Consider the following 57,671-nt stretch of genomic DNA (forward strand, 5'->3'; position numbering starts at 1 on the left):
TATTCGCATCCATGATGAAAGGCGGAAAATCCCTTTCAGAAGTCATGAAAGAAGAATTGGGACCGGTTGCCGGCTTTTGTACAGGCCTTGCCATGCTATTTATTATCACCATTACGATGGCAGGACTTTCCATGGTGATTTTGGGGGCGTTGGCTGAAAATCCATGGGGCACATTCGCCGTTGCTTCCACCATTCCAATCGCCATGATCATGGGATTGATCAACCGGTTTACCGGAAATATCAAATTATCGACCATCATCGGTGTGGTTCTGCTCGTTGCGGCAGTCTTCTATGGACCATCCATCCAAGGCACTTGGTTGGGGGATGTATTAACTTTAGATAAAGATACATTGGCGATGATCTTGCCGGTTTACGCGTTCTTTGCGGCAGCCTTGCCGGTATGGTTCCTGCTTGCACCGAGAGATTATCTGTCCAGCTTTATGAAAATTGGGGTATTTATCGCGTTAATCATTGGGGTATTTATTATAAATCCAACAATACAATTTCCAGCCATTATTCCGGATTTTATTAATGGCGGCGGTCCCATTGTTGCGGGTCCTGTATGGCCATTTGTATCCATCACCATCGCCTGCGGTGCGATTTCCGGTTTCCACGCGTTTGTAGGCTCCGGTACAACACCGAAAATGCTGAATCGTTGGGAGGATATCCGACCTGTCGGATTTGGTGCCATGTTGGTGGAATGTGTGGTAGGGGTGATGGCATTGGTTGCCGCGACGGTTCTACATCCGGCCGACTATTTCGCCATCAACTCGGCGCCTGAAAAATTCGCCCAATTAGGCATGACGGTCGTGGATTTACCGGTGCTTTCCGAAGCAATCGGCATGGATCTTGAAGGGCGTACTGGCGGTGCGGTGACATTGGCTGTGGGGATGGCTTCCATTTTCTCAGGCATCAAATGGTTCAGCCATTTGACAAGCTACTTCTATCAATTCGTCATCATGTTTGAAGCCGTCTTCATTTTAACGGCGATTGATGCCGGTACGCGTACGGCCCGATATTTGATTCAAGACTTTTTGGGGAATGTGATCAAACCGTTGAAGAAAACGGATTCGATGCTTGGAGCAATCGGTGCAAGCGCCTTGGCCTGCTTGATGTGGGGGTATTTATTGAATTCCGGGGACATCGCATCCGTATGGGCGCTGTTCGGGGTATCCAACCAGTTGATGGCATCCATCGGGTTAGTGTGCGGGGTGACATTTGTATTGAAAATCGCAGATAAACGCATTTACGCCCTGACATGTTTGATTCCGCTCGCTTACCTATATGTGACGGTCAATGTGGCAGGCATCTGGATGATCAAAAATGTCTACTGGAACGAAGCGGCAAGTGGATTCAATATGGTGAATGGCGTGTTATCGGTCATCATGTTGGCGCTTGGGTTGGTGATTGTGGTGACGTCCATTGTGAAGTGGAAAGAACTTTGGGCAAGCCCCCGCTTCAGCAAAGTGGCAACCATCAACAACTAATCTGGTGATGGTTGCCATGAATGGGATGGGAAACATATAAAATGAAGGGGTTCATCATAATAAATGCAGAACTTTGCAAGATTTGAATGCAGGGTTCTGCATTTGTTTTTTGTTTTAAAAAATAAAAATTAATTGTTGATAGAAGCTGGTAAGCAATTTGAAAAATCGGAAAATAAGATTTTTGATTGTAGTATAATAAAAGTGTACATATACCCTTTATTACCGGATTATTGTAAATTGTATATAAATACAACAGATTCGTTCTGCAATAAGCATAAATGGAGGTGAAAATAGTGGATAAACTTTCAGTCTTTATTAGTTCTGTTGCTCAAGATTCATTGACAACGTTGAGGATGAGAACTAAACAATTATTAGATAATTTGGGTCATGAAGGTATTATTTTTGAAGAGAGTATTATGTTTACTGAATTGGATAGTGTTAAAACATGTTTGGAATATGTAAAAGACAGTGATATGTTAATATTATTTATAGACACTAAAGCTGGCTCAATGATTTCCTCCGAAGGTAAATCTGTTACTCATTTGGAATTTTTAACTGCCCATGAAGAAGGAAAAAAGGTCTTGGTTTATGTAAATCGACAAGTTGTTGATGAATTTTTTAAATTAAAAAATAAATTAGACGAAGTTAATGATTTATATTTTAATAATTATAGACAATTCGTAAACGTAGTTGATACTTTCGAAACTACTTACATATCAGATTCATATGTTCTTGTTCTTCTATATGATTTATACCAAAAAGGTTACTATTTAAATTCATTTGAGTTAGGCATTGATTTAGATGATCAAATTAAACAGCATTTATCTTCAATTATGAAAAAGAGCTTAAGGTATCTCAGTATAGAAAAAGATATTCAACGAGCAATGTATCATTTTTCAATATATCGTGATTTTTACGAAAATTCATTAAGGCTTGTTGAATTGATTAGAAACGGAAAAATCGTCGACGCAAGACTTTTATTATCTAGGCTTCAAAATCAAATGGATAGAATTGTAGTTGAAAAAAAATCTAAATATCAAAATGAAAAAATTACAGTATTAAATCCGGCAACGGCAATTACTTTATATTCAATGGAAAGTGATGAAATGGTATTAGTTGAATATAGTGGAGATGTAACTGCCGAAAATATCCCTTTGGATAACCGGGATTCTTATGTTGTGATAACGGCTACAAATCCTGTATATGAGGAAGCGTTATTTTATAATTGAATCAATTTCATAAATCATAGTTTTTCTGAAGTATAGAGTACCCCTATACTAAAAACTTTGTTTTTTTTAAATTATGCAACTTGGTTTTGTTGCTGTAATAAAGCATTGATTCGATCAACTGCTAGTTTGCAGGTATTATAAATTAACGTCACCAGATTGAAATGCATTTTTGCTTTCTTTCCTGTACGATGACGGACATTGTTTAATTGAAAGTATTCCTTTAAATAAGCGTTAACGCGTTCGACTGCTGTACGTTCTTGATAAAGCTGTTTCCATCGTTCTGTCCCACGTGCTGGATAGGTAAATTTACGGATATCTATATCACATTTGATTTTGAAAACTTTTTGGCAAAGGGTGTCTTCTCGTAATGGGCAAGTTGCACATTCCTTTGGACGTGTGAATTTTAATGTATTGTACTTAGCGTCAAAGCTGTCATATTGGTAACTATGTTCACGCACACAGGTTGGACGAAAATGTTCATCGAATCCTATATATTCTCCTTCTCGGCGAACGTTGTAAGGAATCACGACTCGCATGGACTGTGATACGGCTTGACGGTAAATAGGTTCAACATCATAACCAGCATCAAATATAGCGATTGTAAATTGACCGTTTCCTAAGTGATGAAGTTTTTTCAATAATGGAATCGCAGCTTTACAATCACTTAAATTACCTGAGGACATCAAACGAGTGATGATATATTGACTTTTCGTCGAAACAGCTAAATGTGCTTTATAACCAAACCAGAATGTATTTTTTCCTTTACTATTCTTTTTCACACCCCATTTTGGCTCAATCGGTACATCCTTCCAAAGGGTTTCTAATGGGATATCCAGCTGTTCTTTCAGTTCTTTTTCATAGGTTGATTGATTTCCTTTTTTCTCTACTTGTTCGGCTAACCAAACAGCTCGTTCAGCTTTCGTTTTACGACCACGTTTTTTAGGAGTTTTAGGTGCTTTCTTTTCTGATGGTGTGAAAGCATCACGAGCTTCAAAGTGACTCGCATCGATGGCGACATGTTCATCATTTAGAAAGCCTTCCAACATCGCTGTTTTGATGAGTGTATCGTTCATTTTATCTAGCACATCTGATTCACTAATGACTTGAATCATGCGTGAATAAGAGCTTTCAGATGGTACGACATCAGACACAAGGAATCCACAGTCGAAACGAAATAAAGGATCATGGACCAAACGTTTGACTAAATCCTTCATTGTTGGAATTCGTTCGACAATACGAATAATCAGCGATTGAATCATTGCACCATAATTCAATTCACGTGGTGCACCTTTCAATGTCTTTTTAGAAAACAATTGAAATATAGGCTGAATGTCGATAGCACTAAAAATGGCTTCATAACGATGGGAACTTTCCATTTCTAATAATTGATGGATGTCAAAAAGAGAAATTTGTTTTACAATAGTCATAGGGTACTCACCTCTTTCGTATGGTTTGTTTGGTTACCTACCATTATAACGAAATTTGGGGAGGTACCCATTTTTTATTGTCTTGAATCCCTTGAAAATCAAGGGGTGAGAATTATGAAATTAACTCAATTATGATAAAAATCTTTTTTATTTTTTGTTTAAAGTGAATACATATGTTTTTTTGTGTGCATTATCCAAACGATGGGGAAATTATTAAAGAAGAGTATCATGATTTTGTATTTAATGCTATACTAGAGTCAAAGGGATATCGTTATTGCTTTTTTCTGAAAAAATTGATGGAGGGGTAAGTATGAAAAAGGAACGGATTGTATTGGTTGCATCCGCAAAAAAAGGTTATGGCAAACAAATTATCGAACGTCAACTTGCTGCAATGAAAAAAGAATCTGCATCGATTCAAGAAAAATTTGCTAAAGTTTGTGGTACAAGGTAAAAAATGGTACGATATGTTAATTACTCGTATGTATTTTCTTGAAGATAATTTGAAGGTAAGAAAAAGCCGAAATTTCGGATGTAGTGAATGCAAAAGAATATATGTTTGTAACCGGAAAGTCGCCATAAAATAAGGAAAGTATTTTCCCCTCTTTCAGGTTTGAAATGGAAGACAATAGAACAAATTTTTATTAAAAAGAGAATTTGAGTTTGTTCAAATTCTCCTTTTTCAATTTCTCTCCATTTTTTTGGTCGTTTGATCTTTGTTGGCCGTGTATATCCGTAAATTCACGGCCATTAAGGCAATGCCCATTTCATTTTCCACCTTCGATTTTCCTCGGACGGAAAATCGGGTGAAACGCGAATTAGCCTTCAAGAATCCAAAAACTGGTTCTACGTCTATTTTACGTTGACGGAAAATAGAACCTGCTTTTTCTTCTGAAAGCTTCGCTCTTATATATTCTTTTTGTCGTCTCCATTTTTCATTCACCATGACCTTTCGGTGGTTGCCTTCCTTTGATTTTGTGCATGATGAACGAAATGGACATCCTGAACAGTTTTCACATTCATCATATTCCCAATTGTCCGGATGAAATGGGTTTTGTTTATATTTCATCTTTTGTTCTTTCTCATACATATGGTATATGGAATAAGCACCTCGCGTTTGCGATCGGAAAGGATATCCCCATAGTTCACTTCACTGCCATACCATGCATTTGCCACAATATACTTTGGCAATTCAAAAATAATGTTGTTCTATCTCATCTAAAAATGGAATGAGTGTACGTGTATCTGAAGGATTTGGAAAGATGCCATAAGCCAGTACGTACTGACCTTTCGTTGCGATTTGTACATTGTACCCAGCTTTCAATTGGCCGTTTTTCATATAGTCGTCTTTCATACACATGAACGTTGCATCTAAGTCTGTTTAGGAATAAACTGTTCCGTTCCCCCAAGATGTCAAAGTCTTTTTGGTACCTTTGTTCCCGTAGAATGAAGTCTATTAATTGTTTGTAGGCTTGTTTGGGATATTTCCGGTCGCTTCTTATAATAGAGCTTCAATTTTTAACCTGAAAAGGCAGACTGCGAATAGGCACAAAAAATAATTTTGAGCATCATACGTGGATGATAAGCAGGACAGCCTGTATTTCGAAGAAACGAATGGAAGGCTTCATCAGGGATACTTTCAACAAAATGATGAATGTGGAAGGCAATATCATTTTCTTGTAATTTTATTTCTAAAACTAGAGGTAAATCTAATTGATACATGTTATAATATTTTAAATATAAGGACACTTCCTTTAGCTAAAATTTTTGGGGTCAGATACTTAAATTTTAGCAGAAAGTGTACTTTTATGATGCAATAAAATTAAGCCGCCGACACTTTACTTTTGTAAAATGCCAGCGGCTAATTTTTAGTTAGAGGTGGTTTTGTCCCAGCTTCCTTTAAGCAAAAATACATAATTAACAAAAATATAAATTAATGTTAAAATTTTCTATAGGAGGTGGGTACATGATAAGGTGTATGATTGTTTTGATGACACTTGTTTTAACAACAGGGCTTCTTTATTTAGTGGGGCATCTATTTACCATTCCGTTCATGTTTAATCACCAATATACAGATCATTCAAATGGCCTCTACATTACGAGTGGTTCATTGATTCCTTTCATAATGGGTCTAATGGCCAGTTTTCTTGCAGAAAAAATTTATATTCATAAGTACCGGGAAAAGCTTGGTTGATAACACCAAGTTTTTTTATGCACTTATGCGACAGTTGTTTCGCAAGAACGAAGGTGCAGTGATTACACAACGTTTAAAGGGCCCGATTGGTTTTAACATGAATGCAAGGGGGAAAACCGATGGATGAAGCAATCGTGGTGAAGGAAAGAGAAGATGGAATCGGGATCATTACGTTGAATCGGCCAGAAAAAAAGAATGCCTTAAACATTTCAATGCGAAGAAAAATTTCGGAATATTTGAACAGATGGAAGGATTCGGAGCATATCGGTGTTGTGATCATTACAGGGGCGGGCAACGCATTTTCCAGCGGTTTTGATTTAACGGAGTTTCAAGACCCGGCTTTATTTGATGAAATCTATGAGTCTTCCGCCAAATACCATCGGGATGTCTGGCATTTTCCAAAGCCGATGATTGCCGGCGTCAACGGATTGGCCTTTGGGGGAGGCTTTGATTTGGCAACGCTCTGTGATTTAAGGGTCAGCTCAATCGATGCCGTTTTTGCCCATCCAGAAATCAAGTTTGGCGCCCCGCCTATTTATACACCGCTCTCTTGGATTGTGGGGGAAGGGATTGCGAAGGATCTTTGTTTTACAGGAAGAAAACTGGATGCCAACAAAGCACATGACATCGGCTTCGTGAATTATCTGGTGGAACATGGACAAGTATTAAGTAAATCCATTGAAATTGCAAAGCAAATTTTAGAAGCTCCTTCAGACACCTTGCGATTCACAAAACAATTTATGATCAAACAGCGGGAAGAAAGTTTTGAAGCAGCCTTTCGCATTGAGCACGATCAAGCGTTTAAAGAAGTGTTATTTAAACATCTCAAAAAATAGAATGTCCTTTATGATTGGGTATGTCCGTGACCTATATTGTCGATGTCCATCCCCTTCGAGAACCCTTGAATGGCAGATGGGGAAGAATTTACCCTCTGATCATCAGTCTTAAGAAGAATAATAGGCATTTTTGAAAACAATCTGTTTAAAAATGAAGAAAGTGGGGTACTGATAAATAAAAATTTGTCTAAATTGTGAACAATCAGCATAAACTGTATTCACTTTCCGGACTCGAGGGGGATTTTCATTGTTACATTTTTTTCTTAAGACTTCCGCTTTTCTGTTTGTACTTGGGATTCTATTGCTTTTCAGCAGTTTTATTTTCGATGTTTCTTTTTGGTACGGCATCGGAATCGTCAACAGCGGCATCTACTTGTTGCTCATCGGCCTGTTTCTATATTTAATGGAACTAAATAAGCCAATGGATACATAAATAAAAGGAGAAAGGATGATTTGAGGTCCGCTCAAATCTCCTTTCTCCTTTTTGCAGTTCACATTACATATCCCAAACAAAGATTAATAGTGAACCGATGATTGTTACCACAGCGATAATGATTCCATATAGGACATTCGTATAAATCGCTTTGCCATCTTCCGTTTCACCGGCGTGCATAAACAGCACGAGCTGCACTGAGGCTTGTACAAAAGCGGTCACAAGAAGAATCGTCATTGCCACGGGAAAAGTGAAATCCAATAAATACACGAGCAATGCAACCAAGGTCAACACCAATGAAAAAATATAGCCGCCGACCTGTTTCGCAGGAAACAATTCTTTCATATCACATCAATCCTTTCAAGTAGATGAAGCTGAAGATGAAAATCCAGACAACATCCAAGAAGTGCCAGTAGAGAGAAAAGATGAAGGATTTGTTCGCAGTGCGAGGATTAATCCCGTCTCTCATCACCTGGATAAAGATGCATAATCCCCAGAAGAAACCAAGGGTGACGTGGCCCCCGTGGGTTCCGAGTGTCGTAAGCAAGGCGGCGGTGAATCCGCTTGTTTGATAAGTGGCACCCACATGGTAGTAGTGCACAAATTCATTGATTTCAGCTGAAAGGAAAGCTACGCCGAGCAAAAGGGTGATTCCCAGGAAGGCGAGCATCGCTTTTTTGCGTCCGATTCTCATGGCATGTACGGCAAGGCCGATGGTGAAGCTGCTTGTTAACAAAATAAACGTTTCAAACAACACTGGACTGATTTCGAAAATTTCCGGTCCGGCCGGTCCATTCCCGGTCCGGTTTTCCATGATGAAATAAGCTGTGAACAGGGTGGCAAACAACATAATCTCCGCACCAAGGAAAATCCAAAAACCAAAAATGTTCAATTGGTTTTGGTGCGTACTATATTCAAGAGGCTGCGTGTGATCGATTTTCATGAATTGGCACCTCCATACGTGCTTACGGCTGTTTTAATTTCCTCCGCAGATTCAAATTTGCTTTCCGTCGCTTTGATTTCTTCCACCGAAATGTGGCGTCCGTCATCTTTTTCAAAGGAACGTAGCACCATGCAAGCAAAAATGCCGATTAAAGAGACAACCGCAGGAACCCATAATGCAAAGACGAAGGAGAAGCCTGCAATGAAGAAGATGACGCCCATAATGAACGGCACTCCGCTGTTATTAGGCATATGGATTTCTTCAATTTCGCCTTTGAACAATTCATGCCCATGTTTTTTCGCGTCCCAGAACGCTTCGCTGGAAGCCACATGAGGCGTGCGGGCAAAGTTGTATTCCGGCACCGGATTGTGAGTGGCCCATTCCAAAGAGCGGGCATTCCATGGATCGTCTCCAACGTTTCTTGGAGAGTGTTTGATACTATAAAAAATGTTATAGACAATGAGACAGAAGGCGATCGCCATCAAACCTGCACCGATGAATGCGACGAAGTTCAAAGGTCCGAAACCTGTCGCTTCAGAGTATGTGTACATACGGCGGGCTTGTCCGTTCAAGCCTGTGATGTACATCGGGAAGAAGGCGAGAACAAATCCAATGGATAAGAACCAGAAGCCCCATTTCCCAATCCGTTCATTTAACATAAAGCCAAACATTTTTGGCCAGTAGTACGTGAGTCCAGCCAGCATCGCGAAGACAACGCCCGGAATGATCGTGTTATGGAAGTGGGCGACCAAAAACATTGTATTGTGATATTGATAGTCCGCCGCTGACATGGCCAGCATGACTCCGGTCACGCCCCCGATGGTGAACAGTGGAATAAATCCGACTGAGTAAAGCATTGGAACGGTAAAACGGATTTTCCCTTTCCACATCGTGAGCAGCCAGTTGAAAATTTTCACTCCTGTCGGCACCGCAATCGCCATTGTGGAAATGGAGAAAATGCTGTTTGTGAGCGCGCCTTGACCCATTGTAAAGAAGTGGTGGGTCCAAACAAGGAATGATAGCAAAGAAATGATGACCATAGAGCCGACCATGGATTTGTAACCGTATAGGTTTCGGCCGGAGAAAGTGGAAATCACTTCACTGTAGATCCCAAAGGCGGGCAAGATCAAGATGTACACTTCAGGGTGTCCCCAAACCCAGAAGAAGTTTGCCCAAAGCATGTCCATACCGCCATTTGTTGTCGTAAAGAAGTTTGTTGCAAACAAACGGTCGGTTGTTCCCATCAATAACGCGATGGTCAATACCGGGAAGGCAAAGATGATGATGACACATGCCATAAAGCTGGCCCATGTGAACATCGGCATTTTCATCAAGGTCATGCCAGGTGCGCGCATTTTTAAAATCGTCGTTATCATATTGATTCCGGTCATCAGGGAACCGATCCCGGAAATCTGAATGGCGATCATGTAATAGTTCGTTCCGACAGATTCACTGAATTCCGTGCCGGCAAGAGGGAAGTAGGATGTCCATCCTGCATCCGGTGAACCGCCAATGACGAAGGAAATGTTAAATAGCATCGCCCCGGCAGCAAATAACCAGAAGCTGATAGCGTTCAGTCTGGGGAACGCCACATCACGAGCCCCGATTTGCAATGGAACAATAAGGTTCATAAAAGCGAAGATGAACGGCATCGCCATAAAGATGATCATGACAATACCATGGGTTGAAAACACTTCATTGTAATGTTGAGGGTCAAGCAATTTATTATCCGGCATGGAAAGCTGTGCCCGTAACATGAGGGCATCCACTCCACCGCGGAACAGCATCAGTAGCGCAGAGATTAAATACATCATCCCAATTTTTTTATGGTCCACTGTTGTCAACCATTCCCGCCATAGGTAACCCCATTTTTTAAAATAGGTCAACCCAATGATGATGGCGAGGGATACAACGACGATGGCTACCATGGATGCATAAATGGCCGGGTTTGGATTCGGCACCGCAAATCGTTCAAAAAATTCCATCGAATTTTCTCCTCTCAAAATATATTGCGAAAACTGCCAGATTCTAATTTATTCGTGAGCCGCATGTTCGGTATGCATTTCGCGTTCTTTTTCAGCATGCATTTTGTGTTCTTCCCCGGAATCCATTTCATCGTCGGAATGTTCATGCTCCGGTGCAGGAGAGAATCCCAGATGCGTTCCGGTGAAAGTCATTCTTCCAAGATGGCCTGGTTCCAATAATTGTTCAAACGTATCTTCCGTGAGGGGTTCAGCCGTTTCATGCACTTCATCCACCCACTCGTCAAATTTTGTTTGAGTCATGGCGGTAACGGTAAATGTATTTTCCGCAAAACCTTTACCACTAAAGTTTGCGTTCCGTCCCATATATTCCCCTGGCGTGTCCGCAGCCAAGTGGAGTGTCGTCACCATGTCCGCCATGGCATATTTTTGTCCGCCCAATTGCGGAATCCAGAAACTTGTAATCGGGCCAAACGAATAAAGTTTGAACTCGATTGGACGATCGGTTGGAATATACAGGTAGTTCACCGTTTCGATATCCTGTTCAGGGTAGCTGAAATGCCATTTCCAGTTGGAGGATGAAGCGTAAATCACCAATGGTTCCTGATCTTCATATCCTTCCGGTGTCGACTCGACAATATAGTTGCTTTTCACTGTGATAAAGGAAAGGATGGCGACAATAATAATTGGAACTCCGATAAGAATTCCCTCTAAAATCGGATTTCCCTCAATATGAGGGGGTTCATAATCGTCAGGCAGTCTGGATGCCCGATATTTGACAAGCATGTATACAAGTAAAACCATCACGACAATGACAATAAACGCCATAATACCAATGGAGATCATAATATCGCTTGCTTGCCGTTCCGCTTGTGGCCCTTTTGGATCCAACACTAATAAAGGTTCACAACCGCTAAGGAAGACGACAAGCATGGAAAGTAACAACAGTAGTGTTCCTTTGAGTTTCATTGAAGTGCTCCTTTCGATGGTCAAAAAGAAAAACCCTTTTCGACGTCCTAAAATATGTTTGACTCAATAATATATCAAAATAAAAAAATAAAAAGCGTTTACACTATGGAAATAGTAAAAATTCATAAATTGGACATTAATTGTTTCATAATTTGTCGATAAATCTCCATACATCAACCAATAAACCCATCCATGCATGTGATTGACATAAAATCTGGAATATATTATTTAAAAATAATTTTATCACGAGCGATGTCCAGGGATGGAAGCGAAAAAGGCGGCCGCCTTTTGCATCAAGTGACTTCATATTGTACATGCCCATCAAAATTTCTATATAATAAAGAATGGAATTCTATATTGAAAGAGAAGATGAAATCGATGAGTCATTTGATAGTTTCGAATTTGACGAAAACAGTAGGGGATAAAACGTTATTTAAAAATGTGGAATTTACGATTTACGAGGGGGAGCGGGCCGGACTGATCGGCATCAACGGAACCGGCAAATCCACCTTGCTTTCCATTTTGGCGGGAGAGCAGGAAGCGGATTCCATCGAGATGGATCATCCGAACAAATATCGCATCGCCTACCTGCCGCAAAAACCGGTTTTTGAAGAAAATGTGACGGTACTGCAAGCGGTCTTTTCCGGAAACTCGCCGATTTTGCAGTTGAACCGGGAGTATGAGGAAGTCGTAAAAGAATTAAGCCTTCATCCGGAATCGGAAACGTTGCAAAACAAATTGTTCCAGCTCCAGCAGCGGATGGATGCGGAAAAGGCATGGGATGTCAATGCCCTTGCCAAACAGGCTTTGACGAAACTTGGCATTGATATGTTTGATGAGCAGGTCTCCAATTTATCCGGCGGACAGCAAAAACGGGTCGCTTTGGCCAAAGTGTTGATTGAACCGGCCGATCTTTATTTGTTGGATGAGCCGACGAACCATCTCGATGCGGAATCGACGGAATGGCTCCAGGAAATGATTCTCCGGTTGAAAGGGGCCATCATTTTCATCACCCATGACCGTTACTTTTTGGATGAAATCGCGACGCACATTTATGAGCTTGCGGATCAAACCCTTTATCGCCATACCGGCAATTACGCCGACTTTTTGGAAGCCCGTGCGATTCGGGAAGAAAACAGACAGGCGACGCAGGAAAAACTCCGCAACCGTTACCGCAATGAATTGAAATGGATCCGCCGCGGGGCAAAAGCCAGAACCACGAAACAAAAGGCGAGAATCCAACGCTTTGAAGAATTGGAAAAGCAAATTGACCGAAATGCGGACGATGCAAAACTGGATATGTCCCTATCCACAACCCGTTTAGGGAAAAAGGTGTTGGAAGGCGTTTCTTTGTCCAAATCTTTCGGTGACCGTGTGATATTAAAGGATTTTGATTTCCTGATTCAGCAGGGCGACCGGATTGGAATTGTCGGAGCGAATGGTTACGGGAAATCGACTTTATTAAAAATATTGGCCGGGGAATTGGAACCGGATGCGGGGGAAGTGATCGTCGGCCCAACCGTGAAAATTGCCCACTTCCATCAGGTGCTGCCGGAAATGAATGAAAATCAGCGGATGATTGAATATATTCGCGAAGCGTCCAATGACATCACCGATTCGGAAGGGGTCCGCTATTCCGCTGCCCAAATGTTGGAGAGATTTTTATTCCCGTTACATACCCATGGAACGCCAATTGGAAAATTGTCCGGCGGGGAGCGGAAACGGCTCCATTTGTTGAGACTGCTGATGGAACAGCCGAATGTCCTGTTATTGGACGAGCCGACGAACGATTTGGATATTGAAACATTGGGCGTGTTGGAAGATTTTATTGAACATTTTCCGGGCGTGGTCATCACCATTTCCCATGACCGTTTCTTCCTAGACCGGATAGCGAAAAAGTTATGGATTTTGGACGGCAAGGGAAATGTGGAAGAGAGCTTTGATCTGTATACGGAATATTTGGCGAAGAAATCCGCGGTTGAAAAGTCGGAATCAAAAGCGGAAAAGCAAGAAAAACCGAAACAGGAAAAGCCGAAAACGGAGAAACGAAAGCTGACATACAAAGAACAGAAAGAATGGGAAACAATCGAAGAAACCATCGCCCAAGTGGAAGAGGCGATCGCCGAAACGGAAGAACTGATGGCCGGATGCGGTTCGGATTATGTGAAACTGCAAGAGTATACGGAAAAATTGAACGAGCTCAACGCGGAATATGAGCGCCTCATTGAAAGATGGACGTATTTGGATGAAATTGTCAATGGAAAATAAGGATTGAAAACGGAGGGGAAGATTCTTGAAGATTGTAACAATCGAACCGACGCCGAGCCCCAACACGATGAAAGTCGTGGTGGATGAAGAATTGCCATTCGGCAAAAGCTTTAATTATACGAAGGAGAATGTGGATGATGCGCCGGTTGAAATCCGGGAAATTTTAAACATTGAAGGGGTCAAGGGCGTTTACCGTGTGGCGGATTTTTTGGCGGTGGAACGGAATCCGAAATACCAGTGGGAAACGATTTTATCCCAAGTCCGCAACGCTCTCGGCGAACAAACGGAACATGTGGAACAGGGAGAGCAGGCGGTCGACCACTATGGGGAAGTGTTCGTCCATGTGCAAATGTTCCGGGGATTGCCGCTCCAAATCAAAGTGTTCGATGCTTCCGGCGAGCACCGGATTTCCACGGGGGATCGATTCATAAAAGCATTCCAACAAATCAAAATCGATAAAACCGATGAAAACTATATCATGGAACGGAAATGGGCAGACTTCGGTATCCGTTATGGAGATAAGGAAGAAATCGCCCAAAGCGTGTTGAGGGAAATCGAAGCGACCTATCCGGAAGAACGGGTTGCCCGCATTGTGGAAGCGGCCAATGCCAAAAAGCAGGAAACGGTCAAACGCAGAAAAATTACGGTGGAAAAATTTAGTGTGGAGGATTGGAAAGAACGTTTCCAAATGCTCGATCAAATCCCGGATCCCGATTTGGATGATTTGCCGTTGCTTGAGAAAGCGCTTGGGGATGAGCAAATGTCGATACGGAGACTTGCCACAGTATATTTGGGCATGATAGACGATAAGGCGGTTGTGCCACTCTTGATCCGTGCGTTGAAAGATAAAAGTCCAGCCGTTCGCCGGACAGCGGGGGATTGCATGAGCGACCTCGGTTTTGTGGAGTTTGAACCGGCCATGATGGAAGCGTTGAAGGATAAAAATAAATTGGTGCGTTGGCGCGCGGCGATGTTTTTATATGAATCCGGAACGGAGCGCTGCCTTCCTACATTGCGGGAAGCGGAAAACGATCCGGAATTTGAAGTAAGGCTGCAAGTGAAAATGGCCATTGCCCGCATCGAACAGGGCGAGGAAGCAAAAGGCTCCGTCTGGAAGCAGATGATGGAGAGAAATAATTAACATTATATAAGCGGGTTTGATGTTAAACTGCGTTCAGCTTCAGTGACATTAGACTAGAGAGAAATAATTAATGAAGAAAGTAAGGGCTTGTCCAGGGAAGAAGGACAAGCCCTTTTAATAAATTGGCGGGAATGACGGAATCCCGCTTTGAAGAAGATGGAAGAATGGATGTTTCAAACTTTGGAAGCATCCGTTTTTTTTTCGAGTGTCTTTGGATTGTGCATGAATGAACAAAGTTTATCCTAAAGGATCATCGCTGACGAAGAAAATAACAAGTGCCAGAAAGCGGATAATCGCCAAAGAAAACGGAATAATAGCCATCCGTCGAAGAATAATCGCCAAAATGGCAAATATAATCGCCGACGAACAAATTCATGAATCCCAAAAAGCTCACAGAAGTAAAGGAAAGTGGGCATTTCTAAGCAAAAGTCACACTCAACTCTTGGAGATTCCTCGCGCAACCAAAGCCCCTCACTCTGCCGCCATCTCTTTTTTCCGCACCCGCTTCGGTTTTAACACGGTATAAAAGATGCCTCCAAATACCAGCACAATGCCAATGGTTTGCAAAATGCTTGGACGAAATCCAAGAAGAATCGTATCCAACAAAATGGCCACCACCGGATCCACAAATGTCAAAACAGAAACGACAATCGTCGGCAATTTCCGGATGCTGTCAAAAAACAAATAATAAACAAAGCCCGTATGGATGATCCCCGTACCTAAAATAAAGAAAATATTTTTTGCCGACAAACCGTGAAATACCGAGAAATCACACATCGGCAAAAGCATCACGATGCCGACCATCGTTTGCAAAAAGGTCGTTGCATAAGGCGACAAACCTTTCAACGTCTTGCTTAAGAACATCGTCATGGCATAGCAAAACGCCGATAACAAGGCCCACAGAAAACCGGAATTCATAAATGCTTCCAAGGAATTCAGATGCTCAATGCCAATGATGAAAATGGAGCCGATAAAACAAACCGCTATGGCAAGGACATTCCCGATGGTGATGCGTTCCCTCAAAAAAATGGCCCCCAAAATCAACACGAAAATCGGTGCCAAATTATAAATGGAAATGGTGACGGATATGGACATTTCTTCAAACGCTTTAAATAAAAACACCCAGTTCAAAACGAGAAAAATCCCGCAAAACAATGTTTGAATGACCTCTTTTAGGTTCCAGGCTTCCGTCTTATGCCCGCCTGTCGCTAACCATAATCCTCCCAAAAACAACGTCGCGCAAATGCAACGTACAAACACAAGCTCCACCGCAGGAATCCCTGCATGAACCGTAAACAGGCCGATGGAACCAAAAATGGCCATGCTTGCCGCCAATTTGATCATTGCTGATGTGTTCACTGGACTTCCCCTCATCACAAGAATAGTGAGAAAAATCGGAAATAAAACAATATAAAATCTATTAAATAACATTTATATCAATTTGGCAATACTATTACAAAATACTATAAAGAAATGAAGCCTAATCAATATCTTTCTGTGTTAGAATAGTGTAGTATTTAAGAGAAAGTATATTTTATACAATAAATACAATGTAAACGTTTACTTTCAGCTTTTTTTGAAGAAAAGGAGACTGTTTCTTATGAAAAATAATGTCCGCATTGAAAAAGATTTTTTAGGTGAAAAGGAAATACCGGTCGACGCCTATTACGGTGTGCAAACTGTCCGTGCGACAGAAAACTTCCCAATTACCGGATACCGCATTCATCCGGAATTGATCAAATCACTTGGTATTGTAAAAAAAGCGGCGGCACTCGCAAACATGGAAGTCGGCTTATTGGATAAAACCATTGGCAAATACATTGTTCAAGCGGCGGATGAAGTCATCGAAGGAAAATGGGACGATCAGTTCATTGTGGATCCGATTCAGGGCGGTGCTGGAACTTCCATTAACATGAACGCCAATGAAGTGATTGCCAACCGTGCGTTGGAATTGATGGGCGAAGAAAAGGGGAAATATTCCATCATCAGCCCAAACAGCCATGTCAACATGTCCCAATCCACAAATGACGCATTTCCAACGGCAATACATATTGCGGTGCTAAGCTTGTTAGACCAATTAATCGACACTACGAAATCGATGCAAACGGCATTTTTGAAAAAAGCGGATGAATTCGCAGGCATTATCAAAATGGGGAGAACCCACCTGCAAGATGCGGTTCCGATTTTATTGGGGCAGGAATTCGAAGCATATGCCCGCGTCATTGCCCGTGACATCGAACGCATTTCAAATACAAAAAACAATTTATATGAAATCAACATGGGGGCAACGGCGGTCGGAACAGGATTAAATGCGGAACCCGAATATATCCGTATCGTGACGGACCAATTGGTGAAATTGAGCGGACATCCATTAAAAGGAGCCAAACATTTGGTGGATGCGACGCAAAATACGGATTGCTATACAGAAGTATCATCCGCATTGAAAATTTGCATGATCAACATGTCCAAAATCGCCAATGACTTGCGTTTGATGGCATCCGGACCGCGTGCGGGATTATCGGAAATCATCCTTCCTGCCCGTCAACCGGGATCTTCCATCATGCCTGGCAAAGTGAATCCGGTCATGCCGGAAGTGGTGAACCAAGTGGCATTCCAAGTTTTTGGCAATGATGTGACCATTTCTGCGGCTTCGGAAGCGGGCCAATTTGAATTAAACGTGATGGAACCGGTATTGTTCTTCAATTTAATTCAATCCATTTCCATCATGAACAACGTGTTCAAATCATTTACGGAAAACTGCTTAAAAGGTATCCAAGCGAATGAAAAACGCATGAAAGAATATGTGGAAAAAAGCATCGGCATCATCACGGCGATCAATCCGCATGTGGGCTATGAAACAGCGGCGAAATTGGCGCGCGAAGCATACCTCACAGGGGAATCCATCCGCAGCCTGTGCATCAAATATGGCGTATTAACGGAAGAACAATTAAATGAAATATTAAATCCATATGAAATGACACATCCTGGAATCGCCGGCAAGCATTGATGTGATTTACGAAAGGGCTCCATTATGATGGGGCCTTTTGTTTTTGGACTCATTGAAGGGAAGCATTAGTCGATGCGGGCCAAAATAAAAAACGGACGGGGAAACGTATTATTTTCCCCATCCGCTCTATCAGCAACTCCCATCCCCTTTAAATTATGGAGTTGCAATTTTGCTTTCGGACACCAGTTCCTTCAAAAACGCATCCCGCTGTTCGGGCGTTTGCTGCTCCCCTTCAAGCAACATGGCTCCCACTTTATAATCCGACAAATCTTTCTCCACAATAAATTGCAAGTTGATGTTCGCGTTCTTTTGTCCATTCACCGGGCAGGCGCCTTTGAACTCCACCACATGCTGACGATTATTCGTTTTAAAATAAACCCATTCTTCTTTGTCGCATTGGCCGTTTAAAGCGCTTTCCAAATTGACCGGTGCATCTTCCAAAGTAGCCCCTTTGATATAAGCTATATATTCATCCCCGTCATTGGGCCGATTCATATACCAGAAAAGAAAGATGATTACAATCGGGACAATCCATAGAACCGTTCTCTTTGATACATTTTGCATATCAAAAAACTCCCCCCACCTTTGTAATGAAATTATAACATTATGAGAATATAATTTCTATAAAAAGATATAGATTTTCTATTTGGAACGGCAAATATCTCGGATGTTCATGGCGCTCCGGCAAAGAGTTCATCCAATGATAAGAAAAACCATTATAATAACTATACAAGCTAAAACTCTAATTCAGGTGATTGCAGAAAATGAAACTCATATTGACGGAAAAACCATCTGTAGCGAAAAACATAGCGGATGCGTTAAACATAAAAACGAAAAAAGACGGCTATTTTGAAGGGAACGGCTACATCATCACTTGGGCGTTCGGCCATCTTCTCGAATTGTATGATGCGAAAGATTACGATCCGAAAATGAAAACTTGGAGAATGGAGTATTTTCCTTTCATCCCATCCAATTTCCAATACAAAGTGAAGGGCGATTTTGGGGCAAAAAAACAGCTGCAAATCATCCGGCAGCTCATCCAACGTCCGGACATCGAAATGATCATTTCCGCATGCGATTATGATCGGGAAGGGCAGCTCATCGGCGATACGATCATTTACCGGATGAAACCGGCAAAACCCGTCTTTCGCATGCTGCAAAATGAATGGACGCAGGAAGAGGTGCTGAAAGGCCTCCGGAATCTCATCCCCAATACAAACTTGCGGCCGCTATTGGATGCGGGCATTTGCCGCCAATGGGCAGACTGGGTGATCGGCATCAATTTGACTTCTGTCACGACCTTGAAATATCAGAAAGGTTCGGGCAGCGCGTTAAACATCGGAAGGGTTCTCCTTCCGACCCTAAAAATCATCTATGACCGCGACAAGGAAATCGAAAACTTTGTTCCCGAAAACTATTTCAAACTGGAAGCCACCTTCCAAACCTGTGATGGCGGCATGTATGAAGGCACGTATCATGAAAAGGGGGAAGAAAAATTCAAAGACCGGCAAACGCTGGAACAGATCCGACAGTCGCTGGCCGATCCGCAAGCCAGGAAAGCCCGCATCATTGATAAAACAGTGGAAAGGAAAAAGGAATATCCTCCTTATTTATTCAACCTGACCAATTTGCAAGGTTACATCACGGGCAAATATAAGGGCTGGACTTCGGACAAGGTATTGAAAGTGGCCCAATCCCTTTACGAAAAGAAATACATCACCTATCCGCGCACGGCTAGTGTCGTGTTGGAAGAAAGCTTGGAGGATAAAGCGAAAAAGGTGCTCGAAACGTTGAAAAAGGGCCTTCCTTATGAAGAAGAAATCGTCTTTGCCAAAAAGAAGCGGGTCTTTGACAATTCTAAAGTCGAGAGCCATAGCGCCATCATCCCGACGTACGTAAAACCGTCCTCCCTGTCAAAGGATGAAGCCATCGTCTATGATGCGATCAAAAACCGGTTCATTATGCAATTTATGCCCCTGGCAGAGCATGAAGAAACAAAAATCGTCACGAAAATGGAACACGCTGACGTCCACGGAATATTTATAACAAAGGGCAGGGTTCAACTGGTGGAGGGATGGCGGAAAGTTGAAAATATAGAGTCAAAGGACACGATTCTTCCAAATGTATCCCTCCATGAGGAAGTGGAAATCGTGGACCATGAACTGACTTCCCATGTGACAAAGCCGCCGAAGCACCATACGGAAAAAACATTGCTCAAAGTCATGGAAACATGCGGAAAAGGGATAGGGAGCGGGGAGCAGGAAAGCGAAGAAATCATGGCAAATGTCCTGAGCGGTTTCAGCATCGGCACCCCGGCGACGCGGGCGGAAACCATCAAAAAGTTGAAGACGGTCGGCTACATAACAACGAAAAACAAATACTTGATGTGCACCGAACTTGGCAGAAGATTGGTGGAAACCTTTCCTGTCAAAGAACTGTTTGATTTGGAATTTACCGGCCGATTGGAAAAGACGCTTGCCGATATAGAAAAACAAAAGTTTCACCGGGACCGGTTTTTGCAATTCATTTTCGATTTCACAAAAAAAACCGTACACATCATACAGCAAGAGGAAGAAATCATCTTAAATAAAGTGGAAAAGAAAACATTTGAACCGTTGGGGAAATGCCCTCTTTGCGGCAATCCGGTCATCGAAGGGCAAAAAGGTTTCGGCTGCAGCAATTGGAAAAGCGGTTGCAAATTCGTCATCTGGAAAAATGATAAATTCTTCGCTTCCATGAAAAAGAAACCAACCAAAACGATGGTGAAGCAGCTGTTGAAAAACGGGAAGGTGCTCGTAAAAGGCCTCACCAGCAAAAAAGGAAACAAATTCGATGCCATATTGCGTTATGAAAAACATCCGGATCAAGATCTGTTCAGTTGGAAAATGGAATTTCCCGATGCCCACAAAGGATGAGGAATATTCAATTTCATAATCCGTTTCAACGGAATTTGAATATGATAAAAATTGAGAAAAGGCCGCCAAGAAAGGCAGGAACATTTATTACATTTTTCGATTGAAATGATAAAATTTATCCATTAAAAATCTATGAAATAAAATGGATTTGGACTAGAAAAATCAAGTATATGTTATATAATAATACTACTAATCTAAAAATGAATTGACACCGGACATTCCAGCGTCACTAGCAATCGTGTACATCTATTTTCGGGATAGGTGTGCACGGTTTTCTTTTCAAATTATAGTAGGCAATGACGGAGTTTTTGAGACCTTCTCTTACGTATACTAGTGCAAGTTCATCTTCTCGTTTGAAATTTTGCAAAAATTTTTTATCTTTTTGATTAAAAATAGGCTTGACGTTTATTTGAAAAATTTGTACACTGTGAAAAGTCAAATGTTTTTTTGGAAAATACAATCTTGGAAAGTAAGGATTTGATGATGAGATGATAGTGTGTAAATTTGGTGGTACTTCGGTTGCAAGTGCAGAACAAATTCAAAAAGTGGCAAATATTGTGAAGGCGAATCCAAAAAGAAAAATTGTCGTGGTATCTGCTCCGGGAAAACGTTTCAGCGATGATATCAAAGTGACGGATTTATTGATCGATTTGGCGGACGCAGTGCTTCAAAACGGCGAAGTGGAAGCGAAACTGCAAAAGGTCGTAAACCGCTATAAAGAGATCGCGGAAGGCCTTGGATTAGACGAAGCCATTTCCGAAGTCATTGAAAAAGATTTGCGCGGACGTATCGCATCAAAAACGGATAAAGATTTATTCGTTGACAGTTTAAAAGCGAGCGGAGAAGACAACAACGCAAAATTGGTGGCGGAATATTTCAACTCCATCGGTTTGAAAGCGAAATATGTCAGCCCGAAAGAAGGGTTGGTCGTAAACGATCCGCCGGAAAGAACATTTGCACTGCCTGAAACATACGAGAATTTGAAAGACCTTGGAAAAGGCGAAGAAATCGTTGTTTTCCCTGGATTTTTCGGATATACGAAAGATGGCGTTTTGCGCACATTTGACCGCGGCGGTTCCGATATCACGGGTTCCATTTTGGCGGCCGCAGTAAAAGCGGAATTATATGAAAACTTTACAGACGTGGATTGCGTATTTTCCGCAAACCCTAAAGTGGTGAACGATCCGGTTGGCATCGAAGAAATCACGTATCGTGAAATGAGAGAACTTTCTTATGCAGGTTTCTCTGTATTCCATGATGAAGCGTTAATCCCGGTATTCAAATTTGGTATTCCTGTAAACATCAAAAATACAAACAATCCATCAGCACCTGGTACTCGCATCATGCCAACACGCAAACCAAACGGACGTCCGGTTATTGGTATTGCCGCTGACCACGGATTCTCGACTTTATATGTATCCAAATATTTGATGAACCGTGAAATCGGCTTTGGCAGAAAACTATTGCAAATCATCGAGGAAGAACAAATTTCCTATGAACATACGCCATCCGGAGTGGATGACATTTCCGTCATCATCCGTTCCAACCAATTGACGCCTGAGAAAGAGGAACGCATTGTCAAACGGGTGAAAGAAGAGCTTCATGCGGATGATGTATATTTCCGTCACGGATTTTCCATGATTGTAATTGTCGGAGAAGGAATGCGCAAAAACAAAGGATTGGCTGCAAGAGCGGCTTCAGCGATTTCAAAAACCGGAGCAAATATCGAAATGATTAACCAAGGTTCTTCCGAAGTGAGCCTTGTGTTCGGTGTTCTGCAAGAATATGAAGATCAATGCTTGCGCGCACTATATGAAGAATTTTTTACGCCCGTAGCGATTTAAAAATAGATGAAAAGCGGAGTGGAAATCGGTGAGTTTTCCGCTCCGCTTTTTTGTTTGAAATGATTTTGGAGTATAGAATTGATTTTCCGTCAAATCGGGAGGGGAATCCTTGGCCATGAAGGAAATGTTGGCTCTCACGGGGACTGGATATCCGCCAAATTGGGAGGGGAATCCGCCAACCATGGAAGAAAATCCGCCAAAGTCCTGAACAAATCCGCCAAGGGGGAGAAGTTGGTCCTCTGTGGAACGGGATATCCGCCAAAAGGGAAGGAATATCCGCCAACCATGGAAGAAAATCCGCCAACGTCGGGAACAAATCCGCCAAGGGGGAGAAGTTGGTCCTCTGTGGAACGGGATATCCGCCAAAAGGGGAGGGGAATCCGCCAACCATGGAAGAAAATCCGCCAAAGTCCTGAACAAATCCGCCAGGGGGGTGAAGTTTGTCCTCTGTGGAACAGGATATCCGCCAAAAGGGAAGGAATATCCGCCAACCATGGAAGAAAATCCGCCAAAGTCGGGAACAAATCCGCCAAGGGGGAGAAGTTGGTCCTCTGTGGAACAGGATATCCGCCAAATTGGGAGGGGAATCCGCCAACCATGGAAGAAAATCCGCCAAAGTCGGGAACAAATCCGCCAAGGGGGAGAAGTTGGTTCTCTGTGGAACAGGATATCCGCCAAAAGGGGAGGGGAATCCGCCATCCATGAAAGGAAATCCGCTAAAATCGCGAACAAATCCGCCAATGGGGAGAAGTCGGTTCTCTGTAGAATGGGATATCCGCCAAATTGGGAGGGGAATCCGCCATCCATGAAAGGAAATCCGCTAAAATCGCGAACAAATCCGCCAATGGGGAGAAGTCGGTTCTCTGTAGAATGGGATATCCGCCAAAAGGGAAGGAATATCCGCCAACCATGGAAGAAAATCCGCCAAAGTCGGGAACAAATCCGCCAAGGGGGAGAAGTTGGTCCTCTGTGGAACGGGAATCCGCCAACCATGGAAGAAAATCCGCCAAAGTCCTGAACAAATCCGCCAGGGGGGTGAAGTTTGTCCTCTGTGGAACAGGATATCCGCCAAATCGGGAAGGGAATCCGCCAACTATGAAAAAATATCCGCCAAAGTCACGAACAAATCCGCCAAGGGGTAATAGAGAATCGCTCCGAAATAGCTAGCCGATCAATGAATCTGTGGGTCCTTTTTTCCATTTTTCCTGCATTTTCCGCAAGTAATTTAATATGTTAATATAAAAAGATAGTCTAAAGTATTAAAAAGCTTTATAATATTTGTGAAGGGAGTGAATGTATGGAAAAAAAGGAAGTGATTTTTTATCCGGAAAATCCGGTGACCCGTTTTTTATTTAACGACACGCGTTCCGCCGCCATTTGGCTCATCATCCGCCTCTATTTGGGATGGGCGTGGTTGGAAGCTGGAATCCATAAAGTGGCCGATGATGCCTGGACCGGAAAGAATGCCGGAGCAGCGGTAAGCGGCTTCTTGAAAGGGGCTATTGAAAAAGCTTCCACGACCCATGATGTGATGGGCTGGTATGCCGCATTTCTTGAAACATTCTGCCTGCCAAACGCTAAGATTATCAGCTTTATGGTAGCTTATGGGGAAGTGCTTGTTGGACTTGGACTTATAGTCGGATTATTTACAGCCATCGCCGCCTTTTTCGGCGTGTTAATGAACGTTGCTTTCTTATTTGCAGGAACGGTCAGCTCGAATCCGCGATTGTTGCTGCTCGGAATTCTCGTCATGCTTGCATGGAAAGTGGCAGGATGGTACGGACTGGATCGCTGGGCATTATTGAAACTGGGCACACCTTGGGGAAAAATCAAAAAAGAAGAAAATGCAGAAACATCGATGTTCAATACATAATCCATATGGTAGAATAATGATAATGATTACAATAAAACGTTGCTTGACAGGCAACGTTTTTTCATGAGAAAAAGGTGAAAATGATGAAAGTAGTATTTGTCTTGACAGCAACCGGCCAGGAATTGCTTCAAATGGTCACCGACGATGTAGCGGGACTTCTTGCCGCTGTGAAGGGCGAGTATGTCACATTTCCTTTCGGCACGTTTAAATACGATTTTCATTCCCTCGATTTTTATATTGAAGATAATGAATACCATCAAGAATTGGTAATCTATTTAAAAGAAGAAGAAGAGCGGAATACGGTGAATGATTTTGTCATTGATGTGGAATAGGGAGTGCCTTCTTGCGGACTCCCTGATCCCTCGAAAATAGAGTGTTGAATACCCACTGCAATATTTTTCCTCAGTTTGACAATATTTATGGAGCATTTTGCGTTCTTTGAGGAACGCAATTTGTTTTTTTATGTAAAATAATTATACTCCAGGAGATTGCCTTCTCGACAAATGAGGTGTTTTCATTGATCAATGCCATCGGAGGAATTGGGATTTTTTTATTGGGCATGTCATTGCTCACGAACGGTTTGAAAGAGATTGCGGGGGAAACGTTGAAAAAATGGCTGCATACTTTCACGAAAGGCACATTGACTTCCCTCTTAACCGGATTTGTCATGACGGTGCTGGTTCAGTCATCAACCGCCACCACGATTTTGACGGTCGGTTTTGTAAGTGCCGGGCTTCTCACCTTTGTGCAGTCCATCGGGATCATCATCGGCGCCAATATCGGAAGCACCAGCACCGGCTGGATCATTTCCTTGTTAGGATTTAAAATCAGTCTGCAAGCCATGTCGCTTCCGATGATTGCGCTGGGTGTGCTGATCCAATATGTGGCCCCAAGCGACATCAAAAAATATGGCGGCGTTTTCACCGGTTTTGGACTGTTGTTTTTGGGGATTGATTTGCTGCAAACAGGGATGGAGTCGGCCCAAGAATGGATTTCCTTTGATTCATTCGATACGGAATCGTGGCTGTCCATCCTGCTGCTCATTGGCATCGGCATATTGATGACCATCATTATGCAGGCTTCCAGCGCGGCAATGGCGACGACCCTCACCGCCTTGTTTGCGGGAGCGATCGATTTTGAACAGGCGGCGTATCTGGTGGTCGGCCAAAACATCGGAACGACGGCAACGGCGATTGTCGCATCGTTCGGTTCTTCCATTGCCGCAAAACGAACAGCGGCGACCCATCTGTTGTTCAATGTCGTAACCGCTGTCATCGTGACAGTATTTATCGGCTACATATTGCAATTGGTGGAGTTCATGACGGTTGGGCTGGTCGGAAGTTTTGATGAAACGGTGGGGCTCGCTTTATTCCATACGTTATTCAGTGTATTGGGAGCGATCATTTTTGTTCCATTTACAAAGCAGTTTTCCAAATTATTGATAAAGATGTTGCCGGAAAAAGCCAATGCATTGACACGGAATCTGGACGATCAATTGGTCTCCATTCCATCGGCCGCCCTCGAAGTGGCTTATCAAACGTTGCTGCAAATGATGAAGCAGCTGACGGATGCCATTTTGGAATTGATTGAAGCGAAAAAGGGAACGGGCAGTTTCGAGAAAAAGGTGAGGGAAGTGGAGGCCGCCATTGTGGAAATCCGGAAATTCCTCAATGAAGTGCAGTCGGATTCCGCAAGACTCCGGAATCAGCATGTGGCGATCATTCATGTGCTTGACCACATCACAAGGCTGGTCAGCGTGCTGAGGGAACATCAAAAAGTGGAAGGCATTTATCATCATGAAAAGTTGATGAAACGATTTTCCAAAACGCTGGAGCAAATCAATGAAAGCTTCGGCAGTGAAGAAACGCTCTCGGCCATGGAGCAGGAGCTGGAGAAAACGGCCCACACCATTGCGGAAGAGCGGCGCACCCGCAGAAGAAAATATTACGAACGGACAGCGGTTCGGGAGACGGAACTGGAAGTGGCCATGTCCAAAGTGCAGGCGCTGCTCTGGATTGACCGCCTCGTCTATCATTACTGGCGCGCCTTTGCGAGATTGGTGGAGTTTCAGAAAGGTGCGGAAATCGAGGAGTCGACAAATTTCCGTGATGTGGAGACGATGTAGGGGAATGAAATATGGTTTCATTTTAAACGCTCGGGTGTCTGGGACATCCGGGCTGTTTTTTGTAAAAGGAGATATTCTGAGTTGGAAAATATGATAAAATATTCCTAAATCCATTTTATTTTTTCGGCTGGTTGTCAAGATCATCCAGTTTCATAGTTGTTTAGTAGATAATGATTTGGAAAGGTTGGTAGTTTGTATGGGTATTTTGACAAAATTATTTAACCGCAATAAAAATCGGGTAATCGGATTATACGGTTGAAAACCATTAATTTATAATATTTGTTCATGTATATAAAAAACGGATTATTGAGTTGAAGACTACCATAACAGGTGGTCTTTTTTAATACACAAATAAATTTATAAATATTTATACTTACATGGTTGACAATGTGAAGAATTGCTTAACGCTTCTGCTGATGTATCTAAAAAGCTATTTGGTCTTGCTAATGTCAATTGGTCAGCATACCCAGAAACTATGGTCAATCACAGTATGTTTAAGGGGGCAAATCAATGAGTAACCTTTCACTTGTTAAATCAGCTCCTTTCGGTTCAATGCAATGTGATTTTTACAGCGATAATAACGAAGTCTTTATGACCAGAGAACAAATCGGTACAGCGTTAGAATACTCTGAACCGAGGAAGGCGATTCAAAAGATTCACGAACGCTATAAGCACCGTTTAGATAAATTTTCAGTTGTCACCAAACTGACGACAACTGATGGCAAAGCCTACGACACTATTCTTTATACTGCAAAAGGTGTCTATGAAATCTGCCGATGGAGCAGACAACCAAAAGCTGATGCGTTCTTCGACTTCGTATATGACGTTCTGGAAGGTCTTCGCAAGGGCGATTATCAAATCACTCCAACTGCCCCCAAACTGACGGTGGTTGAAGGTGATGAAGCTCGTAAACTTGAATTAGAAGCTCGTATTCGTAATGCAAAGACCAGACAAGCGAGATTGCTCGTAAATGTAGCTGACAAGTTCAAAGACATTCTCCCAAAGGAACAGATTCAGATACTCATAGGAAACGCCACAGAGCTTATTTCAGACGTTCCAATGCTTCCTAAACCCGAAATACCTAAAACCTACACAGCAGGGCAAATAGGGGCAATTCTGGGCGTTTCAGCCAACAAAATAGGTCGTATCGCCAACAAGCATGGATTAAAAACCGATGAATACGGTATATGGGTTCTCGATAAGTCCCGACATTCAGATAAGCAAGTTAGCTCGTTCCAATACAACGAGAAAGGTAAACGTAAAATCACAGAACTATTACAACAAGAAGGGCAATGATAGTCATGCACAATGAGCTTAATTTAGATTTGTATAACATTAAGGACTGGAAAGAAGATGATTACAATTACAACTTCTTGGTGGAGACGATCCTGTCTCCACCTGCTTGTCCTATGGGTTGTCCGCCCGACTTTCAAAGATTCGGGCGTAAGAAACAGCTTTATATGGACACCACCATGCACAGTAAGCGTGTTGGCATTACAGTTGACCGTAAAAGGTTTAGATGCAAACAATGCAGTCATACCTTTTGGGAAACACTGCCCGATATGGATGATGTCCGTTTTATGACCAATAGACTGTTAAATACATTCGTGACGCTTCTCTCAAACGCACTTTTACAAGTATTGCAGAAGAGATTGGCGTTGATGAAAAAACAGTCCGTAATATCTTCCGAGACTATGTGGCTGAACTGGAACAAGAGATTTCATTTGAAACTCCTGCTTGGTTGGGTATGGATGAAATCCATATCTTAAAGAAACCAAGATTCGTTGTGACAAACATACAGCATAGAACAGTCATTGATATTCTGAAAAATCGTGAACTTGGTACAGTTATCCCTTATCTGCGTTCTTTGCCCGATAAGGAACGAATCAAATACGTCACTATTGATATGTGGAACCCTTACCGAACAGCAGTGAATCAAGAGCTTCCGTGGGCCACAATAGTCATAGATAAGTTCCACGTTGTCAAAAAGGCTAATGAAGCTCTGGAAAAGTTCAGAAGGAGTTACAAGAAAGACCTTCCTACAAAGCAACGTAGGCAGTTAATGCGTGATAGATGGGTTCTTTTATCTCGTAAACGTGACCTTAAACCTGAAGACCTTTTCCTACTGGAAACATGGACTGGATACTTCCCTCTATTAGCCGAAGCCTATGAACTAAAAGAGGAACTCTTTGACATATGGGACTTAGAGAAAAAAGTCGAAGCCTATCACAAGTTTCAATCATGGAAACAAAAGATACCAAAGGAACTTAAACCCCACTTCCAAGAACTCATTACTGCTTCTGAGAATTGGGAAGAAGAGTTCTTTGCGTACTTTGATAGTCCTAAGAAACTTACCAACGCATACACAGAAGGCTTAAATAGCCTCATACGCCATTGTAATCGAATGGGTAGGGGTTACTCCTTTGAAGCCCTTAGAGCCAAAATACTGTTTACTGAGGGCTTTAGGAAACAACGTAAGACACGTCATTCTAAACGCTCGGATATGACAGGTGCATTTGGCAACGTAATGTCCAACTACGGAAACTTTTGGGATGACATTGCACAGTGGCCACCAGTTACACTTGGAGCAGACATTTCAACTTTAGTGAGAGCGATGGAAGAGGGAGAGTTTTAACCCTCTTTCAACTCACTAATCCGATTACCCTATTTTTTATTCTATTTTGAATAAGACGGACGTGAAAAATAAGAAGATTAAACGTTTATGGATTAATTCGCTAGAAGTAGAAGAAGTAAGAAAAGGTTTTAATAGCTTATTGGATAATTCAAAAGACTTATTGATGTATGAAGAAGCAAAGGCTCGTCAAATCAGTGATTGGCTCGTTGGGATGAACGCCAGTCAATTATATAGCTTGTTAATGCATGAAAAAGGTGTGAATATGACGTTGTCGGTTGGGCGTGTTCAGAGCCCTTTATGTTATCTCATTTATCAGCGCCAAAAGGAAATCGAACAGTTTGTTTCGAAACCATTTTTTGAACTAGTTGGTGAGTTTAAAACAGCAAACGGTATGTATATGGGGAAAGCTAAAAACATTCGAACGGATACGATTGAACCATTACAATCATTTGTTGAGGACAACGGTTGTTTACTTGATTCAGAAATAAGTGGTATGGTTGTCTCTGTTGAGAAGAAAGAAAAACGTGTAAAATCTCCTAAATTGCATTCGTTATCAACGTTACAAACGGTTGCCAATAAAAAGTGGAAGTATAGTCCTGCAAAAGTATTAGAAGTGATGCAATCTTTATATGAGAAGAAATTAGTTACTTATCCACGTACCGACTCCAATTATATTACGGAAAATGAATTTTTGTATTTAGTTGAGAATCTCGAACGATATAAAGAGTTGTTAAACGTTACGTTTGAAGTAAATTTAAAAGTTAATAAACGCTATGTCGATAATTCGAAAGTACAGGAGCATTATGCAATTATTCCAACGAAAACTATACCGTCTGATACGAATCTGAACGGTCTGACAACAGAAGAAAAATCGATTTATGAAGAAATCGTACTTACAACACTTGCGATGTTTCATCGAGATTATGTTTATGAAGAAACGAAAATACTTACTTCTGTAAATGATATTGAATTTGAAAGTATTGGGAAAGTTGAAATTGATAAAGGGTGGAAACTGTTATTTACAAAATCAGTGGAAGGTATCGAGAAAAAAGAAGACGATCCCGTACTTCCTGTTGTAGTTGTTGATGAAAAGGTAACAAGTTTGTTACATTCAAAGGAAGCTTGTACCAGCCCACCTAAACCATATACAGAAGGGGGCTTAATTAATTTAATGAAAACCTCGGGGAAAATGGTAGAAGATGAAGAAGATTCTGCAATTTTGAAAGAAATTGAAGGAATTGGAACAGAAGCTACTCGTGCAAGCATTATCGAAACAGTTAAAAAGAATGGCTATATTGATATCAACAAGAACATAGTTTCGATTACGAAAAAGGGTGAGCTTCTTTGTGAAGCCATCCATAACACCATGCTTGCAAGTCCTGCAATGACAGCAAAGTGGGAAAGTTACTTGAAAAAGATTGGTGAAGGAAGCGGTACAAAAGAGGTCTTCGTTGCACAGACGAAAAGGTTTATATCGGATTTGTTAGAAACCGCACCAGCTGCAATGCAAGAAATCGAAACGGTATCATTTGCTCAAGAACAACAGACTGATCACTTTGGTAGCTGTCCGTCTTGTCGAAAAGGAACGATGATAGATCGAAAGACATTTATCGGTTGTAGCAATTATCGTAACGGTTGTAAGTTTACGATCAATCGAACGATTTTAGGGAAAAAGTTAACAGACAAGCAGGTCACAGATTTATTGGAAAAAGGAACTACATCCATGATTAAAGGGTTTACATCAAAAGCAGGAAAGTCGTTTGATGCAAAATTAACGATTACCGATGGGAAAGTTTCATTTGTGTTCGAAATGTAGGTTTGAAATAAAGTCATACCGGTTCCTCCTTGTATTGAAGTGATCGCTAATAGTTAGACACGGTCATTTTCCCCATAGAAAAACTGCACCTCCAATGTTAGATAGTGACTAATAATTGGGGTGCAGTTCAATCCGCTTTACTGTGGGATTTTGTGTTGATGGTGAATAATCTAGGTTAGAATCTAAACTGATTTAAGAATAAAAGCTCTACTAGCAAAAAAGAAATAATTAATATCCCTACTGAGAATAGGGTAATAGTTAAAATTTTATAATTATTACTATTAGGTTTACTTTCTGCTAGTATTGATTCAATGTATTTAATTTTGAAGTAATAACTTAATATAAATAATATAGATATGATTAACCAAACTAATAGTCCCATATTACACCTTTATCATTATAATTAATTTTAATCACCAACTTAATACAGCGTAGGAGTTTAAAGTTGTATTTCTAAGCACAGGAGTAACAGCTAGACCTACTGACGGGTAAACTGTAAAAGATGGTGATAATGAGATTGTGTAATGACCATATCTCACAAGTACATTAAATAAACCTTGTGATTTCTTAGTATAAAGGTATTGCCCAACATATCCCTTGTGCTCTGTAAAACCAATTCCACTCTTTAAATTAAATCTAAACCCTACTCCTGATAAAGATGCAACTTTATCAGGTTGTGTAGCTGATTTACCAGTTTGCCATCCGAATGCACTGTATGGACCATCCCTATATAAATATTTGGCTTCATATTGTGCAATATCCCCTCTACTACTTATTGGAAACGATAGCTCTGCAGACTCCGGCCAACCAATAGAAAGTGCATCAGTCCATCTACTTGGAGGACTTTTAAGCCAATTAAAATTACCGTACACATACAGTTTCTTTTGACCAGCTCTGTCACTTTTGACTTCAAATGCAGCTGCGCCTACAGTAATGTCTGTATCTTTTTTGACTAATGGCGAAATCTTATTTATTCATTACTTTGATCTAAAACTAAATGTTCTTGATTAAAATAGATTTTTTTTGCATTATTATTTATTAATTGATGTAGAACTTCTACAGGAAATTCGTTAATTTCACTATCAGTAAGACCTACATCATTAATCAAAATCGTAATTTCCTCATCTTTTAGTAAATCAATAGTTTTACTTTCATTAGCGTTTGCCATTAAAGCATTAGAAAATAAGAAAATGGAAAAGAAAAACAGGAAGCTTTTTAGTCTCAAGGTAATTCCCCCTTTTAGTTTCAATACTATTGAAATAATTAATAGTAATTCCTATAACATAAGAATTGTTGATTAACCAGTTAGTAATAGACCAAGAACTTAACAATAATTAAATCTATCATATCCACACCTCCTTTTTTGTATATATTACCATATATTAGAATTAAATGGAAATTACATTTTATAACGTCTGCTTAAAATAAAAATCAAAAAAGGAAACCAACGAAAAAGGTATGTTATTTTTGTAAACGTCAAACCAATGATATGAGAACTTACAAAGATGAGTATAATCAGACAATCAAAGTTTGCCCATTATGTGTTGAGTATGCCGAGAGAAGATTGTATATAAAACCGTGACAAATACTACATAGCAATGTGGTGTACATAGGTAATGAATGAAGCGGCCTTTGATGCCCCTTTGTTCTTGTCGAGTAAGTAATTTTTCAAGTGGCTTAGAAAAGCAAATATATTATAATGGCAATAATGGGGGATTTTCAGTTTTTATCAACTTGTAAAATATGAAGGACATTTTGATAGGCTTATTCTAAAATTGAAGCAGAACCAAATGTAAAGCAGATTGCAGATTATAAAGAACAATCACCCCATTAAAAGTGGGGGCAAGGGGGGAAAAGTCATAACACTTTTACTTGAATCAATTTCATAAATCATAGTATTTCTGAAGTATAGAGTACCCCACTACCGTCGCATAAAGGATGTCTGAATTTTCAGTTTTATTTTTTCTGGACTTTAGAGAAAAAACGAAAACACCTAAGCGAGGGTAGTAGACATCCATTTTTTTACTATAACCTATGACTTGTGTAACAACGACTGACAACCCTTTATGGGACGCCGTTTCCTTCGATTTTTCGTAACCAAATGTGAGCGTATTTCCACAAAGAAGCCTTCAAATAGCGACTAATTTGTAAGTAACTGCGTTCGCTATTCGTGTTCAGCTGAGCTAAAACATTCAGACAGTACACTATCATGGCTACGTACACTTGATGATGTACAGCTTGTTCACTGTGACCAAAAAACTTTTTAATGTTCAGATGTTGTTTCATCCATTTGAAAAAAAGTTCGATTGCCCAACGTGATTGGTAGGTTTCTGCAATTTCATCTGCGTCAATGTCAAACCGATTTGTCAGTAAATGAAGCTCATTTCCTTTTGTATCATGCAATTTGAGTAAGCGAAACACGTTTTCAGAACGATTTTGTGGTGTTCCAATGACAACCATTTCATCAGAGAATACGGGTGAATCTTCTGGTAACGAAAAGGATTCTAACACTCGGACAACAGCGTTTTTACGCAAACGGGTCACAAAGAAATAGCCATCTTCCGTCATTTGATCAAAGCGCCTATAATCCAAGTAACCACGATCAAACACGTACATGCATTCTTTGTCATCCACGAATACTTCTAGTTGACCACGATCATGTTCGTTGGCATTCGTGAGTACGGCTTTATCTGGATAGGAGAGTCCTTTTTCCATAAAAACAAGTCGTAAGTGAAGATTTACTCCTGATTTTGTTTTTCGAAACTCTGCCCACTTATGATTGGTCAAATGAAGCGGTAATGTACTCGAATCAATGATTTTCAAAGGCGTTGTCACTTTTCTTCTTGTTTGGAAATTGGTTTTCCGGTGAATTTGTGCCACTAAATCGAGAAAAATCGTTTGAAAGAACTCAGTTGGGATGGTATGGATTCGTCTCCCTAACTGTGAAAAACTAATCGATTCCAATCCCGTTGCTCGTTGTAATTCTTCTAAAAAGACAGCGTCACTCAACGCCCGTAAACTCTCGGTTTCATGGAGTTGGGCATATAAAAGCAGTTTCATAAATGAAGCCATATAAAGCTTCTTGGTATAGTGATTTAATTGATGTGTTTTCACTAGGTCGTCAAATAATGGACGATGAATCGGTGAAAACCATTGTTCAAATGATGTTTTTCGTGTAAACTTATCCATGCTTTTGTCCTTTGTATTGGATTTGGATGGTTTACTACCACCCAACCATTATAAAGGCTTTTTTTGTGTTTGGATTATATTTCAGAAAATTCGGTTTATTTGAAGGCGTTAAATTATTTTAATGCGACGCTAGTGATAAAAATTCCAATCAAAAAAAACTCCCGAAGTGACGCAAAGGGCCTTTCAGGAATGGCGGATTCAGTTATTATATCATTAGAAATCGTTCTTGATTGAACGTAAATGGTTGAGGTCCAAAAATCCAATACGTTGAGGGCTTTTGGGAGGTGAGATGTTCCATCCTCATTTCAATTGGATTCAATCTTATCAAAAATGGCAAAAAATGATAAAAATGTAATTATCTAAAAAATGGAGGTACAACATGAAGAAACTTATATTCGCAGCATTATTATTATTGATCGCCCTTCTTACAGCGTGCAATGCAGATGAGGAGGGCAAGGCAAACGAGGCTCAACAGCAGGAAAAGGAAACGGATAGCGAAGGCATCAATGTCGACAAAGGGTTATTCAATGTGGAAGTGACATTGCCGGCCAGCTTCTTTGAAGGCGGGGATATTGATCAGTCTATTGCGGAAGTGGAAAAAGAAGGGATCGAAGTGACGAAGAATGAGGACGGATCCCTTACTTACAAAATGTCGAAAACAAAGCATAAGGAAATGATGTCCGAGATGAAAACATCCTTGCTCGAAACAATCGAGGATTTGAAAAATGGCGAAGATTTTGCATCGATCAAAGATGTTGAATACAACAAGGATTTCTCTGAATTTACGTTATGGGTGGACAGAAATGAATATGAAAACAGTTTCGATGGATTCGCCGTTTTTGGATTGGGTCTATCGGGCGCAATGTATCAGCTGTTTGACGGCGCCGATCCGGAAAACTATAATGTCAGACTCGTTGTGAAAGATGAGGCGACCAAAGAAATCATCGGCGAAGCGAATTATCCGAAAGATTTGGAGAAAATGGAAGAGTAATAAATAGGAGGTTATCACGATGAAAAAATGCTTTTATCCTTTTGCGATTTTCATGTTATTCCTTTCATTGACGGCATGTGGTGAAACGACGGAGGAAAAATTGGACGGAGCTGTAGAGAAAACGGAAACCGAACAACCGGCGGAAGAAACACAAGCGGATCAGGCGTCGGAAAATGAAAACGACATGAATCAAGTGATTGTCGATAATGATAACGTGAAAGTGACACTTGTGAAAATTGTAAAGAAAGAAGATTCGATTTGGGGCAGATCGGTAGAAGTGGTTTTCGATGTTCAAAACAAACGGCAAGAATCCATTGAAGTGCAGGCACGGAGCGTTTCTGTGGACGGACGCATGGTGGATGAGACGTTATTGGTCATGAGCCAAGAGGTGGCACCGGGCAAATCGGCCACTGCCAAGTTGAAAATCGAGGAACTGGATGGATATGAATTCCCGGAGTTTAAAGAAAACTTGGAAATGACCTTGCATATTTTCTCTTGGGATAATATGGATTATCAAGAAAATCATCCGGTCAAAGTGACATTTTAAAAGTAAGCCGCTCGAGATGAACAACAAGTCCTTATTGATGGAAAACAACCTTGTAATGATTCGTATATTTAGAATGCCAATTAGTCTGTCAATTGGTATTCCTTTTTTATTGGTTGGATAGCATTGATGATTATGTGTCAAAATCAAAGATTATATATTTTTGTTAGCATTTTTTTATCAACCCGATATTAGTAAATTGACAATAGTATATTCGTTTAAACAGTACTGTATAACCATTTCTTAAAAGACAGGCTAAACATCTGCAGTTAACTATTCTTTCATCAATAATTTAAGTGCCAAAATCATAAATATTCGGATTTTGGCACTTTTTCATGTACGGCCGGCACCGGTGTAATCTCCGGGGTGCAAGTTCCGAACAGTACTTCTCCAATTTCCATCCCTATTTCCAATCCTTCTTGTCTCCATATCTCTGCTAATGTCACAACTAATTCACTCCCTTTTTCCGTTTCTATGTATTCAATCACTATGCCTTTCCGATTCGACAACAATGGATGATATTGCGTACAATAAAATGTACTGAAATTGCGATGTCAATTTATTGAAACATTTATAAAACAAACCAATGATTGTTTATAATGGAATTAAGAATGAATGGAAAAGCGGTGGTTGAATGAAGTATAGACGAATCTTGGCGATTATTGAATATTTATGGAAATATTCTTCCAAACAACATCCGAAGTCGATTGAAGATATTTTGCAATATTTGGAGATGCATCAAATTGAAGGCGGATTAAAAGCGGTTCGAAATGATTTGAAGTTTTTGACTTCGGGGGAATCGTTCATTAAAGTGGAAACAAGCCAAAGCGGAAGAAATCAATTTATACATTATTGGATTGCGGATCGATTTTTTGAAATCCATGAGCTGCGCTATATGATGGATGCCATTTCTTCCGCCCGTTTCATATCCGAGAAAGAAACGCAGCAAATCATCGAAAAGTTGAAAGCCTTTGTTTCCGAAGATGAAGCGGTTTTATTGGAGAACCAGCTGGTCCATACCTTTGCGAAAATCGACAGTCCGCAATTTGCCAACACGGTTCAAACCATTCACCAGGCCATTGCCGAAAAGCGGGTCATTCAGTTCCAATATGGAAGATACTCCGCCGAGAAGGAATTTGTGCTATCCGGAAGCCCGGATCCCAAAACATACCTCATCCATCCATATGGGATTATTTGGAATGAGGAGATGTATTATTTGATTGGATATAACACGATAAAGGAAGGTATCCACCATTATCGGATTGACCGGATCAGGGATATCCGCATGCTGGAACAGAAATTTGCCGTGCAGCCGGGCTTTGATATCAACAAGTATCGCAATCTGTTGTTTTTCATGTTTGGCGGGGAAGAGTCATCCATTGAAGTGATTTTTAAAAATAATTTGGCTCCCGCCGTGATTGACCGCTTTGGCCTCCATGCCGACATCAAAAGGGTGGATGACGAGCATTTCAGATTAATCACAAGAGCCATTATCAGCAAAGGACTGCTACGCTGGCTACTTTCGTGGGGCGCCGATGCGAGAGTGGTGCATCCAAAGCGGCTGGTGGAAGAGATGGAGAAGGAAGCGGAGAGGTTGTATGAACAATATCATGGGAAGAGAGGGTTGAAGTGAACATTAAATTGTATTATGCCATAGCCATCAATTCCACTTTTCCAAGACTCTTTGATTTCTCAGATACAAGTATCACACTTCGATGCAGTATAATTTTTTGTAATAGAATGTATTTTGCAATAGAAAAGTGCAGAGAAATGCAATTAAAAATGCAGAGGTTTGCCACCCATTTAATTCCTTTTCGACAATGCGTGGGACAGTCTATAGCTCTCGCCATGAAAAGAGATGATATGGGCGTGATGAATTAGCCTGTCCACTAACGCTGCTGTTAAACGAGAATCTGTAAAGATCCGGTTCCATTGACTAAATTCTAAGTTAGATGTAATAATTACGCTTTTCTGTTCATAAAACTCCGATATAATTTGGAATAATAATTCAGCTCCTTCTTTACTAAATGGTAAGTATCCCATTTCATCTAAAATGACCAAATCAACCTTCTCCATCCGTTTTCTAAATGCTGATAAACGGTTGTTACGTAAAGCTTGCTCTAATTCCTCAACTAGGTGGGCAACACGGTAAAAACGAACCTCATAACCTAGTTCACAAGCTTTTTTCCCTAGTCCTGTGGCTAAATGAGTCTTCCCTGTCCCGGGTGAACCAACTAAAACTACATTTTCTCGATTCTCAATAAATTGTAGGCTACACAAATCCTCTTTGGTTAAGTGAGGAGGGAACCGAAGTTGTTCGGTCCACTCGTAATCATGTAAACTCTTTTTATCTAAGAACTTCGCCTTTTTTATCAAGCGGATTGCTCTCGCTTTTTCTCTTAATCTTATTTCCTCCTTAAGTAGCCCATATAAGAATTGTTTCGGAGTTTCAAACGGTATTTGCTCGTATACATCCGCAACATAAGCTAACCTCAATGACTTACACAATTCTTTAATGTCCTGTTTCAATTGACAGCCTCCTCTCTAGGAGCTAATGAATCGTATTTACTCCAGTCCACTTCATAAGGATTATTATCACTAGGTAGCTTATCCTGTGCAATTAATTCATAGAACTCTTCATTAATCTTCTTCATGTCATGAGAAACTAATAAACTAGCTAGAGCTTCTAATCGTTTTCGTCGAATAATTAAATTATCTACCAACAAAAATTCTTTAATTCTTCCCGGTAAATACTTATTATAGCGCGAATATTCTACAACCCTTGGTTTATGAATCCATGTTTTAATTATTGAAAGCCATGGTAATGCTTTTCGCTTTTTCATATATGGCCGATAGTCATCCAATAATATCTCCCCATTAGGTGAAACAATCTTTAATTGATCCCATGTTAATATCATTTGTAATTGACTATAGTTGCCACCCTTAGGGACATGAACCAACGTCTGATCCACTTTCACTTCATTATATTTGTTTACTTTAACAAGATGCTCTTTAAATACAGGATAGGGCTTTTCTGGTAAGGCTAGAAGATAATCCCGTTCTTCCTGCCATAAGTCCTCAATACGTACGTTTTTGGCATAATGAATTCTATTTCTGTCCGCCTCTAATTTATGAAATAATTGATCAGTTAAACCCTCATAGCTGTCCATTATTGGAGCTGAAGTAAAAAAGTTATAGCGTATATATCCAACTTTATTCTCAACATTTCCTTTTTCATGGCCACTTCTTGGATTGCATACCTGCACATCAAAGCCATAATAATTCTGAAATTGAACAAATTCATCAGTTAATTGTGCTTCTTCATTTTTTGTCCTTTTTTTCTTCACAGCGGGGGTCAAATTATCGATTCTTATCCTTTTAGGTACTCCCCCAACCTGTTTAAAAAGAATATTGAGACCATGTAAGAAGCATTCTTGATTTTCAGCTGGTAACGGTACTGCAAATCCAGCATTACTATGAGGAAACGTCATAACTAAAGCATGAATATCCACAATTTCTCCATCTTGTACAGCTTCCATTACTCCAAAGTCTACTTGAGCTTCACCCGGAGGATGTTCTAATCTTTCATACCCTTTATCCTTTTCTTCTTGGTGAGTATTCATCCATTCAGAGATAAAGTAACAAACAGTACGATAAGAACCTTGGAAACCCATTTCCTTTAGTTCTTCAAATATTTGTTTCTTTGTTCTTCTTAATTTTTTCCTTAACTTTAAATCCTCAAAAAGCCAATCTGAAACAATTACTCCCCACTTTTCCTCATACATCATCCCTTTCTTTTTAAATGATTTCTGTTTAGGGAGTTGATCTTCATCCGCATACTTCTTAGCTGTTCGCCAATTAATTCCCATTGTTCTTTGTATTTCTGAAATAGATAAACCTTTGTTATTTCTTAAATGTTTGATACAATTAATATCAGACATTGCTAGCATCCTTTCTTACCTCCACTACCAATTGCTTGACACAATTACTGTAGTGGGACTTGGGGTGACTGGCAAGTCTTTTTTTGTTTATGCACAAAAATTTAGTGCAGGACTCTGCATTTTTCCTTTGCAAAGCTCTGCACTTTTATTTTGCCATACACATAATAGAATTCTTTTTTAGTGTCAACAAGATTTATTAATTTGAAAGCACATTATTAAATTAATATATAACGTCTGATGATTTTACAATTTTGCAGTGAACCTCTTTTTTATGAAATTCAGCTTCAATCCTTGAGAATAAAAGGTTGAAGCACTAATTCTCGGAGAACAAAAAAGCAAAACCTCCCATGTACTGCAATTTCGTAAAATGTTATATTAACTTTTAAGCAGAAAACTCTCTATTTCTGTAGTATTTTTAAAGTTTCAAAACCAGGGTTCTTTATTAACTATGTGGAATGTAAATTTGACCGTTTTGATCGCCGACTTAGCTTCCAGCAGGTTCTTTATTAACTATGTGGAATGTAAATCGTCTTAATTTAGACAAAATCATCACCCATTCCTTGTTCTTTATTAACTATGTGGAATGTAAATAAGTATGCTTTTAGCATATTTTTTTCATCTTCACTTAGTTCTTTATTAACTATGTGGAATGTAAATATTTCATTAATGAAATCTTCGGTACAAACCAACAACGTTCTTTATTAACTATGTGGAATGTAAATTTAGCAAACGAAAGATAAATGTTTAACTTAACTCTTGTTCTTTATTAACTATGTGGAATGTAAATGATATGATATATCACCATATGCATCTCGTAACTTGTTCTTTATTAACTATGTGGAATGTAAATGGTACATATGCAGTTGCATATACTTTAGCCCCACCGCGTTCTTTATTAACTATGTGGAATGTAAATAGAAAGCAATAATTGATATTTGGAACGAAGCACAACGGTTCTTTATTAACTATGTGGAATGTAAATTATATTTTACAACTATACTCATATTGTTAGTAGTCGGTTCTTTATTAACTATGTGGAATGTAAATGCAAAACAAATCGCTCATTTCCATTAGCAAAATCGCAGTTCTTTATTAACTATGTGGAATGTAAATTTGATAAAATTGCGGATTTAGTATCGAATATGACCATGTTCTTTATTAACTATGTGGAATGTAAATCTATATTTACTTTCGTACCCACCGGTATACACCGCTCGGTTCTTTATTAACTATGTGGAATGTAAATCTCGATGTGTTTGGTGTGAATAAAGAAATAAAACTTGTTCTTTATTAACTATGTGGAATGTAAATTTTTTATACAAATCGTATAAATCTATTATTTTATAGTTCTTTATTAACTATGTGGAATGTAAATCGACGACGTTGATATTTTCTAACGCGTGGATCGCACGTTCTTTATTAACTATGTGGAATGTAAATTACTTTGCTGGATATAGAGAGATAAGGATTTTGTCGGTTCTTTATTAACTATGTGGAATGTAAATGTGGACTTGTTTCTAACAAGAAGTCTCGATATTCTTGTTCTTTATTAACTATGTGGAATGTAAATGTGGACTTGTTTCTAACAAGAAGTCTCGATATTCTTGTTCTTTATTAACTATGTGGAATGTAAATGTAATCCGGGAAGCGGGTGTATTGATTCCAACCCATGTTCTTTATTAACTATGTGGAATGTAAATGAACAATTTTAAATACTTATAGATATTCATTTATTGTTCTTTATTAACTATGTGGAATGTAAATTTGATAAAATGGAAGGTTTAGTTAGATGGCGGGATGGTTCTTTATTAACTATGTGGAATGTAAATTTGTTTTATCGATTTGAGTTTGCATAAGTTCAAGTTTGTTCTTTATTAACTATGTGGAATGTAAATCAATTTTCAACGGCCGTTCATGCTGCGTTAAGATTCGTTCTTTATTAACTATGTGGAATGTAAATATATGACACTGATGCTTGGTATTCTAATGCTATCGAGGTTCTTTATTAACTATGTGGAATGTAAATGTGATATTTGCCATATTGTTGAAATATAGCGATTTTCGTTCTTTATTAACTATGTGGAATGTAAATTTTGATGTAGCATTTGTAAAACCTACTTGTCTATAATGTTCTTTATTAACTATGTGGAATGTAAATTGTAATCTATGGTAAAGGTCAATACTACGATAAAATCGTTCTTTATTAACTATGTGGAATGTAAATTGTGCTGTCCAATCCAACGCATTGACTTACCTTCCAGTTCTTTATTAACTATGTGGAATGTAAATTCAAGAAAAAATACCTGATTGGTTCTACAAACGTAAGTTCTTTATTAACTATGTGGAATGAAAATCGGTGTACGGAGTAGGGGTTGTAACAGGTAAAAAAGCGTTCTTTATTAACTATGTGGAATGTAAATTTAATTGTGGAAGTCGAAGAAGGTGATAAGTAATGTGTTCTTTATTAACTATGTGGAATGTAAATGCCAATGGGAACCGGTAGCATTGGATCATCGCGCGTTCTTTATTAACTATGTGGAATGTAAATGGGTTTCCTCCATCTGATATCTGGGCAACTGATAATCGTTCTTTATTAAGTAAGCGCCAAATATCCCACACCTTCTAACCATTTTGATGTTTTGTGATAATGAGATCAACATCAAAAGTTAGGAGGTTTTTATTTTTATGTCCCCAGATGAACGAAAACAATTGTGGCAACAACGAATTGAATCTTATCGATCTAGTGGAGAGTCAAGTGTAAAAGCTTGGTGCAAACAAAATCAAGTAGGTCACCAAAGTATGTATAAATGGATGAAAAGACTAGAGTTAGAGACAACTGAAACTTCACGGACTTCCCCTCAATGGCTAACTGTTGAAGTATCCCATCCGTTGGATGAAAAAAACTCCCCGCTCATCGTTAACATTGGGGAATTTTCCATCGAAGTAAAAGAAGGTTTCAATCCACTCCTTTTCAACGAAGTGGTTCAGGTGCTGAAAACACATGTTAAGTAAAACACCCATTCAACATGTTTATTTAGCAGCGGGGGCAACGGATTTACGCAAGTCGATTGATGGATTAGCAGCCATTATTCAAATGAGCTTTCAGTTAAATCCTTTCTCTTCTAATCTCTTTGTTTTCTGTAATCGGAAACGAGATAAATTGAAAATTCTCCATTGGGATCACAATGGGTTTTGGTTGTACTATCGTCGTTTAGAGAAAGGGGTCTTTCAATGGCCTGATGAAAGAACTCCCGGCCCTTTGTGCATCACTCCCCGCCAATTCAGTTGGTTGCTCGATGGTCTTTCATTTGAACAAAAACAAGCACATGAACAAGTATCAGCTAAAATCATGGTTTAAAAGGAATTTGACATTGACCTGTCAATTCCTTTCCTTTATTCTTTAACTTATGAACAAACACAAACAAACCAATGAATCAACAATTGAAGAACTGCAAGCGAGAAATGCGGAACTCAAAAAACAAAATGAAGCCTTACAGGCTAAAATCAAATGGTTGGAAGAACAATTCCGCCTTAGCCAACATAAAAAATTTGGGGCTTCCAGTGAAAAAACGAATCCGGATCAACTCGAACTTCCTCTTTTTAATGAAGCTGAAATCACAGCGGATACAGAAGTGGAAGAACCTACACTTGAAACCATTACTTATAAACGGAAGAAGTCTGTAGGACAACGCGATGCGAAACTAGAGAACTTGCCGACGGAAACGATTCACTATCGTTTAGCCGAAGAAGAGCAGGTTTGTTTGTGTTGCGGTGGAACCGTACACGAAATGAGTACGGAAATACGAAGAGAAATCAAGATTATTCCTGCTCAAGTAAAAGTCGTTGAGCATGTTCAACATATTTACAGTTGCCGTCAATGTGAACGGGAAGGAATCGAGACACCGATTGTCACAGCCAAAATGCCAACACCAATTTACCCAAAAAGTTTGGCATCTGCATCGGCTATGGCCTATATCATGAACCAAAAATACGTGGAAGGAATGCCTCTTTATCGTCAAGAAAAGCAGTTGGAACGATTCGGTGTGTATTTATCACGCCAAACGCTCGCCAACTGGATGATTTATGGTGCAACCAATTGGCTTTCCATTCTATATAAACGGATGCATGAGCTATTACTCGAAAACGATATTCTACATGCGGATGAAACTACACTTCAAGTTCTAGCAGAACCTGGACGAAAAGCGGATTCGAAGTCTTATATGTGGATGTATCGAACAGGACGAGACGTACCGCCAATCATCTTATATGATTATCAAACGACTCGTCACAGTAAACATCCGAAGGCTTTTCTAAAAGGATTTAAGGGATATCTGCATGTAGATGGATATGCAGGATATCATGAATTAAAGGATGTCGAACTGGTAGGGTGTTGGGCACATGCAAGGCGAAAATTCGATGAAGCACTGAAGGCATTACCAGCCAATGTGGATAAAACATCATCAACCGCTGCAGAAGGAATTCAATTCTGTAATCAATTATTCCAGATTGAAAGACAAATCAGTGAAAAATTTGAGAACTGTACTCCCGAACAGCGCAAAGAATACCGTCTTGAACACAGTAAACCTGTGTTAGACGCTTTTTTGGCATGGCTAAAAACAAAACGCCCTCAAGTTCCCCCAAAAAGCAAATTGGGAGAGGCAATTACATATTGTATAAATCAATGGAGTAAGCTCATAGTGTTTTTAGAAGATGGTCGACTTGAAATCGATAATAATCGTGCGGAACGATCGATTAAACCATTCGTGATGGGCCGGAAGGCATGGCTATTTGCACAATCGATGAAAGGTGCATCAGCCAGCGCTATTATTTATAGCATTGTCGAAACAGCTAAAGAGAATCAATTAAATCCATTGAACTACTTAACCTATCTTTTCGAACAATTACCATTGATAGATCACAATGATGTAGAAGCCATCGATCAACTCCTTCCTTGGTCGAAGACAATTCCAGAAGAATGTCGCGTACCAAATAAAACTAAATAGAGCATATAATAAACGCCCACGAAAAAACACGTGGGCGTTATTTTACGCTTACTTTATTAACTATGTGGAATGTAAATATTCGATAATGCGGCCGGTAAAATACAAGCGGCACTAGTTCTTTATTAACTATGTGGAATGTAAATTCAATGGTTCGCTCCGCCACACCTCCACGGATCACTTCGTTCTTTATTAACTATGTGGAATGTAAATATATCCATGATGATTCCAACATGTTTAGGTATTTGCGTTCTTTATTAACTATGTGGAATGTAAAAGGAGATCAATAATAAAAGACATGAATTACAAAATCATTCTTTATTAACTATGTGGAATGTAAATTTCTAAAATCGGCAAATCTAATGTCAAATCATCTAGTTCTTTATTAACTATGTGGAATGTAAATGATGCAAAAAAGAGAATGGAGCCTTGAAGGTTTTAAGAGTTCTTTATTAACTATGTGGAATGTAAATTCTAATGATAATTGGAAGTATTTAGATGTTGCGAGGTTCTTTATTAACTATGTGGAATGTAAAATGATGTGTGATAATTTTTGTTTCAGCAAACGGTGAAGTTTTTTATTAACTTTGTGGTTTATAGATCAATCCAAATAAGTATAATTATCACGAATTCTAGATTTTTTATTACTTTTGGGGATGTAAAAGAAATATATTCAGTTATTGCTGAAAAAAAGAACTCTTACTTTGAATTTTTATGAGGAATGATAATATGGGGAAGTAATGTTCAAAATTATTTTGATGTACGTTCCATATTAATCATGTGGAATTAGAAAGGAAAAGCGGATTCATAGTTTTTAGATAATCTTCAATGTCAACGATAAGGTATAAATAAAGGATTCAAAATTGGCTATAACTGTTTTATCTTATCATGATAAAAAAAGAGTGAAATGACGAAAAGGGCATTCCAGGATTAAAGAAATAATATATGATGGAGATAAGATTAAGTAGGTTAATTAGAAAAATTCGTATTAGCGGCACAATCTATTGCCTCAACACAAAATGTTAGGGATATGAAAAATTCCACGTAGTTAATAGAAATAAGTGAAAAATAATAATCAATAAATTTTTAAATAATTAAACAATTTACATTCCACATTGTCAAAAGCATTGTAAATATACCATAGTTAAAAAATTTAGTCCAGTAATTTAAGTTTTAACCATGTTTAATTATTAAAATTTATAGATTATATTATTGACAACTAATTGGGTGAATTTTATAATTTTTCATAAGAGATGCAATTATAGTTTCATCATGAATTTGATAAATAAATTGAAAGGAGGGTGTATGCATATGAGAGTTCAAGTCATTTTAAAAGGTGATAGATTACCAAGGTTTTATCATTTTGTAATGAGTAGCCTGGTGAAAAACGCTTTAAGTGTTACCAATCCAGACTTGGTCAATACTCTGTATTATTTCTCTGAGGGTAGAGCCAATAAACAAATCAAACCATTTACCGGTTATGTACAAATGACTGACTATGAATTATTGGATGATGAATTTATTGTCCGGGGAGAAATTCGGTTGACGATTTCTTCACCGGATGTAGAGTTTATCCTTCATCTCTATAACGGTTTTATACAGCAAAGGGAATACCGTTATAAACATTTTGAATTTACAGTGTCCCATGTTAAAGTGCTTCAAGAAAAATTGCCTCAAACGGGAAAAGTATTATGCCAAACAAAATCGCCAATCGTTATTCGTAATCGTCAAGGGGAATTTTTGAATATCGAAGATTCCGATTATCTTGCCGAATTAAACTACATCAGTAATGAGTGCGTAAAACAATTGGAAGGCCGCTCATTATATTCACCAATCAAGTTGACTCCTGTGTTGATGACAAAAAAAGTGGTTCAATTGAAACATGAAGCATTCAAAAAGTTAAATCCTCAACATATTATGTATTTAAACGCTTTTCAAGGAAGTTTCATTTTAGAGGGAGATCCAAGGGATATCCGTTTATTGGTCCAAACCGGATTGGGCTTCAGAAGGTCGGAATTTCTGGGATTTATCGAATTTATCCACGAGTAGGAGGTGAAGAAAAAAATGGTGGTGAAGTTAACTCTTGACGATGCAATTTACAATGCCGGAGTCCTTGGCTTATGCAAAATCTTTGACCATGCCGGTTTACCCTATAAACGAGATGGACAAACAATTGAATTTAAAGAATCCAATTTGGAAGGTTTTAGTGAACATTATTTCTCCTATTTAATCAAGGAGCATGCGAATGATACAAGCTATGCAAAGCTTATTTCTCTTCAAATTGAAACGGTAAAAGATGAAAAACAGTTGACACAACTCAATGACACGATTGAAAATGTAAAAAAATGGTTAACTTCAAACAGTTATAAAAATACGTATCCTTTTTTAACGGATGTGTCATTTGATTTTCTTGAAGCTGCAAATAAGCTGAAAAAAATAACTTTAAAGAAAAATCAAAGCATTGAAGATGTTCAAACGGACATCAAAGAAATGATAAATTTATTATCCGAAATTATTACCCATCTTCGTCATCCGAATGCAAAACGATATCTTGTACCAAGAATCCTATCATATAATCTTATTCAAGGTTTTTGGACAAACGTTTCTTTCCTTCATAAATCCGCTAATAAAAAAGATATTTACAAAACTTACGACGAATACTTTACAAATGCGGCATTGGCATTTTTGGAAAAAAAGAAGGATGAGAAAAAATACTCCAAAAATAAGTTCCATTGTGCCGCATGCGAAAATAAAATGGCGACTGCTTCTGAAGCATTCGACCTCACATGGTTGCAAAGGGTTGGTGTGGATGCCGCAAGAAAGTCGTCCCACTATTGGGATCACCAACGGGATATTTTTATTTGCCCCGTATGCAATCTAGTTTATAGTTGTCTACCTCTAGGTTTTAAGATGGCGAAAGGAAAAGGTTTCTTTATCAACAATAATCGTTCAATCGATGAATTAATTTCGGTTAATTCCGTTTCATTAAGTGATGGAAAACAAGAAGTGACACGAGATGAATTAGAATCAATGGCTTACTACAAAATTATTGATTTCATGATAAATCAAGCGGAATCTCGCAAAGAAATGGAAATTGAAAATATTCAAATTGTGAAATATGACCGAGAACTTGAAACCAGACCTTATACATTCAATATTCTTTCACGCAACAAACTCATGCTAATCGATGAATGTAAAAGGGAATTTAAAAAGTTGGTTGGTAAGTTTATAAAACTAAATGACGAATATATATCCCTCTATCAAGAAGTCATCAATCGACTTTACAAAGGGCAAAGCTTTACTGATTTAATATATCAACTGATTCGCCAAATGATTGATGGAAAATACAAAGATACGAGTAGCACCTATAACATTCTGAAAATTTCAAATCATCAATTTAAAGGAGGCGTGCATTATATGACAACAGAAGACTTAAACAAAATCAGAAGTTATGGCTATTATTTGAAAAAAGAATACCAATCTCAAGAAACCAAATTGAATGGTATTTCTTATCGTCTGTTAAATGCATTAAAAGTGAAAAATCCAAGTAAATTTATGGAAACACTGTTACAAGCGTATAGCTATAAAAAATTAAGCATTCCGACAATATTTACCCAAATATTAAATGACGAAAAAAAATTTCAAACAATTGGGTACGCATTTTTATTAGGTTTGCATGGTTATGATGGAAATGAAGAGAAGGGGGAAAATACGAATGAATAAAAAAGGTTTGACACTCAGCATCATTTTTGAAGCGGAAAGCGCCAACTATGGTGAAGGGGTAGGAAATGTTACATCGTTGAAAAAAATCTCTCGCGGCGATCATGAAATGTATACGTATATTTCCAGACAAGCCCTTCGCTATAACATTGTAGAACAAATGGGGGTAAATAATACGCCGCTAGGTACAGATGGTAAAGTACTACAATTTCATCCGGATGCGACCATTGCTGACTACCCTGAAATAGATCTTTTCGGATATATGAAAACCGGCAAACAAACAAAAACTCGGGCGGCTGTTGTTCGTCTTTCTAATGCCATTGCATTGGAAAGCTACAATACGGATTTGGAGTTTTTAACGAATAAAGGTTTGCTAGACCGTTATAATGCTCAAGTGGAAAAAGGAAAAGAATTAAGCGGCGGAAATATCGCCCAAAGTGAAATTCATAAATCTTATTATGCCTATACAATTGCGGTTGATTTGGACAAAGTGGGCATTGATCCGAATGATGAAATTGAAATTCCTTTGGAAGAAAGAGCTCAACGTGTGATTAAATTACTTCAAGCCATCAAGTTTTTATATCGGGATATTAAAGGACGCCGGGAAAATTTAGCGCCAATCTTTGCAATTGGTGGTGTATATAATCAAAAAAATCCGTTCTTTGAAAATCGGTTAAAAGTGACTGAAAATAAATTAGAAGTAAGCACTATTGAAAATGTATTAGAACTCGATGAAGAAATTAAGGCCAATACAAAAGTGGGATTAGTTAAAGGATTGTTGGAAAATGATGGTGAAATTGAAGAAAAATTAAATGCTATGCCTATGGCCGAGTTCTTTAAAGCCCTTGAATCTGAAGTATTGGCATATTATCAATAGGCGGCGATGATATGAAAGGAATTCGTATTGAAGCATATCAAAATTTAGTAAACTATCGAAAACCTACCAGCTTCCAGTTAAAGGAGACTTATCCGCTTCCTCCGTATTCAACAGTCATTGGCATGATTCATGCAGCTTGTGGATTTACAAGCTATGTTCCTATGCAAGTGAGCATTCAAGGAAGATATTTTTCGAAAGTAAATGATGTTTGGACACGCTATGAATTTGCAGGATCTTCTTTTGAAGAAGGACGACATCAATTGAAAATTGATGCTTCAGATGGAAGGTCATATGGTGTGACTAGAGGGGTATCCACCACTGAATTGTTAGTGGATGTAGAATTAGTTTTTCATATCGTTCCTGAAGATGAAAGCTATATTCCAATTATAATGGAATCATTGCGCTCGCCTGCAGAATATCTTTCCTTAGGCAGAAGAGAAGATTTATTGCAAATTAATCGTGTGAAGGAAATAGCTATATTAGAAGAAACAACAACTAAAAACGTTAATTTACAATATGACATATATGTTCCTAAAAACCTTCTTGATCAATCGAAAGACTTTAAAAAGCTGGGGACTACTTATCGTCTAAATAAAACATACGAAATTTTCGAATTAGGAAGAAATAGAAAGATGCGAAAATGGGATAAAGTACTTGTTTATCATGTACCTGCCTCTGTGACAAATGTTTTATATGATGATAGTGATGTATACGTAGATGAAGACGGGTTTTTAGTTTATTTAGTGTAAGAATGGGAAGCTCCCATTCTTACTTTTATAAGGAGGGAAAGGAATGTTCGAACGACTTTTGGCTAAATCTGCTAAAGACATGAGTAAAGCAGAAACCATTATGGAACATACGAATCGTCTATTATCCGAATATGAAACATTAAAATTATTATATCCCAACATCCTAACAGAAACGGAATGGGAAATTTTAAGGGATGCTTGTTATTATCATGATATTGGGAAAGCCAATACAAAATTCCAAAATAAAATTCGTTCCTTGAAAGAAAGAATAGAAGATGAGCTCAAAGATTTAGAAGAAGTTCCCCATGCGTATTTAAGTTGCGCTTATATGCCCATTCGAAAGTTAAAGAAAAAATATTCAGAAGAAGAATTAAAATGCTTATTAATGGCTGTTTATTACCATCATGAAAGAAAAGAAGAACAATATGAAGTAAGTGAGATCATCATCGAAAAGGATTTACCAAAATATGTAGAAGCCTTAAAAAAAGAAGGATTTGATCTTCCTGAACCACCAAAACAAAATTATCCTCGTTATGTTGATAGAGAAAATATTTTGAAATTACAAGAATTATATCCTTTCATTCGAATAAAAGGGGTATTAAATAAACTCGATTATGCTGCCAGTGCTCATATTCCAGTAGAACTTCCTCCTGAGAACCTCACCATTTATCTGGAACAATACATGAAAAATTTAAATTCTCAACCCAATGAACTGCAAACCTATTTGAAAAATCATGCTGACGAAAGTCATGTCATCATCGCTTCCACTGGAATAGGGAAAACGGAAGCTGCTCTTTATTGGATTGGCAATAATAAAGGAATTTTTACCTTACCATTAAAAGTTTCTATTAATGCTATTTATGATCGTATTAAAAAAGAAATCGGTTATAAGAATGTTGGCTTACTTCATAGTGATTCACATTTCGAGTATTTGAAAAGAGCTGAAGCAAAAGAATATGAATTTGAATTTAATTTAACAGACTTGGAACGCACGAAAAAGCTCTCCATGCCTTTAACCATTACTACCCTCGATCAGGTCATTGATTTTGCTTTCCTATATCCCGGTTTTGAACTGAAATTGGCTACCTTAGCTTATAGCAAATTTGTCATTGATGAAATCCAGATGTACAGCCCACGGTTAGTTGCGTTCATCATTATAGGATTAAAATACATCACCGAATTGGGCGGAAAATTTTTAATTATGACGGCTACACTACCACCATTATTCATCGATTTTTTGAAACAAGAAAAGATCCCGTTTAAACAGCCGGAAAAACCATTTTTAAAATTTAATGATAAAGGACAAGTCATCAGTCGACATGTTATGGCCATCCAGGAACGGGATTTAACGGCCGATGAGGTCATTGCACAGGGAATCAAAAGAAAAACATTAATTATCGTCAATACGGTAACAAAGGCGCAGCAGCTTTATAATCAATTTAAAGAGAAGAAAATAGACGTTCATTTACTTCATAGTCGTTACATAAAAAAAGACCGTTTCGAAAAAGAATTGGCAATCAAAGAACTTGGGAAACGAGATAGTACAGACAGCGGAATATGGATTACGACCCAAATAGTTGAGGCAAGTATTGATATTGATTTTGATGTGTTATATACAGAGTTATCAGAGGCGACAGGCTTATTTCAACGAATGGGGCGGGTATATCGCGGCAGAGAGTACGATGGGCAAGAACCGAATGTTTATGTATATACCGGCGACCCTTTACCATCCGGAATCTCGACAACAAGCAAATACGCGGTCGTTGATTTTACGGCCTATGAAAAGTCCAAAGAAGTGTTATTAAAATACGATGGTCAAAGAATTACAGAAGCTTTTAAAATGGAAATCATTGAACAAATTTATAATTTAGAAACTTTGGGAGAAGACAGTCGATATGTGCAGGAACTAAAAGATACCATAAATCAATTAAAGAACGTATTGCCCTACGACCAGAAAGATAAGCCGAAATTGCGTGACATTGAAAATATACAAATTATCCCTCATATCGTTTACCGAAATAATGAAAACAAAATTTTATCTTTGGAGGAAGAGTTAAAAAATTTACAAAAAGAAGATCCCAAAAACTTGAAGAGAAAACTGGAGATTCAGCAGCAACTACAAGAGTTTACTGTGGAAATTCCGCTATGGGCATATAAAAAAGCATATAATGCCAATCTTTATGTTGGAAGCGTTTCTGTAAATCGGTTTCTTGAATATCCCATTGTTTCTTATCAATATACCTACGAATTAGGGCTAATCTATGACATTGATGAAAATGCAATGTTTATGTAAGGGAAGGGTTGGAGATGGAATTAGATGAAATAAAAGTGACAGGTTTACAAGTACATTATTTAAAGGTTTGTCCCCGTAAATTATGGCTCCATTCCCATCAGATCAACTTTGAAGAGGAAAGCGATCGAGTGCTCCAAGGGAAAATACTTCATGAAACTTCTTATAAAAGAAAAGAAATGAAAGAGATTGTAATCGATGATTTGGTAAAAATTGATATCATGGATAAAAAATATATTGGTGAAGTGAAGTCGAGCAGTAAAATGGCTGAAGCAGACAAGGCTCAATTACTTTACTATTTGTTTGTATTGGAACAAATGGGAATAAAACGGACAGGCAAAATTCATTATCCAAAGGAAAGGAGGGTAGATGAAATTGCATTGACAGACGATGTTCGACAAGAAATTCCTAAATGGTTAGCGCAGATTCAAGCAATCAAACGATCAGAAAGACCACCAAAAAAAGTGAAATACAAATACTGTTCAAAGTGTTCCTATTATTCCTTTTGCTGGGTAGGTGAGGAGGAATGAAGAATTTATATCTTTTCAATAATGGCAAATTAAAAAGAAAAGACTCAACAATTTATTTCATATTAGAAGATGGCACAAAAAAAGTGGTGCCCATTGAACAAGTGGAAAATCTTCATATATTTTCAGAAATGGAATTTAACACGTCTTTTATCAATTTATTAAACCAAAAAGATGTTTTTCTTCACTTTTATAATTATTACGGCTTTTACTCTGGGAGCTATATTCCCAGAAAAAAGAAAGTTTCTGGATTTGTAGATGTAAAACAAGCGGAACATGTCTTAAATCCGGCTTTAAGAATGTATTTGGCCCAACAATTGGTATACAGTGCAATACATCACATACTGCGGAATATGCGTCGACATAAAGAAGAAGTAGGAGAACTGATCGAAGAAATTTTAGAATTTAAAAAGCAGGTATCAAAAGCAAAGGATATTCCCACTTTGATGGGCATTGAAGGAAAGGTGCGTCTGGCTTATTACCAAGGATTAAACGCTATGATAAAAAATAAGGATTTTTATTTTGAAAAGAGGGAAAAAAGACCCCCGAGGGATCCAATCAATGCATTGGTTTCTTTTGGGAATAGTATGATGTATACAGCTGTTTTATCAGAAATTTATAAAACACAATTAAACCCGGCAATCAGTTTTTTGCATGAGCCAGGTTCCAGAAGATTTTCTTTAGCTTTAGATTTAGCAGAAATATTTAAACCACTTATAACCGATAATTTAATTTTTTCTTTAGTGAATAAACGAAGCATTCAGAAGAAGCATTTTGAGTTTATAGAAGATGAAATATGTTTGTTGAATGAAACAGGAAGAAAAATTTTTATACAGGAATTTGAAAATCGAATGAGTACAACAATCAAACATCGTAAATTGAATCGGCAGACATCTTATCGGTTTTTAATTCGACTAGAGTGTTATAAATTGATTAAACATTTAATAGGGGACGAAGATTATAGAGCGTTAAAGGCGTGGTGGTAAATATGTTTGTTTTGGTTGCATATGATGTAGATGAAAAACGCGTTGCAAAGGTAAATAAAATTTTAAAAAAGTATTTGACATGGACTCAAAATTCTTTATTTGAGGGGGAAATTACAGAAGGTTTATTAAAGCAATGTATGGCCGAAATAGCAAATAAAATAGATCCCGCAATTGATTCACTTTATGTATACAAAGTGGCTAATCCAAAAAATATAAAAAAAGATATATATGGCATAGAAAAAGATTTCGAAAGTATGTTTCTATGATTTGCAGTGAATCGTTTTTTGGAAGTTTCATGAAAAACCGTTGAAAATTAAGGGTTTGGCAATCTTTTAAGCAAATTAAGAAAAACACAACTTCCTATTTACTGCAATTTTTGAAAATGATAGAGTAAATATGTAGTCAAACCTCCTTTATTTATTTAGTGTTTATTAGTGGTGGCAATCAGGGTTTTCTATTAACTATGTGGAATGTAAATCGGTAATCTTTATATTTTTCCGCATTTTCTTTAGCATGTTTTCTATTAACTATGTGGAATGTAAATGTTTCTATTGATTAATTATATTTTGCTAAAAATTACCGTTTTCTATTAACTATGTGGAATGTAAATTTTTTAGCTAATTCCCAAGCACGTTTCATTAATTTTTGTTTTCTATTAACTATGTGGAATGTAAATTGAAACTTCTCACTCCTTTATTGCACATAATCTTTCGTTTTCTATTAACTATGTGGAATGTAAATACTAACTTCTAAATAATCGATTTCCTCTTGAGTCCAAGTTTTCTATTAACTATGTGGAATGTAAATTATAATCCTCAGCCATTTCAAAAATCCGGGATGCTGTTTTCTATTAACTATGTGGAATGTAAATTATAATCCTCAGCCATTTCAAAAATCCGGGATGCTGTTTTCTATTAACTATGTGGAATGTAAATAAACTTCTTCGGAACATACTTCTTATTGATCTTTTGCGTTTTCTATTAACTATGTGGAATGTAAATGGAGATAAGCTTTCTCGATAACTGCTGTGAGTCTTTGTTTTCTATTAACTATGTGGAATGTAAATTTTGATGACATGGATGTTTTTCTGTGTTGCGATTTCGGTTTTCTATTAACTATGTGGAATGTAAATTTATTCAAAACTAAACCAATGGGAGCGATTGATTTTTGTTTTCTATTAACTATGTGGAATGTAAATTATTTTAGAAATGTGGATAGGAATATCATCTTCATCGTTTTCTATTAACTATGTGGAATGTAAATTTCTGTGCGTTTTTTGATTCAAGGAATTGGATTGAGTGTTTTCTATTAACTATGTGGAATGTAAATTTGGACATAAACCAAAGTTTTTGATAATGTGTGAGGGTTTTCTATTAACTATGTGGAATGTAAATTTCTCAAGCGATTTACGACGGTCAGCTAAACGTTTTTCGTTTTCTATTAACTATGTGGAATGTAAATTTAACTTGTTCCATAGCAAATTTCAATTCTTCTTCGTTTTCTATTAACTATGTGGAATGTAAATTTCAAATATATTATCAATGGTTAATTTTCATTCCAAGTTTTCTATTAACTATGTGGAATGTAAATACTGAAATAGTTGCTAAAGAAGGTGAAAAATATTTCGGTTTTCTATTAACTATGTGGAATGTAAATTGTACGGAATGCTGTCGAGTTCTTTACTCGACATATGTTTTCTATTAACTATGTGGAATGTAAATATTGCTCTCTCGTAACATGTTTTTGCGGGTTTTGACCGTTTTCTATTAACTATGTGGAATGTAAATCTCTTTATTGAGTGGCTCATTTTTTTACTTCAAATTGTTTTCTATTAACTATGTGGAATGTAAATTGTCATAATACACTGTATTAATACCCAAATAATTATTGTTTTCTATTAACTATGTGGAATGTAAATAATCAAACCCTTTCATTTTTTGACCTCCTGCTAAACGTTTTCTATTAACTATGTGGAATGTAAATTTTGACATATATTTAATTAGATATGCCCCGAAATCATCGTTTTCTATTAACTATGTGGAATGTAAATTGCTTGGAAGCAAAGAAGCAATGGAAGACTTTGAAGGTTTTCTATTAACTATGTGGAATGTAAATCATCGTACTTAATGTCAAAAATCCCTTCGCGCACAGTGTTTTCTATTAACTATGTGGAATGTAAATCTGTCATTTTTTCGGAAACAGCATTTTTCGCGTTTTCGTTTTCTATTAACTATGTGGAATGTAAATAAAGTTTATGAACAATCTATATAAAACAGGGCTGAGTTTTCTATTAACTATGTGGAATGTAAATTTTTAAATTGTACTCGTTGCTTAAATCCCACGTGCGTTTTCTATTAACTATGTGGAATGTAAATTCTTTAATAATTTCATATTCTTTCCAATCATCATATGTTTTCTATTAACTATGTGGAATGTAAATGCGTTTTTCGAGCCGTTAGCAAACTGTTCAAAGCCCGTTTTCTATTAACTATGTGGAATGTAAATGTTTTTAAAGTAGTAAACCCGAATTCAAACGACGCATTTCAACCAATCGCACCTCCCTGTAAGATAGAGTTATCGATTACAGAGGAGGTGTTTTTGTTTGGCAATTGAAAAACTAAACATCGTACCTGTCAAATTGGAATCTGATTCCGATTCAACTTCAACCTCAACGAGTCGTGGTCCTCTCAAACCTGTATGTGTTATTCAAGCAACGGATTTGAAAATCTCCTTTTACCCCGGGGTAAAACCTCACATCATCCAAACGGTCATCAAGGAGTTGAATCGCAGTGATTCATGATTTTACTAAATGTAAAAATATCTATATTATCTGTGGACGAACGGATATGAGAAAAGGAATTGATGGTTTGGCAACGTTAATCCAAGATTCTTTCGAACTTGATCCATATAGTGACGCCATTTTCTTATTTTGTGGACGGAAGAAAGACCGGTATAAATGTTTATATTTTGATGGGGATGGCTTCGCCATGTTATACAAACGAATCGATAATGGCAAACTCCAATGGCCCAGAAACGAAAATGAGGTTCGAAATCTGACTCAACAGGAGCTTAGATGGTTACTGGAAGGGCTCTCGATTCAACAACCTAAAGCCATCCAAAAATCGAAAAAAGGTATCTTCTAACCACCCATTAATGATATAATCAATTCAATATGAAATTTGTACGGAAATGTGGTGAATCGTTTGGGCAACACTTCAATGCCGACTGAAAAAGTCACTCAACTTCTTGAAGAACAGTTAACATATATGAAGAAACAAAATGATCAGTTAACCAATCAAAACAAGGAGCTATCCAAACAAATTGAAGTGTTGACTGAACAAGTTCGCTATCTAACGAAACTTCTTTATGGTTCAAAATCAGAAAAATCAAAGTACCAAGCTCCAGATGGACAGTGTTCTTTGTTTGATGACGACCCTTTTTTTAATGAACCTGAGCACACAGGAGAACAAAGCACGGAAACTGTGACTTACACAGTTGTTCGTAAACGACATAACAAGAAAAAACGAAATGATTCTTTTATGGATGGTTTAGAAATTGAAGAAATTCATCATCATCCAGAAAACTTACAATGCGAGTGTTGTCAATCACTTATGACAGAGATTGGTAGCACTATTGTGCGGGAAGAAGCAAAATTCATACCAGCTACCATGAAGCGTGTTCAGCATATTGAACACGCTTATGAGTGCAGGTCTTGTAAAAAAGATTCGAATAAAGA

The 57,671-nt window shown here is 38.6% G+C and carries 50 protein-coding genes, 1 pseudogene and 3 CRISPR repeat arrays (2 of these 54 running past the window's edge); of the genes and pseudogenes, 37 read left to right on the top strand and 14 right to left on the bottom strand.

Annotated features, from left to right (window positions below; translation table 11 throughout):
* Together NSS77_RS13690 and NSS77_RS13695 are read left to right on the top strand one after the other, a co-directional pair.
* A protein-coding gene (locus tag NSS77_RS13690) for a carbon starvation protein A (RefSeq protein ID WP_342469246.1) crosses the window boundary here: on the top strand, window positions 1-1,487 show its 3' portion. 313 nt of this gene lie to the left of the window's left edge; only the last 1,487 of its 1,800 coding nucleotides appear in the window; its start codon lies beyond the left edge, outside the window; its stop codon occupies window positions 1,485-1,487.
* 293 nt (window positions 1,488-1,780) lie between these two features.
* The gene (locus NSS77_RS13695; protein ID WP_342469247.1) at window positions 1,781-2,716 is read left to right on the top strand and encodes a DUF4062 domain-containing protein; all 936 of its coding nucleotides are present in this window, start codon (window positions 1,781-1,783) and stop codon (window positions 2,714-2,716) included.
* A gap of 71 nt (window positions 2,717-2,787) precedes the next feature.
* On the opposite strand, the gene NSS77_RS13700 is transcribed toward NSS77_RS13695, so the two are convergent.
* Window positions 2,788-4,143: a transposase gene (locus tag NSS77_RS13700; RefSeq protein WP_340714247.1), complete on the bottom strand. Its 1,356-nt coding sequence runs from the start codon at window positions 4,141-4,143 to the stop codon at window positions 2,788-2,790.
* A gap of 310 nt (window positions 4,144-4,453) precedes the next feature.
* On the opposite strand from NSS77_RS13700, the gene NSS77_RS13705 reads away from it, so the two are divergent.
* The gene (locus NSS77_RS13705; RefSeq protein ID WP_342469248.1) at window positions 4,454-4,594 is read left to right on the top strand and encodes a hypothetical protein; all 141 of its coding nucleotides are present in this window, start codon (window positions 4,454-4,456) and stop codon (window positions 4,592-4,594) included.
* A 228-nt stretch (window positions 4,595-4,822) separates the two neighbouring features.
* Here the strand turns inward: NSS77_RS13705 and NSS77_RS13710 are convergent.
* A pseudogene (locus NSS77_RS13710) lies at window positions 4,823-5,862 on the bottom strand (transposase).
* Between the two features lie 244 nt (window positions 5,863-6,106).
* On the opposite strand from NSS77_RS13710, the gene NSS77_RS13715 reads away from it, so the two are divergent.
* From NSS77_RS13715 to NSS77_RS13725, 3 genes are all read left to right on the top strand, one after another.
* Window positions 6,107-6,334, top strand: coding sequence for a hypothetical protein (locus NSS77_RS13715; protein ID WP_342469249.1), 228 nt, complete (start codon window positions 6,107-6,109; stop codon window positions 6,332-6,334).
* A 119-nt stretch (window positions 6,335-6,453) separates the two neighbouring features.
* On the top strand, window positions 6,454-7,170 hold the full coding sequence (locus NSS77_RS13720; RefSeq protein ID WP_342469250.1) for an enoyl-CoA hydratase/isomerase family protein: 717 nt from the start codon (window positions 6,454-6,456) through the stop codon (window positions 7,168-7,170).
* A gap of 247 nt (window positions 7,171-7,417) precedes the next feature.
* Window positions 7,418-7,603: a hypothetical protein gene (locus tag NSS77_RS13725; protein WP_342469251.1), complete on the top strand. Its 186-nt coding sequence runs from the start codon at window positions 7,418-7,420 to the stop codon at window positions 7,601-7,603.
* Window positions 7,604-7,666: 63 nt separating this feature from the next.
* On the opposite strand, the gene qoxD is transcribed toward NSS77_RS13725, so the two are convergent.
* Genes qoxD through qoxA form a run of 4 tightly spaced genes read right to left on the bottom strand, consistent with a single transcriptional unit; the run spans window position 7,667 to window position 11,497 of the window.
* Window positions 7,667-7,948, bottom strand: a complete 282-nt coding sequence (qoxD, locus tag NSS77_RS13730; protein ID WP_342469252.1) for a cytochrome aa3 quinol oxidase subunit IV — start codon at window positions 7,946-7,948, stop codon at window positions 7,667-7,669.
* 1 nt (window position 7,949) lies between these two features.
* Complete coding sequence (locus NSS77_RS13735) at window positions 7,950-8,546, bottom strand: cytochrome (ubi)quinol oxidase subunit III (protein WP_342469253.1); 597 nt, start codon at window positions 8,544-8,546, stop codon at window positions 7,950-7,952.
* Entirely contained in the window at window positions 8,543-10,531 is a 1,989-nt protein-coding gene (gene qoxB, locus NSS77_RS13740; RefSeq protein WP_342469254.1) for a cytochrome aa3 quinol oxidase subunit I, read from the bottom strand. Before qoxB ends, NSS77_RS13735 begins: the two co-directional genes overlap by 4 nt.
* Window positions 10,532-10,579: 48 nt before the next feature.
* Entirely contained in the window at window positions 10,580-11,497 is a 918-nt protein-coding gene (gene qoxA / locus NSS77_RS13745; RefSeq protein ID WP_141601301.1) for a cytochrome aa3 quinol oxidase subunit II, read from the bottom strand.
* 378 nt (window positions 11,498-11,875) lie between these two features.
* On the opposite strand from qoxA, the gene NSS77_RS13750 reads away from it, so the two are divergent.
* Window positions 11,876-13,765 carry an ABC-F family ATP-binding cassette domain-containing protein gene (locus NSS77_RS13750; protein WP_342469255.1) on the top strand — a complete coding sequence of 630 codons (1,890 nt, stop codon included), beginning with the start codon at window positions 11,876-11,878 and terminating at the stop codon, window positions 13,763-13,765.
* A gap of 25 nt (window positions 13,766-13,790) precedes the next feature.
* Complete coding sequence (locus NSS77_RS13755; RefSeq protein WP_342469256.1) at window positions 13,791-14,906, top strand: conserved virulence factor C family protein; 1,116 nt, start codon at window positions 13,791-13,793, stop codon at window positions 14,904-14,906.
* A gap of 471 nt (window positions 14,907-15,377) precedes the next feature.
* Here NSS77_RS13755 and NSS77_RS13760 read toward each other — a convergent pair whose 3' ends face one another.
* A complete protein-coding gene (locus tag NSS77_RS13760; protein WP_342469257.1) occupies window positions 15,378-16,265 on the bottom strand; it encodes a DMT family transporter in 888 nt (295 codons plus the stop codon).
* Between the two features lie 241 nt (window positions 16,266-16,506).
* Between NSS77_RS13760 and aspA the strand changes: the two genes are divergently transcribed.
* Window positions 16,507-17,913: an aspartate ammonia-lyase gene (gene aspA, locus NSS77_RS13765; protein WP_342469258.1), complete on the top strand. Its 1,407-nt coding sequence runs from the start codon at window positions 16,507-16,509 to the stop codon at window positions 17,911-17,913.
* Window positions 17,914-18,066: 153 nt separating this feature from the next.
* On the opposite strand, the gene NSS77_RS13770 is transcribed toward aspA, so the two are convergent.
* A complete protein-coding gene (locus NSS77_RS13770) occupies window positions 18,067-18,477 on the bottom strand; it encodes a glucosamine 6-phosphate synthetase (RefSeq protein WP_342469259.1) in 411 nt (136 codons plus the stop codon).
* 200 nt (window positions 18,478-18,677) lie between these two features.
* Between NSS77_RS13770 and NSS77_RS13775 the strand changes: the two genes are divergently transcribed.
* The 11 genes from NSS77_RS13775 (at window position 18,678) to NSS77_RS13825 (ending at window position 31,121) form a co-directional block, all read left to right on the top strand.
* Window positions 18,678-20,828, top strand: a complete 2,151-nt coding sequence (locus NSS77_RS13775) for a DNA topoisomerase (protein WP_342469260.1) — start codon at window positions 18,678-18,680, stop codon at window positions 20,826-20,828.
* A 488-nt stretch (window positions 20,829-21,316) separates the two neighbouring features.
* Window positions 21,317-22,672 carry an aspartate kinase gene (locus NSS77_RS13780; RefSeq protein ID WP_342469261.1) on the top strand — a complete coding sequence of 452 codons (1,356 nt, stop codon included), beginning with the start codon at window positions 21,317-21,319 and terminating at the stop codon, window positions 22,670-22,672.
* A 78-nt stretch (window positions 22,673-22,750) separates the two neighbouring features.
* Window positions 22,751-23,377 (top strand): hypothetical protein, encoded by a 627-nt coding sequence (locus NSS77_RS13785; RefSeq protein ID WP_342469262.1) that lies wholly within the window; start codon window positions 22,751-22,753, stop codon window positions 23,375-23,377.
* Window positions 23,378-23,477: 100 nt separating this feature from the next.
* Window positions 23,478-23,690 (top strand): hypothetical protein, encoded by a 213-nt coding sequence (locus NSS77_RS13790; protein ID WP_342469263.1) that lies wholly within the window; start codon window positions 23,478-23,480, stop codon window positions 23,688-23,690.
* Between the two features lie 279 nt (window positions 23,691-23,969).
* Window positions 23,970-24,545 carry a DoxX family protein gene (locus tag NSS77_RS13795; protein WP_342469264.1) on the top strand — a complete coding sequence of 192 codons (576 nt, stop codon included), beginning with the start codon at window positions 23,970-23,972 and terminating at the stop codon, window positions 24,543-24,545.
* Between the two features lie 83 nt (window positions 24,546-24,628).
* Window positions 24,629-24,877 carry a thymidylate synthase gene (locus NSS77_RS13800; protein WP_342469265.1) on the top strand — a complete coding sequence of 83 codons (249 nt, stop codon included), beginning with the start codon at window positions 24,629-24,631 and terminating at the stop codon, window positions 24,875-24,877.
* Between the two features lie 176 nt (window positions 24,878-25,053).
* Window positions 25,054-26,670: a Na/Pi symporter gene (locus tag NSS77_RS13805; protein ID WP_342469266.1), complete on the top strand. Its 1,617-nt coding sequence runs from the start codon at window positions 25,054-25,056 to the stop codon at window positions 26,668-26,670.
* A 510-nt stretch (window positions 26,671-27,180) separates the two neighbouring features.
* Window positions 27,181-27,966, top strand: coding sequence for a BRO family protein (locus NSS77_RS13810; RefSeq protein ID WP_203363038.1), 786 nt, complete (start codon window positions 27,181-27,183; stop codon window positions 27,964-27,966).
* 57 nt (window positions 27,967-28,023) lie between these two features.
* On the top strand, window positions 28,024-28,254 hold the full coding sequence (locus NSS77_RS13815; protein WP_342469267.1) for a hypothetical protein: 231 nt from the start codon (window positions 28,024-28,026) through the stop codon (window positions 28,252-28,254).
* A 67-nt stretch (window positions 28,255-28,321) separates the two neighbouring features.
* Entirely contained in the window at window positions 28,322-29,305 is a 984-nt protein-coding gene (locus tag NSS77_RS13820; RefSeq protein ID WP_342471292.1) for an ISL3 family transposase, read from the top strand.
* A 61-nt stretch (window positions 29,306-29,366) separates the two neighbouring features.
* Window positions 29,367-31,121 carry a DNA topoisomerase gene (locus NSS77_RS13825; protein WP_342469268.1) on the top strand — a complete coding sequence of 585 codons (1,755 nt, stop codon included), beginning with the start codon at window positions 29,367-29,369 and terminating at the stop codon, window positions 31,119-31,121.
* Window positions 31,122-31,534: 413 nt separating this feature from the next.
* Here the strand turns inward: NSS77_RS13825 and NSS77_RS13830 are convergent, their stop codons facing one another.
* From NSS77_RS13830 to NSS77_RS13840, 3 genes are all read right to left on the bottom strand, one after another.
* A complete protein-coding gene (locus tag NSS77_RS13830) occupies window positions 31,535-31,993 on the bottom strand; it encodes a hypothetical protein (RefSeq protein WP_342469269.1) in 459 nt (152 codons plus the stop codon).
* Between the two features lie 98 nt (window positions 31,994-32,091).
* The gene (locus tag NSS77_RS13835) at window positions 32,092-32,346 is read right to left on the bottom strand and encodes a hypothetical protein (protein WP_342469270.1); all 255 of its coding nucleotides are present in this window, start codon (window positions 32,344-32,346) and stop codon (window positions 32,092-32,094) included.
* Between the two features lie 839 nt (window positions 32,347-33,185).
* Entirely contained in the window at window positions 33,186-34,310 is a 1,125-nt protein-coding gene (locus NSS77_RS13840) for an IS4 family transposase (protein ID WP_342469271.1), read from the bottom strand.
* 379 nt (window positions 34,311-34,689) lie between these two features.
* Between NSS77_RS13840 and NSS77_RS13845 the strand changes: the two genes are divergently transcribed.
* Together NSS77_RS13845 and NSS77_RS13850 are read left to right on the top strand one after the other, a co-directional pair.
* Window positions 34,690-35,301 (top strand): hypothetical protein, encoded by a 612-nt coding sequence (locus NSS77_RS13845; RefSeq protein ID WP_342469272.1) that lies wholly within the window; start codon window positions 34,690-34,692, stop codon window positions 35,299-35,301.
* 19 nt (window positions 35,302-35,320) lie between these two features.
* On the top strand, window positions 35,321-35,848 hold the full coding sequence (locus NSS77_RS13850) for a hypothetical protein (protein ID WP_342469273.1): 528 nt from the start codon (window positions 35,321-35,323) through the stop codon (window positions 35,846-35,848).
* Window positions 35,849-36,150: 302 nt separating this feature from the next.
* On the opposite strand, the gene NSS77_RS13855 is transcribed toward NSS77_RS13850, so the two are convergent.
* Window positions 36,151-36,333, bottom strand: coding sequence for a hypothetical protein (locus tag NSS77_RS13855; RefSeq protein ID WP_342469274.1), 183 nt, complete (start codon window positions 36,331-36,333; stop codon window positions 36,151-36,153).
* A 146-nt stretch (window positions 36,334-36,479) separates the two neighbouring features.
* Between NSS77_RS13855 and NSS77_RS13860 the strand changes: the two genes are divergently transcribed.
* Window positions 36,480-37,478, top strand: coding sequence for a WYL domain-containing protein (locus tag NSS77_RS13860; protein WP_342469275.1), 999 nt, complete (start codon window positions 36,480-36,482; stop codon window positions 37,476-37,478).
* A 170-nt stretch (window positions 37,479-37,648) separates the two neighbouring features.
* Here NSS77_RS13860 and istB read toward each other — a convergent pair whose 3' ends face one another.
* Window positions 37,649-38,374, bottom strand: coding sequence for an IS21-like element helper ATPase IstB (gene istB / locus NSS77_RS13865; protein WP_096550005.1), 726 nt, complete (start codon window positions 38,372-38,374; stop codon window positions 37,649-37,651).
* Window positions 38,371-39,795, bottom strand: a complete 1,425-nt coding sequence (istA, locus tag NSS77_RS13870) for an IS21 family transposase (protein WP_342469276.1) — start codon at window positions 39,793-39,795, stop codon at window positions 38,371-38,373. The genes istB and istA overlap by 4 nt, the downstream gene beginning before the upstream one ends.
* 425 nt (window positions 39,796-40,220) lie before the next feature.
* Window positions 40,221-42,400: direct repeats of the CRISPR family, unit length 29 nt; unit sequence GTTCTTTATTAACTATGTGGAATGTAAAT.
* A gap of 71 nt (window positions 42,401-42,471) precedes the next feature.
* Between istA and NSS77_RS13875 the strand changes: the two genes are divergently transcribed.
* The 14 genes from NSS77_RS13875 to NSS77_RS13940 all read left to right on the top strand — a co-directional run.
* Window positions 42,472-42,798 (top strand): hypothetical protein, encoded by a 327-nt coding sequence (locus NSS77_RS13875; RefSeq protein WP_096550474.1) that lies wholly within the window; start codon window positions 42,472-42,474, stop codon window positions 42,796-42,798.
* On the top strand, window positions 42,788-43,144 hold the full coding sequence (gene tnpB, locus NSS77_RS13880; RefSeq protein WP_141603366.1) for an IS66 family insertion sequence element accessory protein TnpB: 357 nt from the start codon (window positions 42,788-42,790) through the stop codon (window positions 43,142-43,144). The genes NSS77_RS13875 and tnpB (NSS77_RS13880) overlap by 11 nt, the downstream gene beginning before the upstream one ends.
* Before the next feature lie 49 nt (window positions 43,145-43,193).
* The gene (locus NSS77_RS13885) at window positions 43,194-44,789 is read left to right on the top strand and encodes an IS66 family transposase (RefSeq protein WP_342469277.1); all 1,596 of its coding nucleotides are present in this window, start codon (window positions 43,194-43,196) and stop codon (window positions 44,787-44,789) included.
* 48 nt (window positions 44,790-44,837) lie between these two features.
* Window positions 44,838-45,388: direct repeats of the CRISPR family, unit length 27 nt; unit sequence TTCTTTATTAACTATGTGGAATGTAAA.
* A gap of 709 nt (window positions 45,389-46,097) precedes the next feature.
* Window positions 46,098-46,835, top strand: a complete 738-nt coding sequence (gene cas6, locus NSS77_RS13890; RefSeq protein WP_342469278.1) for a CRISPR-associated endoribonuclease Cas6 — start codon at window positions 46,098-46,100, stop codon at window positions 46,833-46,835.
* A 15-nt stretch (window positions 46,836-46,850) separates the two neighbouring features.
* Window positions 46,851-48,509 carry a Cas8a1 family CRISPR/Cas system-associated protein gene (locus tag NSS77_RS13895; protein WP_342469279.1) on the top strand — a complete coding sequence of 553 codons (1,659 nt, stop codon included), beginning with the start codon at window positions 46,851-46,853 and terminating at the stop codon, window positions 48,507-48,509.
* Complete coding sequence (cas7i, locus tag NSS77_RS13900; protein WP_342469280.1) at window positions 48,502-49,383, top strand: type I-B CRISPR-associated protein Cas7/Cst2/DevR; 882 nt, start codon at window positions 48,502-48,504, stop codon at window positions 49,381-49,383. The genes NSS77_RS13895 and cas7i overlap by 8 nt, the downstream gene beginning before the upstream one ends.
* 11 nt (window positions 49,384-49,394) lie before the next feature.
* Entirely contained in the window at window positions 49,395-50,132 is a 738-nt protein-coding gene (gene cas5b / locus NSS77_RS13905) for a type I-B CRISPR-associated protein Cas5b (protein WP_342469281.1), read from the top strand.
* Between the two features lie 43 nt (window positions 50,133-50,175).
* Window positions 50,176-52,425: a CRISPR-associated helicase Cas3' gene (cas3, locus tag NSS77_RS13910; RefSeq protein ID WP_342469282.1), complete on the top strand. Its 2,250-nt coding sequence runs from the start codon at window positions 50,176-50,178 to the stop codon at window positions 52,423-52,425.
* A gap of 14 nt (window positions 52,426-52,439) precedes the next feature.
* Window positions 52,440-52,952 carry a CRISPR-associated protein Cas4 gene (gene cas4 / locus NSS77_RS13915; RefSeq protein ID WP_342469283.1) on the top strand — a complete coding sequence of 171 codons (513 nt, stop codon included), beginning with the start codon at window positions 52,440-52,442 and terminating at the stop codon, window positions 52,950-52,952.
* Complete coding sequence (gene cas1b, locus NSS77_RS13920; RefSeq protein WP_342469284.1) at window positions 52,949-53,935, top strand: type I-B CRISPR-associated endonuclease Cas1b; 987 nt, start codon at window positions 52,949-52,951, stop codon at window positions 53,933-53,935. The genes cas4 and cas1b overlap by 4 nt, the downstream gene beginning before the upstream one ends.
* A 2-nt stretch (window positions 53,936-53,937) precedes the next feature.
* Window positions 53,938-54,201, top strand: coding sequence for a CRISPR-associated endonuclease Cas2 (gene cas2 / locus NSS77_RS13925; RefSeq protein WP_342469285.1), 264 nt, complete (start codon window positions 53,938-53,940; stop codon window positions 54,199-54,201).
* A 183-nt stretch (window positions 54,202-54,384) separates the two neighbouring features.
* A CRISPR array of direct repeats spans window positions 54,385-56,440; the repeat unit is 29 nt; unit sequence GTTTTCTATTAACTATGTGGAATGTAAAT.
* Window positions 56,441-56,537: 97 nt separating this feature from the next.
* Entirely contained in the window at window positions 56,538-56,735 is a 198-nt protein-coding gene (locus tag NSS77_RS13930; protein ID WP_342469286.1) for a hypothetical protein, read from the top strand.
* Window positions 56,725-57,078 carry an IS66 family insertion sequence element accessory protein TnpB gene (tnpB, locus tag NSS77_RS13935; RefSeq protein ID WP_281275669.1) on the top strand — a complete coding sequence of 118 codons (354 nt, stop codon included), beginning with the start codon at window positions 56,725-56,727 and terminating at the stop codon, window positions 57,076-57,078. The genes NSS77_RS13930 and tnpB (NSS77_RS13935) overlap by 11 nt, the downstream gene beginning before the upstream one ends.
* A 51-nt stretch (window positions 57,079-57,129) precedes the next feature.
* Window positions 57,130-57,671 carry the beginning of an IS66 family transposase gene (locus NSS77_RS13940; RefSeq protein WP_342471294.1) on the top strand. It continues 1,057 nt past the right edge of the window, so only the first 542 of its 1,599 coding nucleotides appear in the window; its start codon is at window positions 57,130-57,132; its stop codon lies off the right edge, out of view.

It is taken from the genome of Ureibacillus sp. FSL K6-3587 (genome assembly GCF_038593165.1).
Lineage (GTDB): Bacteria > Bacillota > Bacilli > Bacillales_A > Planococcaceae > Ureibacillus > Ureibacillus suwonensis.

Bases quoted from the DNA above. Each gene is read 5' to 3' on its own strand.
- cas5b (WP_342469281.1), top strand. From the start codon at position 49,395: ATGAAAGGAATTCGTATTGAAGCATATCAAAATTTAGTAAACTATCGA.
- NSS77_RS13815 (WP_342469267.1), top strand. From the start codon at position 28,024: ATGATTACAATTACAACTTCTTGGTGGAGACGATCCTGTCTCCACCTG.
- NSS77_RS13845 (WP_342469272.1), top strand. From the start codon at position 34,690: ATGAAGAAACTTATATTCGCAGCATTATTATTATTGATCGCCCTTCTT.
- NSS77_RS13860 (WP_342469275.1), top strand. From the start codon at position 36,480: ATGAAGTATAGACGAATCTTGGCGATTATTGAATATTTATGGAAATAT.
- tnpB (WP_141603366.1), top strand. From the start codon at position 42,788: ATGTTAAGTAAAACACCCATTCAACATGTTTATTTAGCAGCGGGGGCA.
- NSS77_RS13850 (WP_342469273.1), top strand. From the start codon at position 35,321: ATGAAAAAATGCTTTTATCCTTTTGCGATTTTCATGTTATTCCTTTCA.
- cas1b (WP_342469284.1), top strand. From the start codon at position 52,949: ATGAAGAATTTATATCTTTTCAATAATGGCAAATTAAAAAGAAAAGAC.
- aspA (WP_342469258.1), top strand. From the start codon at position 16,507: ATGAAAAATAATGTCCGCATTGAAAAAGATTTTTTAGGTGAAAAGGAA.
- cas4 (WP_342469283.1), top strand. From the start codon at position 52,440: ATGGAATTAGATGAAATAAAAGTGACAGGTTTACAAGTACATTATTTA.
- NSS77_RS13735 (WP_342469253.1), bottom strand. From the start codon at position 8,546: ATGAAAATCGATCACACGCAGCCTCTTGAATATAGTACGCACCAAAAC.
- NSS77_RS13770 (WP_342469259.1), bottom strand. From the start codon at position 18,477: ATGCAAAATGTATCAAAGAGAACGGTTCTATGGATTGTCCCGATTGTA.
- cas2 (WP_342469285.1), top strand. From the start codon at position 53,938: ATGTTTGTTTTGGTTGCATATGATGTAGATGAAAAACGCGTTGCAAAG.
- NSS77_RS13895 (WP_342469279.1), top strand. From the start codon at position 46,851: ATGGTGGTGAAGTTAACTCTTGACGATGCAATTTACAATGCCGGAGTC.
- NSS77_RS13795 (WP_342469264.1), top strand. From the start codon at position 23,970: ATGGAAAAAAAGGAAGTGATTTTTTATCCGGAAAATCCGGTGACCCGT.
- cas3 (WP_342469282.1), top strand. From the start codon at position 50,176: ATGTTCGAACGACTTTTGGCTAAATCTGCTAAAGACATGAGTAAAGCA.
- cas7i (WP_342469280.1), top strand. From the start codon at position 48,502: ATGAATAAAAAAGGTTTGACACTCAGCATCATTTTTGAAGCGGAAAGC.
- qoxD (WP_342469252.1), bottom strand. From the start codon at position 7,948: ATGAAAGAATTGTTTCCTGCGAAACAGGTCGGCGGCTATATTTTTTCA.
- NSS77_RS13885 (WP_342469277.1), top strand. From the start codon at position 43,194: ATGAACAAACACAAACAAACCAATGAATCAACAATTGAAGAACTGCAA.
- NSS77_RS13700 (WP_340714247.1), bottom strand. From the start codon at position 4,143: ATGACTATTGTAAAACAAATTTCTCTTTTTGACATCCATCAATTATTA.
- qoxB (WP_342469254.1), bottom strand. From the start codon at position 10,531: ATGGAATTTTTTGAACGATTTGCGGTGCCGAATCCAAACCCGGCCATT.
- NSS77_RS13750 (WP_342469255.1), top strand. From the start codon at position 11,876: ATGAGTCATTTGATAGTTTCGAATTTGACGAAAACAGTAGGGGATAAA.
- NSS77_RS13875 (WP_096550474.1), top strand. From the start codon at position 42,472: ATGTCCCCAGATGAACGAAAACAATTGTGGCAACAACGAATTGAATCT.
- NSS77_RS13780 (WP_342469261.1), top strand. From the start codon at position 21,317: ATGATAGTGTGTAAATTTGGTGGTACTTCGGTTGCAAGTGCAGAACAA.
- NSS77_RS13840 (WP_342469271.1), bottom strand. From the start codon at position 34,310: ATGGATAAGTTTACACGAAAAACATCATTTGAACAATGGTTTTCACCG.
- istA (WP_342469276.1), bottom strand. From the start codon at position 39,795: ATGCTAGCAATGTCTGATATTAATTGTATCAAACATTTAAGAAATAAC.
- cas6 (WP_342469278.1), top strand. From the start codon at position 46,098: ATGAGAGTTCAAGTCATTTTAAAAGGTGATAGATTACCAAGGTTTTAT.
- NSS77_RS13810 (WP_203363038.1), top strand. From the start codon at position 27,181: ATGAGTAACCTTTCACTTGTTAAATCAGCTCCTTTCGGTTCAATGCAA.
- NSS77_RS13720 (WP_342469250.1), top strand. From the start codon at position 6,454: ATGGATGAAGCAATCGTGGTGAAGGAAAGAGAAGATGGAATCGGGATC.
- qoxA (WP_141601301.1), bottom strand. From the start codon at position 11,497: ATGAAACTCAAAGGAACACTACTGTTGTTACTTTCCATGCTTGTCGTC.
- NSS77_RS13715 (WP_342469249.1), top strand. From the start codon at position 6,107: ATGATAAGGTGTATGATTGTTTTGATGACACTTGTTTTAACAACAGGG.
- NSS77_RS13705 (WP_342469248.1), top strand. From the start codon at position 4,454: ATGAAAAAGGAACGGATTGTATTGGTTGCATCCGCAAAAAAAGGTTAT.
- NSS77_RS13790 (WP_342469263.1), top strand. From the start codon at position 23,478: ATGAAAGGAAATCCGCTAAAATCGCGAACAAATCCGCCAATGGGGAGA.
- NSS77_RS13800 (WP_342469265.1), top strand. From the start codon at position 24,629: ATGAAAGTAGTATTTGTCTTGACAGCAACCGGCCAGGAATTGCTTCAA.
- NSS77_RS13775 (WP_342469260.1), top strand. From the start codon at position 18,678: ATGAAACTCATATTGACGGAAAAACCATCTGTAGCGAAAAACATAGCG.